Below are 55803 nucleotides of genomic sequence, written 5' to 3'. Positions count from 1 at the left end.
ATCGACCCCATGACCTACATCGCCAAGGGCGCCGGCGCCGGCCTCTCCAAGATCGGCGACATCACCAAGGGCCTCAAAGGCATCAGCAACATCGAGATCCCCAAACTCCCCGACGGTTCGGTGCAGTTGCCCGACGGTCGTCTCCTGGAGCCCAACGGCAATCTGGTCGCCCCGAACGGCGTGGTCGACACGACTCCGATCCCGCACGACACGGTCCCCCATACATCGGGCCTGCCGTCGTCCTGGCAGATACAGCAGCCGGTGCCGACGGGCGTCCACGCGGGAAGCGGCTTCCCCGACATGGCGCCGCCGCACACCCCCGGCGGCGGCTTCGACCATGTGCCGTACGGTCCGGGCAGCCACGTTCCGGGCGGAGTACCCCACCACGTACCGAACGGGTCGTTCGGCCCCGCCCCGGCACACTTCGACCCGGCGAGCCACGTCCCGGGCAGCGTCGGCAGTCACGTTCCCACCGACCACTTCCCCACCGGCGCCGGCCACGACATCCCCGGTCACACGGCTCCGGGGCACGACCTGCCGCCCACCGGCCCGCACGGGCCGGGCCACGACATGCCCCACGGCAACACGCACACCCCGGCCGCCCCGCACACTCCGGGCCACGACGGACCGGGCACGCACGGGCACGACGGTTCGCACGGTGGCGGCCACGACACCTCGCACGGCGGGCATGCGGACGACGCGTCCGCGCACGCCGACGACGCGACGCACGCCGGTGACCACGGCGGCCACGGCAGCCACGTCGACCCGCACGGCGCCGTCGACGACCTCACACACGGCGCCGACGACGCGACGACGGCCGGCCACCACGGTGGGGACGGGGTGGGGAACGGCAGTCCGGGTGACGGTTTCAAGTACACCCCGCACATCTCCGCCGACGACTTCGACGACCTCACGACGGCCGAGAAGCACCGGGTCGCCGCAGCCGAACTCACCGAGGGCACGGTCCCGTTCGCCGACGACACGGCGGCGATCAAGTACGGCCAGGACTACTGGAACGACTACGTGGACAATCTGGACCCGTCCGCGAAGCAGGCTCTCTGGGACTACACCGGTGAGACGTTCCCGTCCTACCACGACATGAACGGTCATCTGCGCGGCACTCCGGGATTCGGTCCGAAGCCGGAGGTGCTGCACGACATCGCCGAAATGGACAGGGTCATGTCGACGCGTCCTGTGCCCGACGACATCATGGTCGTCCGGGGTACAGGGCTGGGCCACCTCAAGCTGGACTCCCCGCTCGACATGCTGGGCAAGACGTACCCGGACAAGGGCTACACCTCCACGTCTCTCGGCAACCACCCGGTGTCCGGCTTCGCGGGCAAGGAGGCGATCCTGCACCTCCGCGTGCCGAAGGGGACGCCCGCCCTGTGGCTGGAGAAGGTCTCCAAGTTCGACGTGTCAGAGCGGGAGCTGCTCCTGGCCCGCGGTTCCGAGTTCAAGGTGACCCGCGTCTTTATGGAGAATGGCCAGGTCCAGGTCTACGGGGAAGTCCTGCCGCCGAACAAGGGAGTGGTACACGAATGAGCAGCGAGCAGCGGCCCAATCCGCGGCTGAACGAGGATCTGTTGTTCAACGAGGCGCCCGGCGGGCCGCCGCGCTACAGCTCCCAGTCCCACAAGCCCGTCCAGTACCTGACGGTGGCGGACAGGGACGGCGAGGCGATCGGCTACGTATGGGCGAACGACGAGGACGACGCCGCCGGTTGGCTGGTCCGCAAGGCGGGCGGTGACGAGGCGTTCAACAAGGGTGCGAGGTGGGCCCGGAAGCTCCACGACGCGAAGGCCCGGGGTATCGCCCCGACGGCCGCCCTGGCGGAGATGATCAAGGAATCGGACCCTTCGAAGAGCAGCCATGTCGTACCCGGCTCCCTGACCGAGGCGCCGAACGTCGATGTGGTCAGGAGTCTCGCCGCCGCGAGCTGACCATGACGTACGAACCCGAGGCACCGCGCTACCATGCCGAGACCGACAGGCCGGTTCATCACCTCACCGTCGCCAACGCCCGCGGCGAGGCGATGGGCTACCTGTGGGCCAATGACGAGGACGACGCCGCCGGTTGGTGCCTCCGGCCCGCCGGTGACCGGGCCGGTTTCGACGAAGGGCTCAAGTGGTCCGCAAAGCTCAACGCGGCCAAGGCGCGTGGGCTCTTGCCCACAGCCGCGCTCGCCGAGTTGGTCAGCAGCTCGGACCCGAGATGCGTCAGTCATATCGTCCCGGGCTCCCTGACCACGGCCCCGTCCCTGGCCTCGCTCACAGAGCTGGCCCGCGTCGTCACCGAGGCCGACGACCGGCGTCTGCTGGCTCAGCTCGACCGCGAGAACGCCGACGCGTGGCGCGAGTTGAGGAACGCGCTCGCCGCGCTCACGGATGAGGACCGCGCTGTGCGGTGGTCCGAGGGCGGGCAGCAGCCCGACGGCACCTGGCGGATGAGCCACCCGCTCCACAGCGAGCGGCTCCGACGCCTGGTGCGCGCGCTGCCCGCCGTCGGCGCGGTGACGCCCGCGTACCTGTGGCGGGACAATCCGCCGCCGGCCGTGCCCGCCGACGGACGGCTGAGTCCGGCCGACGCGGTGCGCGCGGCCACGGCCGTGGTGCGCGGGGAACGATTCTCCGACGGGACGATCGCCCAGGCAGCGGGAGACGGCCTTCTCGACGCCGTGGCCGAGTCGTTGTGCGCTTGGTACGAGACCGTGGCCGAGGGCTCGTGTGGCGATCCCTGACGCATACGGAATGCCCGTTCGCCGTGCCGGCTCGTGCTGCAACCTGGGCTGTACTGCCCACTCACCGATGCCTTATGTTGCAGGAGTTAATTGGGGGGATTCCCGCGATTCCCGTGCGGTACGCGTCGGCTGAAGCGGAATATGCCGCTCCCGAAAGTGGGCACCGGGGACCGGGAGTGAGCGAGAGCAGCCCGGCCCCGAACCGGCCACCGGTCCTCCGGCCGACGGCCGTTGACGTAGAGACCACGACCGACACCACGTACGACTGAGGCAACGGACGACGAGACGAATGGCACGGGATTACGACAGCCAGCTTCTGGAGTCGGTGGCGGTACGCCGGCGCAGGATGCGGGACGCTCTGTTGTTCGGCGCGCAGCGGGCGCGGCGTACGGCGGACGAGCGGCTCGGGAAGGTGTTCGCGGGGATCGCCATCGCCGCCGTGCTGTGTGCGGGATGTATCGGGTGGTCCTTTGTCCAGAACATGCTGGAGAAGCAGAAGGCCGAGCAGCAGAAGCAGCAGCGCCAGGAGCAGCAGTACCAGCAGCCCGCGAAATCACCACAACCGGAGAAACATGGGGAATCGACGAAGAATCCCCAATAGCTCAATATCTCCGGCCCATTCAGAAAGAGTTCTCTACAAAGGGGCCGGAGAAGACGCTAGTAATATGGGCACGCCAAGCTGCCCGACTCCTCAAACGTCGCGATGATAGGTTCCCGTAAAGTGGTGAGCACAGCAACGACTTCCCGAGCGCAGCTCAGTCGGGTGACCCTGGTCGGCGAACGACGCCGGGCCGATATCGTCCTGCCGTCCGATACGCCGATCGGGCAACTGCTTCCGGACATTCTGCAGTTGCTGGACGACCGGGCCGCAGCGCGTCCGATGACACGGCAGTTGATCACGTCGGACGGCTCCGCGCTGCCGCACGACAGCACACTGTCCTCGGCCGGGATCGCGGACGGTGCCGTACTGCGCCTCGTCCGGGCCCACTCCGCGCCCCCCGCCCCGGTCGTGCACGACGTCACCGATCTGGTGGCCGACGACCTCGATCTGCAGGCCTGGCGCTGGCGTCCCGCCGCGCGGCGGACCAGTGCGGGTGTGGCGTCGGTGGCCTTCGCGGTGGTCGCCGCGCTGCTCGCCCGTCGTGAGTTCGCGCTCGAAACGCTGACCGGCGCCCTCGTGGCCGCGACGGTCGTCCTGCTGGCGGCCGGTGCGTTCTTCGCGAGGGTCGGGCAGGGCAATCGGGGCCTGGCGACCGCGCTCCTGCTCGCCTCCGGCAGCCTCGGCATCGTCACCGCGTGGACCGCCGCCGATGCCTACGACTGGTCGGGAACCGCACGGCTCGCGGCCGTGGCGGGCGCGCTCGTGCTGATGCTGGTCCTGCTCGGCTACTTCTCACCGCTCGGCCGCGGCGGGCTCATCGGCGCCGCCGCGACCACCGCGATCGTCGTGGTGTGGGAGGCAGTTGCCGCCGTCCAGGACAATCTGGCCCGGCTCGGCGCCGTCATGGCCGTCTTCTCCGTGGTGCTGCTCGGGCTGCTTCCCCGGCTCGCACTGGCGGCGTCCGGGCTCACCGCCCTCGACGACCGCCGGTCCGGCGGCGTTTCCGTCAGCCGCCACCAGGTGGGCAACGCGCTGGCGGCCACGCACCGCGGCCTGGCCCTCGCGACGGTGGTCACCGCGGTCTCCGCGGCGGCCGGCGGCTGGCTGCTCACCCTGGCGGACAAGCCGTCCGTGTGGACCGTGGCGCTCCCCTCACTCGTTGCTCTCGTGTTGCTCTCCCGGGCTCGGGCCTTCCCGTTGGTCGCCGAGGTCGTGGCGCTCTTCGCCGCCGCCGCGATCCTGGTCGTGCGCCTCGTCATGCTGTGGACGCAGCACGCCGGGGGTGCCGGGCCGCTCGCCCTGCTGTGCGTGGCCGCGGTGCTGCCGCTGCTCGTCCTGGCGGTGCAGCCGCCCGAGCATGTGCAGGTCCGGCTGCGGCGCATGGCCGATCTGGTCGAATCCATCGGCGTGGTGGGGCTCTTCCCGCTCGCCGTCGGTGTGTTCGGCGTGTACGGACAGCTGCTCAACAAGTTCTGACTCGACGCGCAGGTGCTCCGGGCGGGGCAGCAGGGCGAAAAAGAAGGGCAGACATGCCGAACGAAGACAACTGGCAGGGCGACGTGCTGCGCGCCATGAGGGGCGGTGCCGCCCAGGAGGGCGCGCAGGGCCCCGGCGGGCAGGGGTCCGGCGCGCAGGGCCCCGGCGGGCAGGGGTCCGGTGCCCACGCGCAGGGGCCGGGCGGTCAGCCGTACGCCGCCCCCGCGCCGAACCCCGGCCTCCCCGCGCAGGGCGCCCCCGCCTACGGGACGCCCCAGCAGCAGGTCGGCCACCAGCAACAGCAGCAGGCAGCCGCCCCGTACCCCGGACCGCAGGAACAGCAGCACGCCCAGCAGGCAGCCCCGTATCCCGGCTACCCCGAACAGCACCGGCCACAGCCGCCCCAGCGCCCCGGCCCCACCGAACAGCAGGCAGCGCCCCACCCCGTCGGTCAGCCGCAGCAGGCCCAGGCCGCGTACACCCCCGGCACCCGCCCGCACCGCACGCCCGACTCCCGGCCCGTGGTGGACAAGGGCCTCGCCGCCGTCGGCCGCAAGGCGCGCCATGGCGAGCCCTTCACCGCTCGGGCGGCGCGCGCCCTGCGCGTGAGCGTGTCCTCGTCGGCCGCCCGCGAGGTCGCCCGGACCACCGCCACCGCCGAGATGCTCCAGCAGCCCGTGACGACCGGCCGGCAGATCGCCGTCACCTCGATCCGGGGCGGCGCGGGCAAGTCGACCGTCGCCGCGCTGCTCGGCACCGCGTACGCGCACTACCGCCAGGACCCGGTCCTCTTCGTCGAGGCCGACCCGGCGCTCGGTTCGCTGCCGCTGCGGCTCGGCGCCGAGACGCTGCGCTGGACCACCGGCGACCTGGCCGACATCATCGAGCCCCAGATGTCGCTGATGGACATCACCGGCTATCTCGTGCAGCTCCCCGGCAACGCCTGGCTGCTGCCCGGCAGCCAGGGCCAGATCGGCGCGATGCTGGACAGCAGGGCGTACGAGCGGGTCATGGTCTCGCTGCGCCGGTACTTCGGCGTCACCGTCGTCGACTGCGAGACGCTGCCGGCCGAGGTCGCCCGGGTCGCGCTGTCCGCCGCGCAGGCCCGCGTGCTGGCCGCCCCCGCCACGCTGGAGGGCATCACGAGTACGTACGCGGTGCTGCAGTGGATGCAGTCGCTGCCGCGGCAGGTGATCGCGGGCGCGGTCGTCGTGCTCAGTGAACTCGTGCCGCATTCCGGACTCGACCTCGCCCAGGCCGCCGAGAAGCTCAAGGCCACCGGAGCGGGCGTCCAGGTCCTGCCGTACGACCGGCATCTGGCGGCCGGCGGCGCGATCCGTACCGAACTCCTGGCGCACGCGACCAGGGAGGCCGCCACCCGTCTCGCCGCGGACGTGTTCCGGCTCTCCCAGCAGCACCACTGACCGCCGGTCACCAGCCCCGCCGATTCCCGATGCCGAGCCCGACCCCGAGTGACGGACGACGATGAGTACCCGACTGATCCACCGCCCGGCCAGGACCACCCGGCCGCCGGCCGCCTCCGAGGCACGCACCATCGAGGCCCCGCCGAACCTGCCCGAGGGCAAGTCGGGCAACATCGCGATGTCGCTGTTGCCCGTCGCCGGAGTGATGTCGTCCGTCGTGATGATGACGGTCGTGCGCAACAGTCAGTTCGCCGGGCTCGGCGCGATCATCCTCGTCGTCACCGTCATCGGGTCCGTCGCGCTCGTCTTCTCGCAGCGCGGCAAGGCCCAGCGCACCCGCCGCACCCAGCGCGAGGCCTACCTCGCCTATCTGGAGGACCTGCGCGAGGAGCTCTCCGTCGAGGAACGCGAGCGGGCGGAACGGGCCGATGTCCTCAATCCCCCGCCGCACGCGCTGTACGACATAGTGCGCGACCCGGCGCGGGTGTGGGAGCGCCGCCGTCTCGACGGCGACTTCTTGCGGGTGCGCGTCGGTACCGGCGAGATGCCGGTACGCGATCTGAAGGTCGCCCAGCAGGGCTCGTCGGTCCTCTCCCCGCCCGACACGTTCATGCTCAACGAGGCGTCGGCGCTGATGGACCGCTTCCGTACCGGCACCGAACTGCCGCTCACCGTCCCGCTCGACCGGGTCGGCAACATCAGCGTCATCGGCCCGCGCGAGGACTGTCTGCGCGTCGCGCGCGCCCTGCTCGTCCAGACCGCCGCCACCCACGCCCCCGACGACGTGGCGATGGCCCTCGCCGTGCCCGGCGAACGGCTGGCCGACTGGGAGTGGGCCAAGTGGATACCGCACCTGCTCGACCCTGAGCAGTTCGACGGTCCTGTCGCCGCGCGCCGGATCGCTCCCTCGGCGCCTCAACTCGCCCGTCAGATCGGCCCGGAACTGCGCCGCCGCGCCTCGTACGCGGCCGAGGTGCGGCGCGGTCTGTCCGGCAAGGACGCGCTGTCCATGACGTCCCGGCTGCTCGTCGTCACCGACGGACACGGCGAGGACGCCGTCGACCTGCCGCGCCCGGACGACGCGGTCGGCCTGCGCGAGATGAGCGTCAGTGTGCTGCATCTGCTCGAACACCGGGTGCAGGAGCCCGGACACGTGAGCGTCCGGATCACCGTCGACGGCGACGGGGTGGTGATCGAGGATCTGCGGGAGCAGGAACCGATCAGCGCCCACGGCACCGTGGACGAGGTCAGCATCCCGTTCGCCGAGGGGCTGGCCCGGATGCTGGCGCCGATGCGGCTGTCCGCCGAGTCCCTCGTCGACGCCCCGCTGTCGGGGCCCGTCGACTTCGCGGACCTGCTCGGCATCGACGACGTGGCGCAGCTCGATCTGTCACGTCTGTGGGCGCCGCGCGGCGAACGGGCCTTCCTGCGCGTGCCGATCGGCATCAGCGACTCCCACCAGCCGGTGCTCCTCGACCTGAAGGAGTCCTCCGAGCTGGGCATGGGCCCGCACGGGCTGTGCGTCGGCGCCACGGGTTCCGGCAAGTCGGAGCTGCTGCGCACCCTCGTCCTGGCCCTGGTGGCCACGCACCCGCCGGAGGATCTCGCCCTGGTCCTCGTCGACTACAAGGGCGGTGCGACCTTCGCGCCGTTCGCCGACCTGCCGCACGTGGCCGGTGTCATCACCAACCTGGAGAACCAGGCGGGCCTCGTCGAGCGGGTGCACGCCTCGCTCGCCGGTGAGGTCAAGCGCCGCCAGCAGGTCCTGAAGGACGCGGGCAATGTCGCCGACATCGGTGACTACGCGGCGCTGCGCGCGGAGCGGCGGCCCGATCTGGACCCGCTGCCGCATCTGTTCGTCGTCATCGACGAGTTCGGTGAACTCCTCACCGCCAAGCCGGACTTCATCGACCTCTTCCTGTCGATCGGGCGCATCGGGCGCTCCATCGGAGTGCATCTGCTGCTGTCCAGCCAGCGCATCGAGGGCGGCAAGCTCAAGGGCCTGGACACCTATCTCTCGTACCGGCTCGGTCTGCGCACTTTCTCCGCCGACGAGTCCCGTACGGTCCTGGACACCACGGATGCCTTCCATCTGCCGCCGTTGCCCGGGTTCGGCTATCTGAAGGTCGACACCAGCCACTACGAGCGCTTCAAGGCGAGCTATGTCTCGGGCGCGTACCGGGGTCCGGTGGAGCGTACGGAGGAGGCCGAGTCGGGTCCGCTCGCCCTTGAGTACGAGGCCTACAACACCCTGGCCGAGCCGGAGAGCACGGGCGAGGAGCCCAAGGTGCGGCGCCGGGAGACCGGGCCGACCGAGATGGGCGTCATCGTCGATCAGCTGCGCGACGCGGCCGGTCCGGTGCGCCGTATCTGGCTGCCTCCGCTGCCCGAAGCCATCGCCCTGGACAAGGTCGCGGGTCCGCTGGAGGTGGGCCCGCGCGGAATGCAGCTCGCCAAGCGGCGGGGCCCGCTCCAGGTGCCGCTCGGGCTGCTGGACGACCCGACCAAGCAGTGGCAGGGCCAGTGGTACCTGGACCTGACGGTGGCGGGCGGTCACGCCGCGATCATCGGCGGACCGCAGTCCGGCAAGACCACGCTCCTGCGCACGCTCGCCCTCTCGATCTCGCTGACCCACACCCCTCAGGAGGTCGGCGTCTACGGCCTCGATCTGGTCGGTGGCGGTCTCCAGGCCGTGTCGGGCCTGCCGCACGTGGGCGGGGTGGCCGGCCGGGCGGACCGGGAGCGCGCGGCCCGTACCGTCGAGGAGGTACGGGGCATGCTCGCGATCCGCGAGGAGCTGTTCCGCGAGCACAGCATCGACTCCGTGGAGCAGTTGCGTTCCCTGCACGCCGCGGGCCGGCTGCCGCAACTGGCGTCGGCCGAGATCGTGCTCGTCATCGACGGGTTCGGCGCGCTGCGCGACGACTTCGACGAGCTGGACGACGCCGTGGTCGACATCCTCAAGCGCGGTGGCGGCTACGGCATCCATGTCGTCGCGGGGATGCTCCGCTGGAACGACGTGCGCATCGCCACCCAGTCGAACTTCGGCACCCGGGTCGAGCTGCGGCTGAACGACCCCAGCGAGTCCAGCATCGACCGCAAGCTCGCCCAGACCCTGTCGCCGGACGAGCCGGGCCGCATCCTCACCGACGGCAAGCTCTTCGCGCAGGTCGCGCTGGCGCGTACGGACGGGCTGTCCGACACCTCGGACCTGGGCGCCGTCCTGGAGCACACGGCCCGCACGGTCCGTGCCACCTGGAGCGGAGAGGTCGCCCAGCCGGTACGGATCCTGCCGCACGTGCTGGAGCCGCATCTGCTGCCGGGCCCGGTCGCCGAGCCCCGGCGGGTGCCGATCGGGCTGGACCAGACGGCGCTTGCACCCGCCATGCTCGACCTGTTCCAGCACGACCAGCATCTGCTGATCATGGGCGACAGCGAGTGCGGCAAGACGAACCTGCTGAAGACCATCGCCGGTGGACTCATCGAGCGCTACGGCGAGGAGGAGCTGGTCTTCGCCGTCATGGACCCGCGGCGTGGTCTGCGCGGTGCGATTCCGGAGGAGTTCCGGGGCGGTTACGCGTACAACCCCAAGATGTGTGCCGGCCTCGCCGCCGGTATCGCCACCGAGCTGGAGAAGCGGCTGCCCGACGACCGGGCGGACACCGAGGACCTGGAGCCGGGCAGTTGGGGCAGCGGTCCGCGGATCGTGATCCTCGTCGACGACTACGACGTGCTGACCACCGCGGGACAGGCGCCGCTCGACCCGTTCCTGCCGTACATCCCGTCCGCGGTCGACATCGGGCTCCACTTCGTCCTGACGCGCCGGGTCGCGGGCGCGTCGCGCGGCATGTACGACCCGCTGGTGCTGGGGCTGCGCGAGTCGGGCTCCTCGGCGCTCCTGATGGCGGGCGACCGCAGCGAGGGCCAGCTGTTCCCCGGTGTGTACGCCGCGCAGCAGCCGGCGGGCCGCGGTGTGTTCATCCAGAGGGGCCGGCCCCACCGCCTGATCCAGACCGTGTACACCGCCGAGTGACGCACCGGGGAGCCGTCCCGTACCCGCGGGGCGCGCCCCGCAGCGCATTCGCACCCCGGACCAAGAAGGAACGGCCGACCACATGACCAAGGACGTCATCGCCCTCACCCCGCGCATGCCCGACCCGTTGACCGTGCTCGCGGGTCTGCTCTCGGGCGGCCCCGACAAGCTGGTGGGGACGGCGGGCGAGGATGCCGTCGTGCAGCTCTGCGACGAGCAGGGCCGTCCGCTCGTCTCCGTCGAGGCACCGTTGCTGGTGCAGGTCGCGGGCGAGGCCGAGCGGCTGCTCGGGGCCACCGCTCCCCCGGTCCCGTTCTGGTGGACGGAGGCCCGTGCCACCACCGGTGTCGAGGAGGCCGAGCTGCTCGCGGGGACCTTCGCGGCCCGGATCGCCACGCTGGCCGGGGGTTCCGCCTGGCCGCCGGAGGCCGCGCGTTCCCTCGCCGTGGTGAAGACCGACGGCGTGAGTGTGGCGCCCACGCCCGCCGCCGCGCAGCCCGCCGTGGACGCCCTCACCGACAAGGTGGCCGTCGTCATCCAGGACCGTCCGGTGATCGCTATGACGGCCTGGCTCTCGGACGCGTTCCGGGCCGCCACCAACGCCGAACTGGGCCTCCAGATCGTCACCTCGCCGGGGGTCACGCTCTCGCCCGCCGTACGCAACAGTCTGAGCGGCTGGCCGTCGCGCTGGGTGGTGCAGGACGAGAAGGACGGATACTACGACGGGCTGTCCGGTGCCGTACTGCGGTGGCAGAACGGTCTGTTCTCGCCGGTCGAGGCGGCCGACCCGGTGCCCGGGGACCCGCGTACTCCGGTGGCCGCCGCCTACCGGGAGGTCGCGAACACCGGCGAGCGTCAGCTGGCCGTCTCGTTCCGCACGGTCCACCCCGCTGACGACCGGCTGGTGCTCGGCGGGGCCCTGGAGTCGGTGTGGCGCGAGCTGACCGGCGAGGCTCCGGCCGGCTGGGGCACCGCGGAGCCCGCCAACCTGCCCTGGTCGCTGCGCCGGCTGACCGATGTCGCCTATGAGCGGGCGCCCGAGCCCACCTGGCTCGTGGTGGTCGGCTCCCCGGACCGGCCGGGCCTGGCGACGGTCCGCATCAGCCGTACGAAGGGCGGTGTGGAGGAGGACGTCACGCTGGCGTTCGGCTACGGACCCGACGAGGAGCCGCCGCTGGACGCCCTGCCCCGGGCCGCGGAGGTTCTCGCCACCCGTCATCACCTGCAGTCGATGCTCATCCAGCTCCGCAAGGCCCGCCGCGACCTGGCCGTTCCGCCGCGCTTCGAGGGGCCCGGTGTCCCGCTGGCCTTCGTGCTCGGCGCGGAGGAGGTCCGCGAGATGCCCGGCGACCGTGCCCGGCGCACTCCGCTGTCCGAGCCACCGGTCCAGCTCGGCCCGAGTTCCCGTCCGTCGCTGTACTACCCGCTGCCGGGCGACCCGTCGGACTTGTCGGGGTGGCAGGACTTCGAGCGGCTGATGCGGCATCTGAAGGGCGCCTGAGCCTGCCGTGAAGCCGCCCCGGGCAGGGGGAATCACCGACCTGCCCGGGGCGCTGCGGGGCTGCACCGGAACGGCGCGAAATCGATGATTTTCGCGGCCGTCCGCGCGGTCGGCGCGTTGATCGTCTCACGTGGCCGCCGACTGCTCGGAGAGGTTCATGCCTCCCTGGCGACCACGCAATTTCGGTCACACATGGCTTCCCTCCCTCCGCCACTCAGGGTTGACTGGAAGTCGCGCATGGTGATGCCACCGTCCTCGCCAAGGGCGTTTGCCATCGCGGGCCTGCGGGCCCGGCCCCGATGCCCCGACCCCGGCGGAGGAGAGTGAGCAGGGATGACCGCCTCGACTCGTGCGGTGAGCCTCCGGCCGGGATCGGTCGGGAGCGGTCGGGAAAGGGTGGTCCGTCTCCCCGTGCGTCATGGCTTCGACGCGTGCATTCGATCAGATCGACGTTCGTATCGTTCATCCGCATCGTTTCGACGAGGGGCATCAATGAGCCGGATCGCGCTGCCAGAGTTTCATATGCCGTTCCTGAGCGCCGGGTGCAATCCAGGAATCGAGGAGACGAGGAAGGCCGCCTGGGAATGGGCCGAAACCAATGGCCTCACGCTCTCTCCGGTGGCCCGCAAGAAGATGGTCCGGACAAGGCCCGAACTCTGGATATCCCTCATATTCCCCACCGCTTCGCAGCAGCATCTCGATCTCTTCTGCCAGTGGCTCTTCTGGGCCTTCCTCGTCGACGACGAGTTCGACGACGGACCCGCCGGGCGGGATCCGCGCATGTGCGAGGCGGCGATCGACCGACTGGTGGCCGTGCTGGACGGCGCACCGCCGCGCGGCGCCATGGAGCACGCACTCGCGGGACTGCGGGCCCGGACGTACCCGGACCGCTCGACGCGCTGGATCCGGCAGTTCCGGCGGGACACGGTCGCCTGGCTGTGGACCTACTACGCGGAGGCCGTGGAACGGGCCGCCGGGCAGGTGCCGACCAGGGCCGAATTCGTGAAGCACCGCCGGGATTCGGTGGCCATGCAGCCCTTCCTGGACCTGCATGAGATCACCGCCGGAATCGATCTCCCGGAATCTGCCCGCAGCCTTCCCGCGTATATCGCCCTGCGCAGCTCCGTGACCGATCATTCGGGGCTCTGCAACGATATCTGCTCCTTCGAGAAGGAGGCACTGCTCGGGTACGAGCACAATGCGGTACGCCTCATTCAGCGCGACCACGGATTAACTCTCCAGGAGGCCGTCGACGAGGCCGCGACGCAGCTCGCGGAGATAGCGGAACGGGTCCGCCGTGCCGAGCAGGAACTGATCGAGGAAATAGAGGCGGCCGGGATCCACGGCCCGACCCGGGCCGCGCTGGAGCGGTGCGTGCAGGACTACCGCGGCCTGGTCAGGGGCGACTTCGACTACCACGCCCGCGCGGAGCGCTACACCCGCCCCGACCTGGTGGAGGTCGACCGACGGGAGTCGCTGTCACGGTTCTTCGCGGCCTGAGAGCAGCGGCGGCGCTCGCGGCTGGACCGGTCCGACGCGGCCGGCCGTTGCGCCGTGACCGGAGACGGCGGGGCGACGGCCCCGGCCCGCGGGCCGGGGTCCTCCCGGCCGTCAGCCCTTGTTCTGCGCCGCCCAGAACTCGTCGAACGTGAGCAGCCCGTCGCCGTTGGCGTCGTGCGAGTTGATGACGGCCTGGGCCACCGGCTCGGTGACGTACGGGTCGCCGAGCTGAGCCATCACGCTCTTGTACTCGGCGGCCGATATGAGCCCGTCGCCGTTCAGGTCGAACCTCTCGAATGCCTTGCGCGCCGACTCGATGTCCGCCACAGTTCCGCCCCTTCGTGATGCCTCACCAATGCCTGGCCGGGATCCGACCAGTGTCTGACTGACGGGGGTCAGATTATCGGGCCCGGCGGATGGCGGTCGCGGCGGCCGGTCGTCGATCATGAGTGGGTCGCCCGCCGCCCGGCGGGACACGACACGGCCGGGGAGCGGGACTCTGATGGACGACACACTGGTACGGATCCTGACCGATGCGGCGCACGGACGGTTTCCGCCTCCGGACGGGTCCACGACGGTGGTGGGGCAGCCCGACGCACGGGACGCGGGCGTGCTGGCGTTCACCGCGCACTCGGTGGTGTTCACCGACGAGGATCCCGGGTGGGTGCGGGACGTCCTGGCCGCCACCCCCGGCGACGAGCTCGCCGCGACGATGAATCCGTACTTCCTGAGCGCACTGCTGGCCCGGACCGGCCGGCACATGAACACCATCGATCTGCTCACGGTCGCGGACGCGCTGCCGGGCGAGCCGGAGATCGCGCTGCGGGAGATCGCGGACCAGGAGCATCCGCGGGTGGCACGGGCGATGAAGTACCGCGACGAGGTGCGGGTCTGGTCCGCCGACGGCGGTGTGGTGATCCTCGGCCGGGGCGTCGCGGGACGCTGGGAGACGGCGATCGAGGTGGCCGAGGAAGCGCGCGGCCGAGGCCTGGGCGAGCGGCTGGCGCGTGCGGCCCGGCATCTGGTGCCGGACTCGGTGGTGTGGGCTCAGCAGTCGCCGGGGAACGCCCGCAGTGTGCGGACGTTCCAGGCGGCGGGCTACCGGCCGGTGGGCTCGGAGGCCCTGTGGGTCGCGGGGTGAGGGTCCAGCGGATCAGCTGCGCCACGGCTTGTAGTGCGGGTTGTCGACGCACTTGTTCATGATCTCGGTCTTGGTCGCCTGGTCGATGGGGCATGCCCCGACGATGAACGTGCGGTCGACGCCGCCGGGGAAGGCGACCTCCACCTGGTCGGCGTACTTGTGGGTGTCACCGATCGTCTTGTTCACATCGATGCCGCCGGGAGCGTCGATGTAGTAGTTGAACTCGCTCTTCCAGCGCTTGTACAGGTCGTGGTCGTACGTGGTGGAGACGAACGGCGAGGGCTGGTTGACCAGGACGTACTTCTCCAGGTCGTACTGGCCGTAGACGATGGCCCTGGCGTGGAAGCCCTCGTCGAAGATGGCCTGCGGGCCCCGGCCGTCCGCCCGGTAGAGCTGGCGGCAGTCGTCCCGCCAGGAGGGGCGCGGGGTGATGCGGCGGATGTCCACCGGGTCGGCGGCAGCGAAGAGATGGTCCGCGACGACCGGGCAGCCACCGGGCTTGAACGCGACGGCCGCGGGAGCGGCGGCGGGGGCGGCCTCGGTGGCGGCGGCCGGGACGAGTACGGCGCAGAGAGCGACAACGGCGACTGCGGCCCGACGTCGCAGACGAGAAGTGATCATCATGACGGTCACTGTCTCGGCAGTGCGGTGCCGGGCCGTGGAACGTCACCCGAAGGCGAGCGTGTCAGGCGGAGTGTTGACGTCGGGCGGTCAGCGGAAGACGCCGGTGTGGCCCAGCGAGTACCGGCCCGGCTGCGGGTAGACGGCGAGTCCGTGCGGGCCGCTGCCCACCGGGATCCGGGCCAGCTGTTTGCCGGTGGAGGTGTCGATCGCGTACACCTCGGAGTTGTAACGGCCGCTCAGCCAGAGGACCTTGCCATCCGTCGAGACCCCGCCCATGTCCGGGCTGCCGCCGTGCGGCAGGCGCCACTTCTTCACCAGCTTGCGCTGGGCGAAGTCGAAGACGGAGATGGTGCCCTCGCCCCGGTTGGAGATGTACATCTCCTTGGAGTCGCGGCTGACGTAGAGGCCGTGGGCGCCCTTGCCGGTGGGCAGCAGCTTCGGGGTGGTGAACTTCTTCCCGTCCAGGATCCACACCCCGTTCGCGACCATGTCCGCGATGTAGAACGTACCGCCGTCGGGTGACAGCTTCACGTCCTGCGGCATCGCGCCGCCGAACGGCAGCTTCTGCTGGGCGACGACCTTCATCTTCGCCGTGTCGACCTTGAGGAGTTCGCCGGAGAACTCGCAGGAGACGATGAAGTAGCGGCCGTCCGTCGAGAAGTCGGCGTGGTTGACTCCCGCGCACTTGACCGGGACGGCCTTGACGGTCTTCATGGTGTGGGCGTCGCGGAAGACCAGTTGGCGATCCATCGAGGCCATCACCACGGCGTACTTGCCGTCCGGGGTGAAGTAGAGGTTGTACGGGTCGGAGACGGGTACCGTGCGGCCCTTCTTCCCGGTGGCGGGATCGATGGCCGTGAGGCTGTCACCGAGGTCGTTGTTGACCCAGAGGGTCTTCAGGTCCCAGGACGGGACGACGTGCTGCGGCTGGCGGCCGACCTTGATGGTCTTGATGACCTTGTACGTCGCGGGGTCGATCACCGACACCGTGTCGGAGTTGGTGTTGGGGACGTACACCCGGGACGGGAAGCCCTTGACCACCGGGGAGAGCTTCCCCGGCCGGTCGGCCGCGTAGACGTCCTTGACGTCGAGAACCGGCGGCATGCCGGGCAGCCCCGGCGGTGCGGGCGGGGTGAGTCCCTCCGACTTGACGGGCGGTACGGCGGCCTCGCTGCCGACGGCCTCGACGTTCCCCTTCTCGGCCGGGGAGCCACAACCGGTGAGTACCGCGAGGAGGACGCCGCCGAGCAGGGCCGCGGTGTGCTTGGTGGAGGTAGACATCAGGTCAGCAGCTCCGTGGTCGTCACCGCGCGCAGTCGGCGGCGGTCGATTTCGGTGAGGAGGAGAGGCAGGGCGGCGACCGTGTCCGCGTAGCCGAAGTGCAGGCTCACCACCGATCCGTTACGGATCTCCCCGGCCACCTTGCGGGTGACGGCCGCGGCGCCGGGAGAGGTGAAGTCGAGGGAGTCCACGTCGTACGAGAGGACGTGCGGGTAGCCCGCAGCGGCGGCGAGCCGCTGGACGAGCGGGGTGGCGTACCTGGCGCGCGAGGGCCGGAACCAGGTGCCGATGGAGCCGGTGAGCCGGCGCAGCCGCTGGGCGCAGCCGGTGATCTCCGCGTACGCCTCGGTCTCGCCCATCGAGGAGATGTCGGCATGGTGCTGGGTGTGGTTGCCGAGGTCGTGCCCGCCGTCGAGGATGCGGCGGGCCATCTCGGGGTGCTCGTCGAGCCAGCTGCCGACGGCGAGGACGGTGATCCGGGCGTGGGCCCGTTCGGCCTCGGCGAGCACGGTCCGGGCGATGGCGGGGTCGCCCTGGCCGTGGAAGGTGAGGGCGACGCGGGCGCGGTCGCGGGGGCCGTGGTCGATCTGGGCCGGCTGTCCGGGGAGGCGGCGCGGGGCGGGCGCGGGGTGCGGGGTGGGATGCCCGGTGGGCGTGGTGGCGGAGCGCTGCGGGCTCGCGGCGGTCGAGGCGTTCCCGGCCGACATGGTGGAGTCGCCGTGGTCCGCGCATCCGGCAGTGAGAACACCGGCGAGGGCGGCCCCCGCTCCGGCGCGCAGGGCGCTGCGGCGGTGCACCGGTCTGTCGGAGGCGTTCATGTGCAGAACAGTAGGCACGAAATGGTCGGAAGATAATATTAAAGACTTACAGGTGGCACGAATGAATCATTCGCCGAATCCCATAAATATTCATGCTTTTCCAGGCAAGTGACCCATCACACCTATGATTCACCTGAAATACGCCCAACATTGTCCACCAATGCCCTGTTTGCACCTTTGGCGGCGAGGTCGCCCATCTGCCATAGTCGGTCACACGACCGCACCGACCCGAGCCCGGTCGTCACAAGCGGCCGTGAACACACCCCCCATTTCACGGCCCCCACACAGCAGCCCCCGAAGCGCCCCACCACGGCGGACCGGGGGCTTCTGTGCATCCGGAACGGGGCCGCCGGGGTCAGCGGTCGGAGATCCGCATCTCGAACCACGTGGTCTTGCCGCGCGGCAGCAGATCCACTCCCCACCGGTCCGAGAGCTTGTCGACGAGGAACAGTCCGCGCCCACTGACATCCATCGCCTGGACGGGCATCAGGCAGGGCAGCCCGCGCGAGGGGTCGCGCACCTCGATCCTGATCCAGCCGCGCCGCCGCAGCATCCGCAGCCCGAAGACCCGGGCGCCGGTGTGCCGCACGGCGTTGCCGACGAGCTCCGAGACGAGCAGCACGGCGTACTCGGCGGTCTGCGCAGAGAGCGCCCACTGACGCAGCACCACGCACGAGGTGAGCCGCCGGGCGGTGGCCGCGGACTCCGGGCGGGACGGCAGCCGGACCTCTCCTTCCGCCGGATTCCCGAACAACTCCAGCGCCTTGAACGCCTGTTCGTCCTCGATGGTCGGCATCCACCGCGCCGCTGTCGCGCCGCTGCGCGGTCGCGGCTGCTCCACACCCTCAAGGCCCGCCATGCACACCATCATGGCCGCAGGGCGGGCGCCCCGGGGCCGTTCCGAGGGAATCCGCACCCCGGAATACGTCATTCCGCAAGGTCGATCGGCATATGTCAGTGACAGAATGCCACCCCTCATACCCCTGTTGACCTGCACGGATACCCCGTCCAGGCGACTTTGCCAGTCTCTTCGGACAGCCGGACCTCAAGGTTCCCTTGAGGTCCGGCTGATCCGCCCGCACGGATGAACCCGCGTCAACCTGTACCCAACTGGCGTTCGTTCAGAGGAATTTGGCCTTGCCCGGCCCCTCTTCCACAAAGCTGCGCATTCCGCGCTCCCGGTCCTCGGTGGCGAACAGACCCGCGAACCAGTTCCGCTCGATCGTGAGCCCCGTGTCGATGTCCGTCTCCAGCCCCGCGTCGACGGATTCCTTGGCGGCGCGCAGCGCGAGGGCCGGCCCCTTCGCCAGCCCGGCGGCCCAGGCGTGCGCCCGCTCATACACCTCGGCGGCGGGCACCACGCGGTCCACCAGACCGATCGACAGAGCCTCCTCGGCCTTCACATGACGACCGGTGAAGATCAGGTCCTTGGCCCGGGAGGGGCCGATCAACCGGGCGAGGCGCTGGGTGCCGCCCGCGCCGGGGATCAGCCCGAGCAGGATCTCCGGCTGGCCCAGCCGGGCGTTGTCGGCGGCGATCCTGAAGTCGGCGCAGAGCGCCAGCTCGCAGCCGCCGCCCAGCGCGTAGCCGGTGACTGCGGCGACGACGGGCTTGGGGATCCGGGCCACCGCGGTGAAGGAGTCCTGCAGCGCCTTGGACCGTACGACCATCGCCGTGTGGTCCATGGCCTGCATCTCCTTGATGTCCGCGCCCGCCGCGAACACCTTCTCGCCGCCGTAGAGGACCACGGCGCGGACGTCGTCGCGCCGGGTGGACTCCTCGGCGAGTTCACGCAGCCGGTCCTGGGTGGCGACGTCCAGGGCGTTCATGGGAGGGCGGTCCAGCAGGATCGTGCCGACGCCGTCGCGTACTTCGAGGGTTACGGTCATGAGAGGCAGGTTAACCGGGGCTCATGCGAGCGGGCCCGGTGCTGTCGGTCACAGCACCGGGCCCGCTCGTGTTCCGTACGACGAGAGCTACTTGGTCCACTCCGCCCAGGACATGTTCCAGCCGTTGAGGCCGTTGTCCGGCTGGATCGTCCGGTCCTTCGAGTTCTTCACGACCACGACGTCGCCGATGAGCGAGTTGTCGAAGAACCAGGCCGCCGGGGTCGTCTTGCTCCACGCGCCGCGCACGTCCTGCAGACCGACACAGCCGTGGCTGGTGTTGGCCGAGCCGAAGACACCGGAGCCGCCCCAGTAGTTGCCGTGGATGAAGGTCCCCGAGGTGGACAGGCGCATCGCGTGCGGCACGTCCTTGATGTCGTACTCGCCGCCGAAGCCCACCGTGTCACCGTTCATCCGGGTCACCTTGAGCTTCTCGCTGATGACCATCTGACCGTTGTACGTGGTGGTCGCGGGGGCGCCCGCCGAGATCGGGATGTCCTTGATCTGCTTGCCGTCGCGGACGACCTTCATCCGGTGCGTGCTCGCGTCGACGCTGCTGACCTGGCTGCGGCCGATGGTGAAGGAGATCGACTTGGCCTGCTTGCCGTAGACACCGGGGCGTCCCTCGACGCCGTCGAGGTTGAGCTTCACGGTCACCTTGGTACCGGCGGCCCAGTACGCCTCGGGGCGGAAGTCGAGCCGGTCGTTGCCGAACCAGTGGCCCTCGATCGGAACGGACGGCTCGGCCGTTACCTTGATGGCCTTCTCGACCGCGGCCGGGTCGGTGATGCCCCGGGTGAAGTGGATGGAGACGGGCATGCCCACACCGACCGTGGAGCCGTCCTCCGGGGTGTACTGCCCGATGAAGGTGTTCTGCGGGACCAGCGTCGTGAAGCTGGTGTCCTTCGCCGACTCACGGCCCTTCGCGTCCTTGGCGACCGCGTGGACGCTGTACTTGGTCGCGGCGGCCAGATGCTGGTCCGGCGTCCAGCTCGCACCGTCCGCCGCGATCTTCCCCTCCACCGCGGCGCCCTTGGGGTCGGCGACCTTGACCGTGGTCAGCTTTCCCTGCGCGGCCGAGATCTTCAGCGCCCCGCTGGTGGCGACGGAGTCCGCCCCGTCCTTCGGCGCGACGGTCACCACGGCCTGCGAGGCCGTGGTGTCCTCGGCCTTTCCGCCCTTGCCCGCGTCACCGGCGTCTCCCCCGCCGCACGCGGTCACCAGGAACAGCAGCGCACCCAGTGCCAGAGCCAGCGTTCCGGTGGCTCCTCGCCCGCGCCGCCCGCTGTTCGCCCCGGCCGATGTCCCCGATATCGGCTGCCCGTTCAATGTGCTCGTCTCCCCTCACACGGCCCGGCCCCGCCAAGGCCCTGGGAACCCACAGGTTCCCGCCCCCGCGCGCTGCACATGCGCGCTCAGCGAAAGATAATCACACCGAACCGGCGGAGTTGACCCCGCGGATGTCACCGTTCAGTCCCAAGTTGTCCAGGACTTCACCAGGTGACACGGGGTACGGCGTACCGCGGGGCCGGCCGGGGGTCCGTCCTCGACCGCCGGACGGGCCCCGGCCGCTCTGACGGCGCCTCAGCGCAGGGCGGAGCCGGCTTTCCACCGGGCCCAGCTCAGGTTCCAGCCTCCGAGCCCGTTGTCCGGTGCGACCTGCTTGTCCTTGGAGTTGACGACCTCGACCACGTCGCCGACGAGTGTCCGGTCGAAGAACCAGCCGGCCGGGGTGTCGTCGCCGCCGCCCTGCACGTCGCGCAGCCCGACGCAGCCGTGGCTGACGTTGGCCGAGCCGAAGACGTCCTCCTCCGACCAGTAGTTGCCGTGCAGGAAGGTGCCGGAGTCGGTGAGCCGGAGGGCGTGCGGGACGTCCTTGATGTCGTACTCGCCACCGAAGCCGACGGTCCGGCCGTCCATCCGGGTCACGTCGTACATCTCGCTGACCACCATCTTGCCGTTGTACGTCTCCATGCCCGGGTAGCCCGCCGTGATCGGGACCGTCGACAGGAGCCGGCCGTCGCGGCGCACCTCCATGCTGTGGGCGGCCGCGTCCACCCGGGAGATCTGGGAACGGCCCACCTCGAAGGAGACCGTCTTGTCCTGCGAGCCGTAGACGTGCGGCGCGCCCTCCACATCGCGCAGCCCCACCTTGACGGTTACCTCGGTGCCCGGCACCCAGTAGGCGGCGGGGCGGAAGTCGAGGCGGCTGTCGCCGAACCAGTGCCCCACCACCTCGACCGCCGGATCCGCGCTCACCCGGATGGCGCGCTGCACGGCCGCACGATTCCTGACCGGGCGGTTGAAGTTGAACGAAACGATCATTCCGGTGCCGACCGTGGACCGGTTCTCCGGTGTGAAGTAGCCCGATGAAGCGGTGCTCGGGGACGACCGTGGTGAAGGTGGTGTGGCGGGCCGAGCGGTGTCCGGCGCCGTCCAGGGCGACCGCGTCGACACGGTACTTGGCGGCGAGTCCGAGCCGGCCCGGCTTCTCCCGGGGCGTCCAGGAGCGGCCGTCGTGCGCGATCCGGCCCGGTACCTCCTGGCTCTGCGCATCCTCGATCCGCGTCACCCTGACGCTCTCCAGCCGCCCGTCGGGGACCTCCACCTCCATCCGGTCGTCGGGGCCGACGTTGCTGGCCCCGTCCTCCGGGACGATCCGGATCGCGTCCTGCGGGGAGCGCGCCTTCCCTCCGAAGACGGTTCCGGTGCCGGTGCAGCCGGTCAGCAGAGCCAGCACGACGAGCAGTCCTGCCCAAGTCGGCACGGTGGCCGCGTTCGCCACCGCCCTCTTCGCTACGTGGTTCACGTCCCCCCAACGACGGGGGCCGGTCGGGGGAAACGTGAGTGCGGGCGCGCGTGTGGGCAGAACAAGGGGGAGGACCACACTCGGGGAGCCGCGGCCGGGACGCCGTGCGCTCCTCTTCGGTGCGGATCCCCACGAGCCGCGGGAGGCGAGCAGGTGTCGAGCGCAGCCGAGCAGGAAGCAGTGCAGGAGACGGAGACGGCGCCCGTGCGGGAGCGCGCGCGAGGGGCCGTGACGGGGCGTCCGCCCACCGTGTGGCCCGGCGCGCCGACACCGCTCGGCGCCCGCTTCCGGGTCGGCCCCGACGGCGTGGCGGGCACCAATTTCGCGCTCTGGGCGGGCGGCGCGGAGGCCGTCGAGCTGTGCCTCTTCGACGAGGAGGGAAACGAGACGCGCCTTGCGCTGACCGAGCTGACCCATGAGATCCGGCACGGATTCGTGCCGGGCGTACGGCCGGGCCGACGGTACGGCTACCGGGTGCACGGCCGCTGGGACCCCTGGACCGGTGCCCGGTGGAACGCGGCGAAACTGCTCCTCGATCCGTACGCCCGCGCCGTGGACGGCTCGTTCACCCTCCCGGCCGAGGTGTACGGCCATGTGAGGGACTGGCCTCACCAGCAGGTCGCGGACACCGTGCGCGACGAACGGGACTCCGCCCCGTACGTGCCGAAGGGCGTCGTCGTCCACGACGACGACGACTGGGCCGAGGACCGCCGCCCCAAGACCCCGTGGGCGGACTCCGTCATCTACGAGCTCCATGTGCGCGGCTTCACCATGCTGCACCCAGAAATCCCGGAGGAACTGCGGGGCACCTACGCCGGTCTCGCCCATCCGGCCGCGCTCGACCATCTGCTCCGGCTCGGCGTGACGGCGGTGGAACTGCTGCCGGTGCATCAGTTCGCCCACGAGGACCACCTGCTCAGGCGCGGCCTGCACAACTACTGGGGCTACAACTCCATCGGCTACTTCGCCCCGCACGCCGACTACTCGGCCAGCGGGACCGCCGGCCAGCAGGTCGGCGAGTTCAAGCGGATGGTGCGGGCCCTGCACGACGCCGGGATCGAGGTGATCCTCGACGTGGTCTACAACCACACCGCGGAGGCGAGCGAACTGGGCCCGATGCTGTCACTGCGCGGCATCGACAACCGTGGCTACTACCGCCTCCAGCCCGACGCCCGCAGATACGCGGACTACACCGGCTGCGGCAACACCCTGCACGTGGTCCAGCCGCACGTCCTGCGGCTGATCACCGACTCGCTGCGCTACTGGGTCACGGAGATGGGCGTCGACGGATTCCGCTTCGATCTGGCGGCGGCGCTGGCCCGTTCGATGCACGACGTGGACATGCTCTCCCCGTTCCTCGCGGTGATCGCCCAGGACCCGGTGCTGCGCCGGGTGAAGCTGATCGCCGAGCCGTGGGACGTCGGCAACGGCGGCTACCAGGTGGGCGCCTTCCCCCCGCTGTGGACCGAGTGGAACGACCACTACCGCGACGCCGTACGGGACTTCTGGCGCGGCGCCCTGCCCGACGTACGGGATCTCGGCTACCGGCTGACCGGATCCAGTGATCTGTACGCCTGGGGCGGCCGGCGCCCGTACGCCTCGGTCAATTTCATCACCGCGCACGACGGCTTCACCCTGCGCGATCTGGTCAGCTACGAACAGAAGCACAACGAGGCCAACGGCGAGGGCAACCGGGACGGCACCTCGGACAACCGGTCCTGGAACTGCGGAGCCGAGGGCGAGAGCGAGGACCCCGGTGTCAACGCGCTGCGCCGCCGCCAGCTGCGCAATCTGCTCACCACTCTGCTGCTGTCCACCGGGGTGCCGATGCTGGTCGCGGGCGACGAGATGGGCCGTACCCAGGGCGGCAACAACAACGCCTACTGCCAGGACAACGAGGTCGGCTGGGTGGACTGGTCGCTGCTCGAACGGCCCGAGTGGCGGGCGCTGACCGAGCTGACCTCACGGGTGCTCACCCTGCGCCACAGCCACCCGGTGCTGCGCCGCCGCGCCTTCTTCTCCGGGCGGGCGCAGGCGGCGGACGGGCTGCGGGACCTGGCGTGGTTCACCCGGCAGGGCGCGGAGATGACGGAGGAGGACTGGTACGCCCCGGCGGCCACGCTCGGGCTCTATCTCTCCGGGCGCGACATCCCCGGCAGGGACGCGCGCGGCGAACCGGTCACGGACGACAGCTTTCTGGCGATCCTGCACGCGGACCACCGGCCGAGCGGCTTCGTGCTCCCCGGGCCGCCCTGGGCGCAGAGCTACGAACTCGTCCTGGACACCTCGCGGGAGGACCAGGAGGCGGCCCCCGGCACAGTCCACCCCGGCGGCGGGACGCTGACCGTGCCGGAGAGATCGGTGCTGCTGCTGCGGGTCAGGGAGTGAACGGCGGGGCGCGGGCGTCAGCCGAGGATGCCGCGGTCGTAGCCGATCGCGACGGCGGCGGCCCGGTCCTTGGCGCCCAGCTTGGCGAAGATGTGGGTGAGGTGGGTCTTCACCGTGGCCTCGCTGATGAACAGCTCGGCGGCTATCGCCCGGTTCGAGGTGCCCTTCGCGACGAGTGCCAGCACCTCGCGCTCACGGGCCGACAGCGCGTCGTTGTCCGGGGCCGCCGGCGTGCGCACCCGTGAGACGAGGCGGGAGGCGATGGCGGGCGAGAGGACGGTGCGGCCGTCCGCGGCGGCCCGGACGGCGTTGAACAACTCGTCGCGCGGGGCGTCCTTGAGCAGATAGCCGGTGGCACCGGCCTCGATCGCGGGCAGGGTGTCGGAGTCGGTGTCGTACGTGGTGAGGACGAGCACCTTGGACCGGTCACCGCGCCGGGTCAGTTCGGAGATGGCGGCCACTCCGCCGCCGCCCGGCATCCGCAGGTCCATCAGGACGACATCGGGGTCGAGCCGGGCCACGAGATCGACCCCCTCCACCCCGTTCGACGCCTCCCCGAGGACCCGGAACCCCGGGGCCGAATCGAACATGCCGCGCAGACCGTCCCGTACGACGGGGTGGTCGTCGACGACGACGAGCGTGATGACGCGTGCGGGTTCCTCAGCCATGACAGGCCAACCGTACTGGTCATCGGCTGTCCTGAACCAGCGGCACCCGGGCGCAGACCGCCGTGCCGCGGCCCGGCTCCGTCTCCACCTCGACGATGCCCGCGACGCGTTCGGCGCGGGCCCGCATGCCGCCGAGCCCGAAACCCCCCGCGCCGCTGTACGGCGGCAGGGCGGCCGGGTCGAAGCCGCGGCCGTCGTCCCGTACGTCCAGGGTGAGTTCGTCGCCCATGAAGGACAGGGTGATGCCGACCCGTGAGGCCCGTGCGTGGCGGCCGGTGTTGGCGAGGGCCTCCTCGGCGATGCGGAGCAAAGTGGCGGCTATCTCGTCGTGGACCGGCTCGACGGTCCCGGTGACGGTGAACTCGGCCCGGATCCCCTGGCGCTCCCCCCAGCCGGTGACCGTCTTCTTCAGCGCGCCCGGAAGGTCGTCGTGCTCCAGGGCGGCGGGGACCAGATCGTGGACCGAGCGGCGCGCCTCGCCCAGGCTGTGCCGGGCGAGCGCGGCGGCGCGGTCGAGGTGCTGCCGGGCCAGTGCCGGGTCGGTGTCGGCGACCGAGGTCACCACCTGGAGCTGGGCGATGATGCCGGTCAGACCCTGGGCGAGGGTGTCGTGGATCTCGGCGGCGAGCCGGCGCCGCTCGTCCGCGACACCTGCCTCGCGGGCCTGGAGGAGGAGTTGGGCGTGCAGACCCGCGTTCTCCGCGAGGGCCTGTTCGAGGCGGGCGTTGGCCGTCTCCAGTTCGGCGATGGTGTCGACCTGGGTACGCGCGTGCTCGGCCTCCTGGGCGCCGATCTGGGCGAACACCATGGTGAGGGTTGCGTGCAGGGCGAAGAGGAGGCCGAAGGCGATCCAGTTCACGAGGGCGGCCGACGGGAGGCCACTGCCGGACTGCGAGCCGGCCATGATGACGGCGGTGGCCAGCAGCCCGGCGCGCATGGCCCGTTGCGGAAGCAGCCTGCCGGCGTCGAAGTAGCCGAGCACCGCGAAGATGGAGAAGAACGGGTTGCACCAGGTCAGTCCGAAGGCGAGTGACGTGCGGGCGACGAAGTAGAACTGCGCCGTCCGCGACGGCGGGGTGACCGCCGTCCCGTACCGTCCCCACCAGAACTGGAGGACGAGTGCCACCGGAACCAGCGCCGCGGCGGCGTACACGTTGGAGCGGGACATGATGAGGTCGGCGGACACGGCAGAGGCCGCGCCGGCCAGGCCGAGCAGGCCGTACGGCCCGTACCGGAAGAACCGTTCCCACCACTGCGCGGCCGTCGTCGCTCTGGTCGCGCCCGCCTGAGCCGTGTCCCCCGCGTTCATGGGGGGATTCTCCCCCATGAACGCTCACTCCCACCGGAACAGACGGGTCGCGAGCACAGTCACCACGGCCGCCCACAGCGCCATGACGCCGAGCTGCACCCAGCCGGGCCAGCCACCGGACGCCGCCCGGTCCAGCGCCTGGGAGGCCGCGCCGAACGGGGTGACCTCGACGATGCGCCGGAGCGTGTCGGGCATGGACTGCACCGGGATCCAGACCCCGGCGCTGAACATCATCACGAGGTTGACGACCGAGCTGATCGCGGCGGATGCCTTGGTGGTACGGGAGAGCGCGCAGAGCAGTGCGCCGAGGACGAGGACGCTCGCCGTCGACAGGAGCAGCGCCAGGACGTAGCCGAAGGGCTGTCCGGGCAGTGCGACGCCGAAGGCGATCCGGCCGACGGCCATCACGAGCGCGGTGGAGCCGAGGGCCGCGGCGCCGTGCAGGGCGATCTGCGCGGTGAGCAGGGCGGACGGCGGCACCGGAGTGGTCGACATCCGGCGCAGGATCCCGCGCTCGCGGTATCCCGTCAGGACGGGCGGCATGGCCTGCAGACCCGCCATGATCATGGCGAGCAGTACCGCCACCGGTACGTACAGATCGATGACGCGGCGGCCGCCGAGCGCGTCGTCGGGGTCCCGGAAGGACGGGATCAGACCGAGGATCGTCATCAGCGCGGTGGGGAAGACGAGGATCCAGAACAGGGCGGCGGGCTCGCGCAGGAAGAGCCGCGTCTCGGACCTGAGCACCGCCGCCCATGGGGTCGGCGTGTCCGTCGCCGTGGCCGGGTTCGCCGTGGTCATCTCAGGCCGCCTGTTCTGTGAGGTCGAGGAAGGCGTCGTCCAGCGTCGCCTCGGAGACACGGAGTCGGTGCGCGGTGACGCGGTGGCGGGCCAGCAGCGAGATCACGGCGTTGACCGTCTCGTCGGTGCCCTGGATGACGACCCGGCCGTCCTTCTGCTCGACGGAGGCCGCCCCGGGGAGCAGGGCGAGCTCGGTGCCGTCGAGCGGCTGCGAAGGGGTGAACGAGATGGCGGTGGCGCTGCCGGTCCGGTCGATCAGGCCGGACGGGGTGTCGAGGGCGACGACCTTGCCCTTGTCGATCACGGCGACACGGTCGCAGAGCCGAGTGGCCTCCTCCATGAAGTGGGTGACCAGAAGGACCGTCACGCCGCTGTCGCGTACATCCTCGATCAGCTTCCAGGTGTCCCGGCGGGCCCGCGGGTCCAGACCCGTGGTCAGCTCGTCGAGGACCACGACCTTCGGGTTGCCGACCAGGGCGAGCGCGATGGACAGCCGCTGCTTCTGACCGCCGGACAGTTTGGCGAACCTGGTGCCGTACTTGGTGTGCAGACCGAGCCGTTCGGCCAGCGCGCGCCAGTCGGCGGGGTCCGGGTAGAAGGCGCTGTACAGCTCCAGTGCCTCGGCCACGGTGATCTTGGGCTGCAGTTCGCTCTCCTGGAGCTGGGCGCCGAGCAGCCGGGTCACCCGGTCGTGGTCGGCGACCGGGTCGAGACCGGCGACGCGGACCGTTCCGGCGTCGGGAACCCGCAGCCCCTCGACGCACTCGACGGTGGTGGTCTTGCCCGCACCGTTGGGTCCGAGGATCCCGAAGATCTCCCCCTCGTCGACGGCGAAACTCACTCCGTCCACCACGGGGCGCCCGGCGTAGGCCTTGCGCACCCCGCTCACTTCGATGATTGCCATGCCCACGAGCATCGTGTCGCGGGGACCGGCGCACCATCGTCCATCGCGCTCGAACGGACATCGGCCGATCGGTTGATACCGGGTACGACCTGCGGGTCCCTCGGGATCCGTTCCGGGGCTCCGGCAGCACCGGACGGCCGAAAAACCACATGAGCGATGTCAGTGGTGAACCGTAGTCTCGCCTGTGATGCCCGAAAAAGATGCAGACCCCAAGGAACGGTCCACCGTACGCTCGCTGTTGCGGCTGTGGCCCTATGTGAAGCCGGTGCGGAACCGCATGTTCGGCGCCGCGCTGGTCGCGATAGTCGCCTCATGCATCGGCCTGGTGATCCCTCTCGTACTGAAGTGGATCGTCGACGGCCCGGTGGCGGACCGTGATCCGGGGGGTGTGTGGCTGGGCGCGCTGTACCTCTTGCTGCTGGGCATCGCCGAGGCCGTGCTCTTCGGGATACGGCGGTGGCTGGTGGCCCGGCCGCTGGCGGGGGTCGAAGCGGCGATGCGGGCCGACCTGTACCGGCATCTGCAGCGGCTGCCGGTGGCGTTCCACGATCGCTGGCCGTCGGGGCAGTTGCTGTCACGCGGGACCACGGACCTGATGCTGCTGCGCATGTTCCTGGCCTTTCCGCTGACGTTCCTGCTGGTCAACGGCACGACGATCCTGGTCGGCTTCGTCATTCTGCTGATGCAGCAGTGGACGCTGGGGCTGGTGCTGCTCGCCCCGGTGGTGCCGTTGGTGGTCATCTGCGCGGTCTTCGAGACGAAGTACTCGCTCGTGGCGCGCACGGCGCAGGACCAGGTCGGCGATCTGACGACGGTCGTCGAGGAGAGCGTGCTCGGCATCCGCATCATCAAGGGCTTCGGACGGCACCGCAGCCAGGCCCTCGCGTTCCGGGCCCTCTCGCAGCGGCTGCGGAGCACGGAGCTGGACAAGGCGCGTCTCCTCGCGGGCATCTGGGCCGCCATCACCGTGATCCCGGAGCTGGCCATCGGGGCGGCGCTGGTCCTCGGCACGGTCCAGGTCGCGGACGGCGGGCTCTCGGCGGGCACCCTGGTCGCCTTCCTCTCCACGGCACTCGCGCTGCGGTGGCCGATCGAGTCGATCGGTTTCCTGCTGGCGATGAGCCAGGAGTCGGCGACGGCGACCGAGCGTTTCTTCGAGGTGATGGACGTGGCCGAGGAGGACGACACGGCCGGCGCCGACGGCCCGGCTCCCAAGGACACGCCGGTCCACGGCGAGATGGTCTTCGAGGGCGTGGAGTTCCGCTACCCCGACGCGCAGGCCGGTTCCGAACCCGTCCTGTCCAGGATCGATCTGCGCATCCGCCCCGGCGAGACCATGGCCCTGGTCGGAGCCACGGGTTCCGGGAAGACGACGCTCACCGCCCTCGTGCCCCGGCTGCACGAGGCCACCGCGGGACGGATCACGCTGGACGGCAGGGACATCACCACCATGCCCCGGGAGGAGTTGCGCGAGCTGGTGTCCGTGGCGTTCGAGGAGCCGACGCTCTTCTCGGCGACCGTCGGGGAGAACGTGCTGATGGGCGCCGAGGGCGCCGGGGAGGAAGAGCTGCGGCGCGCGCTCTCGGTCGCGCAGGCCGACTTCGTCCACGACCTGCCCGAGGGCATCGGCACCCAGGTCGGCGAGCAGGGGCTCAGTCTCTCCGGCGGTCAGCGCCAGCGGCTCGCGCTGGCCCGCGCCGTGGTCGGCCGGCCGCGTTTCCTGGTGCTCGACGATCCGCTCTCCGCCCTGGACGTGCACACGGAGGCTCTGGTGGAGGCCGCCCTGCGCCAGGTGCTGGAGGAGACGACGGCGATCGTCGTCGCGCACCGTCCGTCCACCGTGATGCTGGCGGACCGGGTGGCGCTGCTGTCGGAGGGCCGGATCACCGCCGTCGGCACCCATCAGGAACTGCTGCGCGACAGTGCGGAGTACGCCTGGCTGATGACGGGCGCCAAAAGCGCACAGGAGGGTGCCCTCGCCGAGGACGCCTTCCCCGACCCGTCCGCCGAGGACCGCCTCGTGCCGGACGTCCCCGCCGAGAAGGGCCGCACCCGATGACCAGTACGACGACGACCGGGCCCGCCGACCGGCGCGATGCGCGCGAGACGCCCGAGGGCCCGTCCCCAGCCGACGGCGCCGGGGACCGGTTCGACCGGGACGATCTGCCCACGCCCCGTGGTGCGACCCGCGCACTGCTGATGTCGTTGCTCCGGCCGCACCGGGGCCGGGTGATGGTGTCCGCCCTGTTGCTGCTGGTCCAGCAGGCGGCGGTACAGGCGGGCCCACTGCTCGTCGCGTACGCCATCGACAGCGGGGTGCCCGCCTTCCGGGACAAGGACTACGGGCCGCTGATCGCGGTGGCCGTGGGATACGCGCTGTGCTCGGTGGCCGCGGGTGGCATGCAGTACGCGTTCATCCTGGCCTCCGCCCGGATCAACCAGGACGTGCTGCTCGATCTGCGCGGGCGGATCTTCCGTCACGCACAGGCGCTGAGCGTGGACTTCCATGAGCGCTACACCTCGGGCCGGCTGATCTCCCGTTCCACCACGGATGTGGAGTCGCTGCGGGAACTGCTCAGCGAAGGTCTGCAGGAACTGATCGGCGTCATCCTGTCGTTCGTCTCCATCTCGCTGATGCTGCTCTGGCTGGACTTCGGGCTGGGCGCGGTCGCGGTGCTCTCCTTCGTTCCCCTGTATCTGCTGGTACGGCTCTACCAGCAGCGGGCCGGAGTGCTCTACGCGGCGCGGTCGACGGCGATCGCCGCGGTCATCGTGAAGTTCGCCGAGTCGATGAACGGCATCCGTCCCGTCCAGGCCTTCCGCCGCGAGCGGATCAACGACCGGCACTTCGAGGACCTCAACAGCACGCACGCGTGGACGAACGGCGGCGCGCTGCTGGAGATGGCGCGCTATGTCGTCGGCTCCCGGCTGGTCGCGAACACGGCGGTCGCGGGGATCGTGCTCTGGGGTGCGTACCGCGTGGCGTCGGGCACCCTGGCGCTCGGTGTGCTGGCCGCGGCCGTGCTCTATCTGCGCCGGCTGTACGACCCGATCGACCGGCTCGGCATGTTCCTCAACTCCTACCAGTCGGCGGCGGCCTCGCTGGAGAAGATCGCGGGTCTGCTGGCGCAGACCCCTTCCGTCCCCGAGCCGTCGAAGCCGCGGGAGCTGCCCGCGCTCACGGGCGAGCACCCGGGCCGCGAGGTCGTCTTCGACTCGGTGCGTTTCGCCTACCGCACGGGCGGCGAGGTGCTGCCGCGCTTCGACCTGACGGTGCCGGCCGGCCAGACCGTGGCCGTGGTCGGTTCCACGGGCGCGGGCAAGTCGACGCTCGCCAAGCTGCTGGCCCGCTTCTACGACCCGACCGACGGCCGGGTGCTGCTGGACGGCACCGACCTGCGGGACCTGGCCGTGCCCGAGTTGCGCCGGGGTGTGGTCATGGTGACCCAGGAGGCGTTCCTGTTCTCCGGGACGGTCGCCGAGAACATCGCGCTCGGCAGCCCGGACGCGACCCGCGAGGAGATCGAGCAGGCCGCCAAGGCGATCGGCGCGCACGACTTCATCGCCGGTCTGCCCGAGGGATACGACACGGACGTACGCAAGCGGGGCGGCCGGATCTCGGCCGGTCAGCGCCAACTGGTCGCGTTCGCACGGGCCCTGCTCGCGAACCCGTCGGTGCTGATCCTCGACGAGGCGACGAGTTCCCTGGACATCCCCGGTGAACGCGCGGTGCAACGGGCCATGGACACGGTGCTGCACGGCCGGACCGCGGTGGTGATCGCCCACCGCCTGTCGACGGTGGAGATCGCGGACCGGGTCCTGGTGATGGAGCACGGGTGCGTCGTGGAGGACGGTGCACCGGCGGAACTCATCGGCGGAACGGGCAGGTTCGCCGGCCTGCACCGCGCGTGGCGGGAGAGCCTGGTGTAGGGCGCGGGTTGTCCGCGCGAACGCCCCACCATGCAGCTGCATGGTGGGGTGTTGTCGGATCACATGCGTCGTCTGAACGGTCAGACGGTGCCGAGCGCGCCGGCCTTGACGCCCGCCACGAACGAGGCGAACGAGGCGGTGGAGGCATTCAGCACCGGGCCGCCCGGGTTCTTCGAGTCGCGGACGGGGACCACTCCGAGCGGGGCAATGAGGTTGGCGGCGACCTCGATGCACTGGCCGCCGTTCTCGCTGAATGAGGACTTGAACCAACGGGGGGACTCGGTCGTCACGGGATGCCCTTTCGTAACTGGCTGATCATGGCCACGGACGCCGCTCGCGACAGCGCTTCGGCCTGTAGTTGATGGTAGTCCGTCAGGATGGGCAGCACCGATGCGCTGTCTCGCTCAAGATGGCCCCGGTTGGCGGACTCCGCATACGACATGAGCGAGCGGTCCGGCGTCGTGAGCACGGTTACCGGCAACGTCATCGGACGGCGAACCCCGATGGCGAACGGGGCGACCTGAAGCACGGTGTTCGGCAGCTCGGCAAACTGCATCAAGCGCGCGAACTGTGCGTCCATGAGCGCACGGTCCCCGATGGGGCGGAGGAGACAGCTTTCGTCAAGTACCACGAAAACCAACGGGGGCGGTGTTCGTGTGAGCGATGCTTGGCGCTGCGCAACCAGCGCAATCCGCTCGTCGGCTTGCTCCCGCGAGGCAACGCCCCGTTTCACAGTGCTGTCTCCGAGCGCTGACGCGTACTCCGGCGTCTGGAGCAGACCAGGTATGACACCAACTTCGTAGAGCCTGATCTCTACCGCGCGCGCCTCGTGAGTGACGTACTCCGGGAAGCCTTCGAGCAGCGCCCTGTGTCTGACGGACCGGCTCTGGCGCTCCAACCTGTCGCCGGTCCCAAACGTCCTGTCAGCACTTGCTGCAAACTGTTGAGTTGGTTTCCGCCGCCCAGTTTCAACGGCAGAAATATGCGCCCCGGAACACCCCATGCGCTCGCCGAGTTCGTCCTGCGTCCAGCCGTGTTCATCCCTCAAGCTGCGAAGACGCGCACCGAACGCCGCGCTGGGCGATCGATCGGGGTCCAGTTCCTTCCGATTCACCATCCAGTACCTAACTTGCCTGTCAATCTGCGTAAGTTGAAGACTCCCTCGACCCTAAGCCACGCTGATCCCCCTTGGTAGCGGAACCGTTACAGAGAGGAGTGGCTCATGTCTGCGAAAGACGACCCACCGAACGAACAGAAGCCCCCACAAGTACCCGCCCCCGGCACGCTGTTGGTGGACACCAGCCGTCGCGACCAAGTGGGCGAGTTCCGGGGTGTGGCCGGCCCGTACTGGTCGTTGCGGCCGGTCTGCGGTGGGACGGAATGGGAGGCGGAGCCCGGGAACGTGCGGCCGCCGAGCCCGATAGAGCGGTTGCGGGCCGAGACCGCACGGTGCAATGCCCGGAGCGCGGGGCGGATCCTGTGACCGGCAACATGAACGGGCGTCCCCCGCAGGCGGGTTACCGGTGCGAGGCGCTCGCCGAAGGGCCCGTGTACGGCACCGACGAAACAGCGCGGTACGTCCTGGGCACCTTCCGGACCATCTCCCCCCTCCTCGCGCTGCGGTGGCTCGGCGGCCAGGCGCTGTGGATCGCGGACCGGCTCGACCTCGACCCACACCTCGCGGAACTACGCGCCTGGTACGAGGATCGCGAGAGCCAACGCGCCGCCCAAGCACACATCAAGACTGGCGCCCCGCTCCTCGTCGTCGTCCACGACACGGACTGCACGTACACGCTGTCCGTACGATCCGTTGAGCAGACACCTGCGACCAGGTTCCGCCACCACCCCGGGGAGGGATTCGCATCAGGAATCGCTCACTGCACTCCGTACGACCCCCCGACCGTCGCAGCGCCATGCGGTACCTGTGGGGGCTGATCGTCTGTCAGCGTCGGCGGATCGCCACCGGATCAAGGCCGGTCGGACGGGACTTTCGAAACACGCCCTCGCCGCCCCGGAGTCAGCCGCTTCGAGTATCCGACGGCGCTCGACAGGTCAGGTCCTCGGCCGGGAGCCCGCCCGTGGTCAGATAGGCCGTGGCGCTCTTGTCTGCACAGGAGTCGGTGCCGTAGATGCCGTGCCCCTCCCCTCCGGCGACCGTGACCATCCGGGAGCCGCGCAGGGCCCGGTGCATGCCCTGGGCACCGGCCAGGGGCGTTTGAGGGTCCCACTGGTTCTGCAGGATCAGTGCATCGACCTTGTTGTTCACCGTTGTCGCGGGCTCGCTGCCCTGCTTCCAGAAGGCGCACGGCTTGATGGTGGAGGCGAAATCGCCATACAGCGGATACCGGGCCTTGTCGCGGATCGCGTCGCGGCGGTACTGCTCGGGATCGCGCGGCCACGTACGGGTGTCGGCGCACAGGACAGCCCAAGCACTCGCGGCGTCATTGTCCGAGGGAACGTCACGGGCGAACGCCGGTGGGACGGGGCCCGGGGCCCGCTCCGGCGTGCCGGACGGGGCCGGCTTCTTGCCCTCGGCCGCCATCTTCAGCTCGGCGACCCTTTCGGCGGCCCTCTGAACGCGGGAGAACGTGGCACGCAGCTCGGAGCGGATGTCGTCACCGGTGAGGGGTATCCCGCCGGACTCGATGGGCTTGCTGTCGGCCCGGGCGATCAGCTTCCAGAAGGTCTCGCGGACCTCGGCCGGGGTATTGCCCAGTCCGTACGTCGTGTGCCGCCGGGCAGTCCATTCGCTCCATCTCGTGAAGGCGGGCTCGGCCCCCTCCGCCATTCCTTGGAACATGCCCCGCCAGGCCCGCGCGGGGTCGGTCGCGCTGTCCAGCACGAACCGGTCGGTTCGCCGGGGGAACATCTGCGTGTAGACAGCGCCGAGGTAGCTGCCGTAGGAGTACCCCAGGTAGGAGATCTTCCTCTCCCCCAGCACAGCACGGATGACGTCCATGTCGCGAGCGGTGTTGCGGGTGGTGAGGTGCCTCAGTGTTTCACCCGCCTCGGCCCGGCATTTGCCGGCCACCGTACGTGCCCACTCCACGTCCTTCGCGAATGTCGCGGCCTTGTACGGGCGTTCATCGTTCCTTTCTTCGTCAGTCAGACCGCAGCTGACCGGAGAGCTCTGCCCGACGCCCCTCGGGTCGAACCCGATGAGGTCGTACCGTCTCTTCACTTCCCGGGGAAGGTTCAATGCCGGGTCCACGGGCATGCTCAGGCCCGGCCCGCCGGGGCCGCCGGGGTTGAGCAGCAGAACACCGCGCCGTTCCTTTGCGCTGCTTGCCTTCAGCCGGGATATCGCGATGTCGATCCTCTTTCCACCGGGATCGCTGTAGTCCAGCGGCACCTTGAGCGTCGCGCACTGATAGGTGGCGGGGTTCTCCGCGTCGCAGCGCTGCCATGGGGAATTCTGCTGCGTGTACTGCCGCAGAGGGTCCTTGGCCACGGTGGTCTGAGATGCGGCAAAGGCCGTTGCGGGTGTGAGCGCCGAGATGAGAGCCGTCGCGGCACCGACAGCCAGAAGAGACGCTGTTCGTCTGTTTCGCACGTGTTGCTTGTCCTTGCTGGGGAGAGGTGATTGGCCCTTCCTCCCTTGTGTGCGCGGGAGGTCGGCGATTCCATCGCCAGGGACTTGGGTGCGCCGAGGCCGGGTTATTGCCGGCGGTGCCGCCGGCCGCCGGTCAGTCTCCGGTGAGCTGCTGGTGAACGCACTGCTTGTATTGCTGGAAGCTCTCCGGCTGGTAGCACTTCTGCGTGTTGTTGGCGTACCAGGCCATGAGAATGGCGGCCAGGACGGACACCGCGATCGCCATGAACGACGTCACCACGCCGGTGATGGACATGCCCCGGCCCACGCCGCTCCGCCTGGCCTTCATCAGGGCGGCGATGCCCAGGATCAGGCCGATGACGCCGAACAGGCCGCCGACGAAGGCGATCGAGGTGGTCAGGCCGATGATGCCGAGCACCATGGCGGCCACGGCCAGGCCGTTCCTGTCGGCCGGAGGCCGCGTGCCGTAGCCGAGGCCTTGCGAATGCGGGGAATCGGGGTCCGCCCCGGCGGCCCCGGTCGATGCTGCCCGAATCGACGTCGACTTCGTCCGGGTCGACACGGCCTCGGCCGGCGCCGTGTGATGCGGCGATGTCTCTGTCCCTTGCATGTTCATGATCCGTCCTCCCGTCAATTGGGCAGGACACGATTCTGGTTTCCGGGGTCGCGGGTGCGCATCGCGGGAAGGCGGGAGAAAATGCTCCCTCGATCGGGGGAGGGCGCCAGCACGCCACCCGGTCATACTGGCCGATTATGATCAGGGTAATCCGGCCGCTGCTTCGCGGCTCCACGTATGCGGGCGCGCTGTTCGCCTATTGCGGCGCGTTGGCGAGCATTCCACTGCTGCCTTTCGCGCTTCTGCCGGCGCCGGCGTGGGGATCCGCCCCCTATGGAGTGCAGGTCGTTCTGACCCTGCTGGTCTGGGCGGCGCTGATCGGCGTGGTCGGGCTGGCCCGCACCACGCGGCGGGTGCTGGTCACGTGCGCCCGTCGGCTGCTGGGGGTGCCGTTGCCGGATCCGGTGGCCGCACGTCGGTCCGCGAGCTCACCCTGCACCGGGGCGGCCGCCGCGGTGCCGCCCGGCGCCGACCGTTGGCGGACTCCGGTCTGGCTGCTGCTGCACGTGGCACTGGGGTGGACGGCGGCACTGGTCAGCGGTGTGCTGATCCTCGCCGGCCTGACCCTCCCGGTGGGTCGGTTGCGCCCCGAGGCGGGGCTGAGTCTGTTCGGCCGGTCGGTGCGGGTGGCGGGTGGCTGGGGCAGCTGGGCGGTGGCGCTCGGCTGCGTGCTGCTGGCGGCGGCTGTGTGCGTGGCGGTGACGAATGCTCTGCGGTGGTTGGCGCCGAGGCTGTTGGGGCCGTCGTCGGCTGAACGGCTCGCGCTGGCGGCCGAGCGGGAGCTGCGGCTGGCCGAACGCAACCGACTGGCCCACGAGTTGCACGACTCGATCGGGCACACGCTGACGGCGGCCACGATCCAGGCGGCGGTGGCGGGCGAGGTGCTCTCCGCCGACCCGGTGGCGGCGCGGGCCGCCCTGCGCAGCATCGAGGAGTCGGCCCGCGCCGCGCTGGAGGACCTGGACTACGTACTGGGTGTGCTGCGCGAGGAGAAGGCGGAGACAGCGCCGCCCCGGACCCTGGCCGACCTGCCTGAGCTGCTGGACCGGTTGCGGCACGCGGGCGCGGTGGTGGAGCCGGAGGTGTCGGGCGAGCTCGCGCAGGTCCAGGGGACGCTCTCCCGCGCCGCGTACCGGATCCTGCAGGAGGGGTTGACGAACGCGTTGCGGCACGGGGCGGACGGTCCGATCGAGGTCCGTGTGACGGCCACGCCGGGCGGACTGGAGCTCAGTGTGGTCAACCGGACCGGGGCGGGGACGGGCACGGGCGGAGGTACCGGCCCGGGTGCCTTCCCGACGTCCGGGCACGGCCTGCCCGGGCTGGCCGAGCGCGTGCGGCTGCTGCACGGCGAGATCGAGGCCGGCCCGGACGGGCCGCATCATTGGCGGTTGGCGGTCCGGCTGCCGGTACGGTTGTCGGCATGATCGGCCCTGACGCGAGCCCAGCCGTCATGACCGGCGCCGGCACCGGCCCCGCCACCACCGGCCCTGCCGGCACTCCCGTCACACTCCTGATCGCGGACGACGACGAGGTGACCCGCAGCGGTCTGCGCACGTTGCTCGCGGCACAGCCGGGGATCGCGGTGGTCGGGGAGGCTGCCGACGGCGTGGAGGCGGTCGAGCAGGTGCGGCGGCTGCGGCCGGACGTGGTTCTGATGGATGTGCGGATGCCGCGTCGCAACGGCATCGAGGCCACCCGGCAGCTCCTTGCCGAGTCGGCCGAACCACCGAAGGTCGTGGTGATCACCACCTTCGAGAACGACGGCTACGTCACCGCCGCGCTCGGCGCGGGGGCCAGTGGGTTCGTGCTCAAGCGGCTTCCGGTCCGGCAGATCGCGGAAGCGGTGCGGGTGGTGGCGGCGGGGGAGGCGATCCTCTTCCCGGCGGCACTGCGCCGGATGGTCGCCGCCCGCCCGCTGGGCTCCGCCGAGGCGTTGCCGAAGGCGGCGCTGACGGGGCGGGAGGAGGAGGTGCTGCGGTCGATGGCCACCGGCCTGTCCAACCCGGAGATCGCGGAGTCGCTCACGGTGAGCCTGGAGACGGTGAAGACCCACGTCGGGAACGTGCTGACCAAGCTCGGCGCGCAGAACCGGACCCACGCGGTGGTGATCGCGTACGAGTCCGGTCTGGTGGTGCCGGGCTTCGCCGGCTGACGCGTCCGACCGTGCGCCCGTCCCTCGTGCGCCTCGTCCGGCCCCCCGTCCGCGTCGCCCGGCGCGCGTGATCGGGCCGGAGCTGGTCTCCTGATCCGGGGGAGCCGTCCACCCGTATCCCGGAGAGAGCCAGATGAGCGTCTACCGAACCGCGCAGGTCGCCACCGCCGATGGTCCGTTTGAGATCGTCGAACGCGAGGTGCCGCAGCCCGGACCGGGCCACGTACGGGTGGCCGTCGAGGCCTGCGGGATCTGCCACAGCGACGCCCTCTTCGTGAGCGGCGGGCTCCCGGGCGTGCGGTTTCCGGTGGTGCCCGGACATGAGATCGCCGGACGGATCGAGGAGCTCGGCGCGGGCGCGGAGAACGCCTGGCGGGTGGGCGACCGGGTGGCGGTGGGCTGGTTCGGCGGCAGCTGTGGCCATTGCACGCCCTGCAGGCAGGGCGACTTCGTCGTGTGCCGGTATCTGAAGGTGCCCGGGTGGGCGTACGACGGGGGCTATGCCGAAGCGGTGATCGCGCCGGTGGACGCCCTGGCCCGGATCCCCGACGCACTGGGGGCGGCCGATGCGGCCCCCATGGCCTGCGCGGGGGTGACCACGTACAACGGGCTGCGGCGCAGCTCCGCCCGGCCGGGTGATCTGGTCGCCGTGCTCGGCATCGGCGGCCTCGGGCATCTGGGGGTGCAGTACGCGGCCGCGATGGGCTTCGAGACCGTGGCCATCGCCCGCGGAGCCGCCAAGGCCGACTTCGCCAAGGAACTCGGCGCGCACCACTACGTCGACAGCACGGCGGACACCTCCGTAGCGGACGCGCTGCAGGCCCTCGGCGGCGCCAAGGCGGTCCTGGCCACCGCGGCCAACTCCGAGGCGATCTCGGCGACCGTGGAGGGACTCTCCCCGCGTGGCGAGCTGGTGGTCATCGGCGTGGACCCCGAACCGCTGGGAATCAGCCCGGCCCAGCTGCTCATGAGCGGCAAGGTCGTCCGGGGCCACCCGTCGGGCACCGCGCAGGACGTCCAGGACACCCTGGCGTTCAGCGCCCTGCGCGGAATCCGCCCGATGACCGAGACCGTGCCGCTGGACGCGGTCGACGAGGCGTACCGGAAGATGATGTCCGGCGCCGCCCGTTTCCGGATGGTGCTCACCACCGGCTGACGCACCGCACCGCGCACGGGGCTGCGGGCTCCGTCACGACGCTGCCTTCTCCTCGGCACGATCGTCGCCGCCCGGTCCGTCGGCCGGTACGGGACCCGTGCCCCGGAGCAGGGCGATGGACAGTACGGCGGCACCGGCCATCGCGAGGGCGGCTCCCGCCGCGGCCGTGTTCATGCTGTGGGTGAAGGCCCGGAACGCGGTGGGCAGGACCGTGTCCCGGAGCTGGTGCGGAAGCTGCCGGGCCACCGCGACCGCGCCGGACAGCGTCTCCCGCGCGGCCTCGGGTACGGAGGGCGCGGTGCCGCGCATGTCCCGCCCGTAGACGGCGGCGCCGACCGAACCGAGCAGCGCCATTCCCAGGGCGCCGCCGAGTTCCTGGCCCGATTCGAGGACGGCGGCAGCGGAGCCCGCGCGCTCGGGCGGCGCGGCGCCGAGGGCGAGTTCATTGGCGAGCGTCATCGCGGAGACCAGCCCGCCCGCGTAGACGGCCGACCCGGCGAGTGTCATCCACAGCGGCGAGTCCGCCCCGATCCGGGTGAGCGAGAGGAAGCCCGCGGTGGAGACGAGGAACCCGCCGCCCATGACGTAGCCGCGGTCGAACCGCCGGGCGAGCGCCCCGGCCGCCGGGGCCGCGACCGCCCCGGGCGCCCGTCCACCCGTGCCGTCGTCCGCGAGTGGGGTGTCGCCATGGCGACCGCCACCAAGGCGCGGGCCACGAAGGCCTCGTACGGGCGGTGCCGGGGGTCGGCACGGTCGTCGCCGAGCGTCCCGCTCCGGGGGGTGCCGGCGCGAGGACCGGCCCCGCCCTGAGCCGTGAGCGCATCGTGCGCACCGCCATCGAACTGGCCGACGCCGAGGGGCTTCCCGCAGTGTCCATGCGCCGGGTCGCGACCACTCTGTCCACCTCCACCACGGCGCTGTACCGTCATGTGCCGGGCAAGACCGAGCTGGTCCGGCTGATGTCCGACGAGGTCTTCGGGGAACGACCGCTGGGTGCCGCGCCCCGTGACTGGCGGCCGGGGCTGGAACTCGCCGCCCGGTGGCTGCGGTCGGTGTACGGGCGCCATCCGTGGATGGCACAGGCCATGGCTTCCTTCACCCGGCCGACAGCGTCCCCGCACGCCATGCGCTACACGGAGTGGGTGCTGCGCGCCCTCGCGGGCACCGGACTGCCGCCGCACACCGTGCTGCACATCCATCTCACGCTGTTCGCCCACGTCCAGGGACTGGCCATGGCCGCCGACATGGAGGCGCAGGCGCGGCAGGACACCGGGCTGTCCGACGCGGAGTGGATGGTAAGAAATGAGCCACAGTTCGACGCCATCTCGGCCAGTGGCGACTACCCCTCCCTCAACTCGCTGTTCGAACATGATGAGTTCGAGCTCGATCTCGACGAACTCTTCGAATTCGGCCTGCGGAGGACGCTGGACGGCATCGCGGTGATGATCGGTGAAACGTCCGCTTAACGAACATGACCTTTACGGCAACGGACGACTTCCGGCCAACTTGTTGACGCGGTCCTGACAGGACCGTCCTCCGGCTGACACTCTTCACCCCGTTCTGCGCACTTCTCGCACTCCCCGGACGGCACGCCCTGCCGCCGGTACCCCCCTCGCAGAAGGAGTCCGCGTGAGATCCACGCCCAGCCGTCGTGCCACCGCGACCGGCGCTCTGATAGCCGCAGCAGCCCTCCTCGCCGTCGGCGTCCAGACCGGTGCGGCCACCGCCACCCCCGGCACCACCACCGCGGCGGCGGCGACCGCCGGCGCCAAGCACGGTGCACTGGCCAAGCAGCTCACCCCGTCCCAGCGTGCCGAGCTGATCCGTGAGGCCGACGCGACCAAGGCGGCCACGGCCAAGGAGCTCGGTCTCGGCTCGCAGGAGAAGCTCGTCGTCCGGGACGTCGTCCAGGACAACGACGGCACCACGCACACGCGTTACGAGCGCACCCTCGCCGGCCTCCCGGTGCTCGGCGGCGACCTGGTCGTCGAGGCGTCCAAGACCGGCGCGACCGAGAGCGTCACCAAGGCGTCCAGCGTCAGCAGCAACACGCTGAAGGCCGTGGACACGAAGGCCGACGTCGCCCCCGCCGCGGCCGAGAAGCAGGCGCTCGGCCTCGCCAGGGCCGACGGCTCCAAGAAGACCGAGGCCGACCGGGCGCCCCGCAAGGTGATCTGGATGGCCCAGGGCAAGCCGCAGCTCGCCTACGAGACCGTCGTCGGCGGTCTCCAGGAGGACGGCACCCCCAACGAGCTGCACGTCATCACGGACGCGACCTCCGGCGCGAAGCTGTACGAGTGGCAGGCGGTCGAGAACGGCGTCGGCAACACCGAGTACAGCGGCCAGGTCACCCTCGGCACCGCGCCGTCGTACACGCTGACCGACACCGGCCGCGGCAACCACAAGACGTACAACCTGAACCACGGCTCGTCCGGAACCGGGACGCTGTTCACCAACTCCACCGACGTCTGGGGCAACGGCTCCCCGTCGAACGCCGAGACGGCCGCCGCCGACGCGCACTACGGCGCGGCGGAGACCTGGGACTACTACAAGAACGTCCACGGCCGCACCGGCATCCGGGGCGACGGCGTCGGCGCGTACTCCCGCGTCCACTACGGCAACAACTACGTCAACGCCTTCTGGCAGGACAGCTGCTTCTGCATGACGTACGGCGACGGCAGCGGCAACGCGAACCCGCTGACCGCCCTCGACGTGGCCGCGCACGAGATGACGCACGGCGTCACCGCCGCCACCGCGGGCCTGGTGTACAGCGGTGAGTCCGGTGGTCTCAACGAGGCGACCAGCGACATCATGGCCACCGCGGTCGAGTTCTACGCCAACAACGCCACCGACAAGGGCGACTACCTCATCGGCGAGAAGATCGACATCAACGGCGACGGCACCCCGCTGCGCTACATGGACAAGCCGAGCAAGGACGGCGCGTCCAAGGACGCGTGGTACTCGGGCATCGGCAACGTCGACGTCCACTACTCCTCGGGTCCGGCGAACCACTTCTTCTACCTGCTCTCCGAGGGCAGCGGCGCCAAGACCATCAACGGCGTCAACTACGACTCGCCGACCTCCGACGGCCTGCCGGTGACCGGCATCGGCCGCGACAAGGCCGCGCAGATCTGGTTCAAGGCGCTCACCACCAAGTTCACCTCCACCACGAACTACGCGGCGGCCCGCACCGGCACCCTCGCCGCGGCCGGTGAGCTGTACGGCACGACCAGCACCGAGTACAAGGCCGTCGGCGACGCCTGGGCCGGCATCAACGTCGGCACCCGTGACGGCGGCGGCAACCCGAACCCGGGCGGCACGGTCTTCGAGAACACCGCCTCGGTCGCCATCCCGGACCACGGTGCGGCCGTCACCAGCTCGGTCAACGTCACCGGTATCACCGGCAACGCGCCCAGCGCCCTCAAGGTCGGCGTGGACATCACCCACAGCTGGCGCGGTGACCTGGTCATCGACCTCGTCGCCCCGAACGGGACGACCTACCGGCTGAAGAACTCCTCGATCTCCGACTCGGCGGCCAACGTCCAGACCACCTACACGGTCAACGCCTCGGCCGTGGCGGCGAACGGCACCTGGAAGCTCAAGGTCCAGGACGTCTTCACGGGCGACACCGGCAAGATCAACAGCTTCAAGCTCACCTTCTGAACCCGGAGCCGGGCCTGATCCGGCAACGACCGCCCGGGAGGAGCTCTCGCTCCTCCCGGGCGTTTCCCTGTGCGCGGCAAACGTCGGTCACTCGGGGTTGTTCGCGTGGGTCAGGGTCTCCCGGGCGACGAACAGGTTGCTGGACCCGGCGGGCCTCTGCTGCTCGGTGAACGAAGGAGCCCGGCACCACGGGGGTGCCGGGCCCGGAAGGAGGTGCGTCAGCGCATCAGCAGGCCCGCGCCGTCCCCCATCGTCTCCGCGGGCAGTGCCACCAGGCCGAGTTCCGCACCGGTGACCAGGAGCGGATGCGTGGGGAGCACCCGCACCGTGTAGCCGTACGGCCCGGTGCGGTCGAGGGCCAGCGGTCCCTCGTACAGCCAGCGTCCTTCCAGGTCCTGGCCTCCGGCGGGCTTCAGCGGAAACATCTGCGCGTCCGAGATCCCGTCGGCCGCGTCCACCCGGCCGGCCACCGCCTGCACCTCCACGTCGTCCGGCTCCAGTACCCCGAGGGCGATCCTGACCCGCACCACCAGCGCCGAGCCCAGCTCGGCCGAGCCTCCCGCGGCGTCGGGCGCCACAGCCTCCACATGGTCGACGGCGACCCGCGGCCACGCGGCGCGGACCTTGGCCTTCCAGCCGGCGAGCTGCCGCGCGGTGCCAGGATCCAGTGCCCGCTGGGCGCGCGCGGCGGGCGCGTACAGCCGCTCCACGTACTCGGACACCATGCGCCCCGCCAGAACCTTGGGCCCGAGGGTGCCCACGGTGCGGCGGACCATCTCGATCCAGCGCTCGGGGAGCCCGTCACCGCCCCGGTCGTAGAAGCGCGGAGCGACCCGGTCCTCGATGAGTTCGTAGAGGGCGCCCGCCTCCAGATCGTCACGGCGGTCCTCGTCCAGGGCCAGACCGTCGGCCGTGGGGATCGCCCATCCGAAGTCCGGCTCGAACCACTCGTCCCACCAGCCGTCCAGGACCGAGAGGTTGAGGCAGCCGTTGAGCGCGGCCTTCATGCCGCTCGTACCACAGGCCTCCAGAGGCCGCAGCGGGTTGTTGAGCCAGACGTCGCAGCCCGGGTAGAGCTTCTGCGCCATGGCCATCCCGTAGTCCGGCAGGAACACGATGCGATGGCGCACCCGGGGATCGTCGGAGAACCGCACCAGCTCCCGGACCAGCCGCTTTCCGCTGTCGTCGGCGGGGTGGGCCTTGCCGGCGACGACGATCTGGACCGGGCGGTCCGGATGGAGCAGCAGGTCCCGCAGCCGGTCACGGTCGCGCAGCATCAGCGTCAGCCGCTTGTACGAGGGCACCCGCCGGGCGAAGCCGATCGTCAGCACGTCCGGGTCCAGCACGCCGTCGATCCAGCCGAGTTCGGCCGGTTCCGCGCCCCGGGTGCGCCAGGAGGCGTGGAGCCGCTCGCGCACCTCGGCGACCAGCTGTCCGCGCAGGTGCCGCCGCAGGTCCCAGATCTCCCGGTCCGGGATCTCGGCGGCGGAGTCCCAGCGTCCCGGGGTGCCGCCGTACCGGTTGCGCAGCCGGAGGACCTCGGGTGCGACCCATGTGGGTGCGTGGACACCGTTGGTCACCGAGGTGATCGGCACTTCCGCCGCGTCGAAGCCCGGCCACAGCCCGGCGAACATCTCCCGGCTGACCGAGCCGTGGAGGGTCGAGACCCCGTTGGCCCGCTGGGCGAGCCGCAGCCCCATCACCGCCATGTTGAAGAGCCGGGGTTCGCCGCCCGGGTAGGTCTCCATGCCCAGTTGCAGGATGCGTTCGACATTCACGCCCGGGAGCTCGCCGTCGTCCCCGAAGTGCCGGGCGACCAGCTCGCGGTCGAACCGGTCGATCCCGGCGGGCACGGGTGTGTGGGTGGTGAAGACCGTGCCGGCCCGCACCGACTCCACTGCGGAGTCGAAGTCCATTGCGGTGTCGGAGAGTTCACGGATGCGTTCGAGTCCGAGAAAGCCGGCGTGCCCCTCGTTGGTGTGGAACACCTCCGGTGCGGGATGCCCCGTGAGGCGGCAGTACGTCCGCACGGCCCGTACGCCACCGATGCCGAGGAGCATCTCCTGGAGCAGCCGGTGCTCGCTGCCGCCGCCGTACAGCCGGTCGGTCACCTCGCGCTCGCCGGGCGCGTTCTCCTCCACGCCGGAGTCGAGCATCAGCAGCGGTACGCGCCCCACCTGGGCCTGCCAGATGTGGGCGTGCAGCGAACGGCCGCCGGGAAGCGTGAGCACCACCCGGCTGGGGGTGCCGTCGGCCTCGCGCATCAAGGTGAGCGGGAGCTCGTTCGGATCGAGTACGGGATAGTGCTCCTGCTGCCAGCCGTCGCGGGACAAACTCTGGCGGAAGTAGCCGTGCCGGTAGAGCAGGCCGACCCCGATGAGAGGCACGCCCAGATCGCTGGCGGCCTTCAGATGGTCGCCGGCGAGGATGCCGAGGCCGCCGGAGTACTGGGGCAGCGCGGCGGTCACGCCGAACTCGGGTGAGAAATACGCGACGGCGGCCGGGAGCCCGGCCCCTTGGGCCAGCTGTTCCTGGTACCACCTGGGCCCGTCCAGATAGTCCCGAAGGTCGGCGAAGACCTCGGTCAGCCGGTGCAGGAACTGCTGGTCCCGGGCCAGCTCGGCGAGCCGGCCGGCGGACACGGCACCGAGCAGCCGGACGGGGTCGCACTCCGCCGTCCGCCGCACCTGGGGGTCGACGGCCCGGAAGAGCTCACGGGTCTCGGTGTGCCAGGACCAGCGCAGATTGCGGGCGAGGTCGCTGAGCGGTTGAAGGGGATCGGGGAGAACGGGACGCACGGTGAATCGACGAATGGCCTTCACGCATTCCACCTTTACAGGGGACGTACGAATCCGACGGGACGCACCACGGGGTGCGTCTCTCCGTCACCCCCGACGTTAACGGTGGTCCGCAGTCCACAGCCACGGCGCGCGAACGGCTCACGGCGTGTGCCGCCGGACGGGGCGCCCGCACGGCGTCCGCTCCGGGGCGGTCTCCGCGCTGCCCGCCCCGCGCCTCACCCACCCCCGCCTCATTCGCACCCGGGGCCCCTCTCGACCGGTCGAGGCACACCGGTCACACAGTTAATGGCCGATTCCCTTCCCTCGTTCGGTCTTGTGGCACTTCACACCAAGGGGAAAGCTGCCCAGTGGCGTCCGGAAGAGCACCGGTGAGCCCGCGCACGCGGGGCGGTCCTCGGCGCATTCAGGTCGTCGCGGATACGCCCGAGTAATTGACACACCACCGGATTGGCCCCCCGAGAACTGTGGGAAGGCTTCTTCGGTACACACTCCGAGCACATCCCAAGAGCACGCGAATGCCGCCCGAATGCAGCATGAACGCGAGGCACCTGCGGGACCGGTGTCCATCCGGTTCACCTCCGCGAAACACATCCGCACCCCAGCCATTCGAGTGCCATTCGAGTGAATGCGGACAGGAGCGGCCATGCCCACACCCCGTCAGCCGTCAACGGAGCAGCTAGAAAGGACGGACCCCATCGTTCGCGGTGCGCGAATTCCGCGCTCCGCGGCCGTGTCGCGCCCCGTTCAGCCCGAGCCCCAGTCCCCAGGTGATTCCATGATCGGTCGCATTCCCGTACTCGACGTCCGTCCCCTCGTCGACTGCGGCAGAAGGTCCGCCAAGGCCGTTGCCGGTGAGACCTTCCAGGTCACCGCGACCGTCTTCCGCGAGGGCCATGACGCCGTCGCCGCCAATGTGGTGCTGCTGGATCCGGCCGGGCGGTCCGGCCCCTGGACGCCGATGCGCGAACTCGCGCCCGGCACCGACCGCTGGGGCGCCGATGTCACCCCGGACTCCGAGGGTCACTGGACGTATACGGTCGAGGCCTGGAGCGATCCGCTCGCCACCTGGCGGCAGCACGCCGAGATCAAGATCCCGGCGGGGAGCGACACCGGGCTCGTCCTGGCGGAGGGCGCCGAGCTGTATGAACGGGCCGCCGAGGGCGTACCCAAGCGGGACGGGCGCGAGGCGGTGCTGGCCGCCGCCGACGCGCTGCGCGACGAGTCCCGCCCGGCCGCCGCCCGGCTGGCCGCGGCGCTCGTCCCCGAGGCGCGGGCCGCCCTCACCCGTCACCCGCTGCGCGAACTGGTCACCGCGTCTCCCCCGCTCCCACTGGTGGTCGAGCGCCGGCGGGCCCTGTTCGGTTCCTGGTACGAGCTGTTCCCCCGCTCGGAGGGGGCCAGGGTCGAACCGGCCGGGCGGGCCTGGACGACCAGGAAGGGCAGGGCGGGAAGGACGGCGGACCGCCCGGAGAGGATCGTCAGCGGCACCTTCCGTACGGCTGCCGAGCGACTGCCCGCGGTCGCCGCCATGGGTTTCGATGTCGTCTATCTGCCGCCCATCCATCCCATCGGAACCACGCATCGCAAGGGCCGCAACAACTCGCTCTCCCCCGCTCCCCATGACGTGGGCGTGCCCTGGGCGATCGGCTCGGCCGAGGGTGGCCACGACGCCGTCCATCCCGAGCTCGGCACCCTCGACGACTTCGATCATTTCGTCGGCACCGCGCGCACCCTGCGCATGGAGATCGCGTTGGATTTCGCGCTCCAGTGCTCTCCCGACCATCCCTGGGTGGAGAAACATCCCGAGTGGTTCCACCATCGCGCGGACGGCACGATCGCCTACGCCGAGAATCCCCCGAAGAAATACCAGGACATCTACCCGATCGCCTTCGACAAGGATCTGGACGGACTGGTCGAGGAGAGCGTCCGCATTCTGCGGTTCTGGATGGATCACGGGGTGCGTATCTTCCGCGTGGACAATCCGCACACCAAACCGGTGGTCTTCTGGGAGAAGGTGATCGCTGAAATCAACCGGACCGACCCGGATGTGATCTTCCTGGCCGAGGCATTCACCCGGCCCGCGATGATGCATGCGCTCGCCGCCATCGGATTCCAGCAGTCGTACACGTATTTCACCTGGCGCAACAGCAAACAGGAGATCACCGACTACGTCACGGAACTGTCGGGCGGGACCGCCTCCTACATGCGGCCCAACTTCTTCGTGAACACCCCGGACATCCTGCCCGGTTATCTCCAGGACGGGGGCCGTCCGGCCTTCGAGGCGCGAGCCGTTCTCGCCGCGACGCTCTCCCCGGCCTGGGGTGTGTACGCGGGCTACGAACTGTGCGAGAACACTCCGCTCCGTCCGGGCAGTGAGGAGTACCTCGACTCGGAGAAGTACGAGATCCGGGTCAGGGACTGGGAGTCGGCGGAGCGCGAGGGCCGCTCGCTGGCCCCGCTCATCACCCGGCTCAACCGCATCAGGCGCCGTCACCCGGCGCTGCAGCAACTGCGCGATGTGCACTTCCACTCCGTCGACAACGACGCGCTGATCGCGTACAGCAAGCGCGCGGGGTCGAACACCGTTCTGGTGGTCGCCAACCTCGACCCGCACCACACCCAGGAGGCCACGGTCTCGTTGGACATGCCGCGACTCGGCCTCGACCGGCACGAGAGCGTGCCGGTGCGCGACGAGCTCACCGGCGACACCTATCACTGGGGCAGGACCTTCTATGTGCGCCTGGAGCCGGGCGTCACGCCCGCACACATCGTCGTCCTGCGACCGTCCCCGCCGACCGGAGGGTCACCCACACCATGATCGTCAATGAGCCCGTCCACGACACGTTCGAGGACACCCCGGCCAAGGACCGCGATCCCGACTGGTTCAAGCGCGCCGTGTTCTACGAGGTCCTCGTCCGGTCCTTCCAGGACTCCAACGGCGACGGCATCGGCGACCTCAAGGGCATCACCGCCAAGCTCGACTATCTGCAGTGGCTCGGTGTCGACTGCCTCTGGCTGCCGCCGTTCTTCAAGTCGCCGCTGCGCGACGGCGGTTACGACGTCTCCGACTACACCGCCGTGCTGCCGGAGTTCGGCGATCTGGCCGACTTCGTGGAGTTCGTCGACGCCGCGCACCAGCGCGGCATGCGCGTGATCATCGACTTCGTCATGAACCACACGAGCGATCAGCACGACTGGTTCCAGCAGTCCCGGTCCGACCCGGAGGGGCCGTACGGCGACTACTACGTCTGGGCCGACGACGACAAGCAGTTCCCGGACGCCCGGATCATCTTCGTCGACACGGAGACGTCCAACTGGACCTTCGACCCGGTCCGCAAGCAGTACTACTGGCACCGGTTCTTCTCCCACCAGCCCGACCTCAACTACGAGAACCCGGCGGTGCAGGAGGAGATCATCTCCGCGCTGCGCTTCTGGCTGGACCTCGGCATCGACGGATTCCGCGTGGACGCCGTGCCGTACCTGTACCAGCGCGAGGGCACCAACTGCGAGAACCTCCCGGAGACGCACGACTTCCTCAAGCGGGTCCGCAAGGAGATCGACGCGCACTACCCGGACACCGTGCTGCTCGCCGAGGCCAACCAGTGGCCGGAGGACGTCGTCGACTACTTCGGCGAGTTCCAGGCCGGCGGCGACGAGTGCCACATGGCGTTCCACTTCCCCGTGATGCCCCGGATCTTCATGGCCGTCAGGCGCGAGAGCCGCTACCCGGTCTCCGAAATCCTGGCGAAGACCCCGGCGATCCCGAAGAACTGCCAGTGGGGCATCTTCCTGCGCAACCACGACGAGCTCACCCTCGAAATGGTCACGGACGAAGAGCGCGACTACATGTACGCGGAGTACGCCAAGGATCCGCGGATGCGGGCCAACATCGGTATCCGGCGGCGGCTGGCACCCCTGCTCGACAACGACCGCAACCAGATCGAGCTGTTCACGGCGCTGCTGCTGTCCCTGCCCGGTTCCCCGATCCTCTACTACGGGGACGAGATCGGGATGGGCGACAACATCTGGCTGGGCGACCGGGACGCCGTGCGCACTCCGATGCAGTGGACGCCCGACCGGAACGCCGGATTCTCCTCCAGCGATCCCGGGCGGCTCTACCTGCCCACCATCATGGATCCGGTCTACGGCTACCAAGTCACCAATGTCGAGGCGTCGATGGCCTCGCCGTCCTCGCTGCTGCACTGGACGCGGCGGATGATCGAGATCCGCAAACAGAACCACGCCTTCGGACTCGGCTCGTTCAACGAACTGCCCTCGTCGAACCCGGCCGTGCTCGCCTTCACCCGGGAGCACGGGGACGATCTCGTGCTGTGCGTCCACAACTTCTCGCGGTTCGCGCAGCCGACGGAGCTCGATCTGCGGTCGTACGACGGGCGTCATCCGGTGGAGCTGATCGGCGGGGTGCGGTTCCCGGCCATCGGTCAGTGGCCCTACCTGCTGACTCTCGCGGGACACGGTTTCTACTGGTTCCGACTGCGCAAGGACGCGCCGCCGAGCTGACCTGGCGCCACCGCGCACCACCCTCCGCGGGGCGGTTTCCGCCGCCCCGCACGGGGCACCCTCTCCCTCATATCGAGCGCTTCCGGTCCCTTCCGGGTCCCCTCCGGCGTTTCGATCCCTTCGAGTCGAGTCCGTACGGACCATCCTGACCCGACACGTCCCGCACAGCCGGACAGCTATTGCCGCAATCCGGGACACTCTTCGCATCCTGTGGTGTGCCCGGGGAAAGGACGCGATGCCATGTCGGAGGCTGCCTCCACTCGGGTCGCCCTGGCTGCCGCCAGCACAGCCCTGCTCCCGTCTCTCGCTCCCCTGCTGCACGAATGGCTGCCCAGGCAGCGGTGGTTCGCGGGCAAGGGGCAGCCGATCACCGCGTTCTCGCTGGTGTCGGCGACCGAAATACTGCCGGTGGACACCGATTTTGCGGGCGCCCGGTCCGGGGCCGGGCTGTTGCATCTGCTGGTCCGCGCCCACCAGCCGTCCATGCCCGCCCAGTCACCGGACGACTGCTACCAACTGCTGCTCGGCGTAAGGGCCGCGCTGCCGGCTTGGCTGGCGCCCGCGTTCATCGGCCATGTGACGGACGGGCCGCTCGCGGGCCGCACCGTCTACGAGGGCCTGCACGACCCACGTCTCGCCGCACTCCTGCTGGAGCGCTTCCGCACCCCGGGCACCCTCGGCGTCCTGCGCTTCGACCGGGGCGGCGCCCCCATCGCCGAACCGCTCCCACCGCGCATGCTCGACACCGAGCAGTCCAACACCTCGCTCGTCTACGGCGACGCCTACATCCTCAAGATCTTCCGCCGGATCTTCCCGGGCACCAACCCGGATCTGGAACTGCCGCTCGCGCTCGCCCGCGAGGGCTGCGGACGGGTACCGGCCCCCGTCGCGTGGTTCGAGGCCACCGCACCGAAACCGCTCACCCTCGGTGTGCTGCAGCCGTTCCTGCGTGGCGCGCAGGACGGCTGGCAGCTCGCCCTGCGTGCCCTGGCCGCGGGCCGCGACTTCGCCGGCGAGGCCCACGCACTGGGCCGGGCCACCGCCGAGGTGCACACCGCGCTCGCCGCCGCCCTGCCGACGCCCGCCCTGCGCCGCGCCCAGACCGAGCATCTCGCCGCCGCGATGGTGCACAGGCTGGAGGCCGCCGCGCAGGCGGTACCGGCACTCGTGCCGTACGTCCCCGGACTGCGCACCGCCTTCGACGCGGTGGCCGCGCTGGGACACCGGGGCCACGGCTGGGCGGCACAGCGGGTCCACGGCGATCTCCACCTCGGCCAGACCCTGCGCGCGGCCGACGGCTTCTGGTCACTGATCGACTTCGAGGGCGAACCGGCCCGACCGCTGCCCGAGCGCCGCCGGCCGCAGCCCCCGGTGCGCGACATCGCCGGCATGCTCCGCTCCTTCGACTACGCGGCCCGCTCGCACCGCCCGTGGAACGCCGAGTGGGCGGCGCGCTGCCGGACCGCCTACTGCGACGGGTACGCCAGGGCCGCGGGTGTCGACCCGCGCAGCCAACCGGAGCTGCTGCGCGCCCACGAGACCGACAAGGCGGTCTACGAGGTGCTGTACGAGGCACGGCACCGGCCCGACTGGCTTCCGGTCCCGATGGCGGCGATCCACCGCCTGGCCGCCGCTGTCGCCGACTGACGGCCCGGGTGCCTCGCCCGTCAACGGAGACCAGCCCGGACGAGCATCACGCGGGCGGAGCTCTTGTCCCTGGGGGATACGGCTCCGCACGCGGTGCACGAGTAGGTTCGTTCTGAGAGAGGTAGTGCGTGCTTGGTTCTCGCTCCGCACTGCGCGCAGTCCATGGTGGTGTGCGCGGGGTGGACAAGGTGCACGGGCCGACCGTGTTTGCGGCCCATTTCGCTGCTGCTGCGGAACGCTGCTGCCCTCACGCAGCCAGGACATCGCAGTCCCGGCCTCGGTCAGCATCTTGTCCAGCCTGGCCGGGCCGCACTTCTCATCCTCGGCATGAGCCTTCTTCGACCGGGCGCAGCTCTCGTTCCAGATCCACCGGCACCGCGCCCACTCCGCTTCCAGCGCGGCGCCTGCGGTGGACGACACACGAAGCCGGTAGGTGTACCGGGTATGCCCGGTATTCTCCCCGCTCTGCGCTCCTGCCGTGATGACCCCCAACCTAGCCGCCCCCACTGACAATGAAAGAAAGAGCAGGTCAGAGCAGATGTGCAACGAACTCCGCCGCTGCGCGGCTCCGCCCCAAGGACCCATTCCTTCCCGGGCCGAAGCCCGGGGCATCCTGGGAGAAATCCTGTGACCGCCCGCAAGCCGTCCCGCACAACGCCCGCCCCCACCGAGGTCCCCCAACTCCCGCTGCTGCCACCGGACGGGACGCCACCCCCCGCGGCCCCGGCCGAGGTGGACACGCCGCCCTCCTCGGAACCGGCCGCCCCGGACGCTTCGGCCAAGCGGAAGAAACCTGTGGGCAAGCGAGCTGCCGGCACCGGTGACGGCGGCCCGCCGCCCCTTCCCCGCAGGGGCACCGGCAGCCAGGGAGTACGCCGGGCGCGCCCCCTCGACGCCGGCGACCGGGACAGGCTGCTCTCCGGCGAGCACCACGCCCCGCACGACCTGCTCGGCGCCCATCCGGTGCGCGGCGGTGTGACCTTCCGGGTGCTGCGCCCGTACGCGCGGTCCGTGACCGTGCTCGCCAAGGGGTTGCGGGCGCAGCTGCACGACGACGGCGACGGCCTCTTCTCCGGGCTGCTGCCGATGCCCTCACTCCCCGAGTACCAGCTCCTGGTCGCCTACGAGGACAACGAGACCGAGGTGCAGGATCCGTACCGCTTCCTGCCCGCGCTCGGCGATCTCGATCTGCATCTGATCGGCGAGGGACGCCACGAGGAGCTGTGGACCGCCCTCGGCGCTCAGCCCATGGAACACCAGGGGGTCGCGGGGACCCGGTTCACCGTCTGGGCCCCCAACGCCCGCGGTGTGCGGGTCGTCGGGGACTTCAACTACTGGGACGGCACCGGCTTCCCGATGCGTTCGCTCGGCTCCTCGGGGGTGTGGGAGCTGTTCCTGCCCGGGATCGGGGAGGGCACGCTCTACAAGTTCGACATCTGCCGCCCGGACGGTTCGCACACCAAGCGCGCCGACCCGATGGCCCGCCGTACCGAGGTGCCGCCCGCCACCGCCTCGATCGTGACGGCCTCGCACCACGAGTGGCGGGACCAGGAGTGGATGGCGCACCGCGGGGACGTACCGGTGCACGAGGCGCCGTTCTCCGTGTACGAGGTGCATCTGCCCTCCTGGCGACCCGGCCTGACGTATCGCCAACTGGCCGCACAGCTCCCCTCGTATGTGAAGGACCTTGGGTTCACACATGTGGAGCTGATGCCGGTCTCCGAGCATCCCTTCGGCGGCTCCTGGGGCTATCAGGTCACCGGTTTCTACGCACCGACCTCGCGCATGGGCACACCGGACGACTTCCGCTTCCTCGTCGACGCGCTGCACCGGGCCGGAATCGGCGTCATCGTCGACTGGGTGCCGGCGCACTTCCCGCGCGACGACTGGGCGCTCGCGGAGTTCGACGGCCGCCCGCTGTACGAGCACTCCGACCCGTCCCGGGCGGCACACCCGGACTGGGGCACGCTGGAGTTCGACTACGGACGCACGGAAGTGCGCAACTTCCTGGTGGCCAACGCCACTTACTGGTGCGAGGAGTTCCACGTCGACGGCTTGCGGGTCGACGCCGTCGCCTCGATGCTCTATCTCGACTACTCGCGCGAGAGCGGGGAATGGTCGCCGAACGAGCGTGGCGGCCGGGAGAACCTGGACGCCGTCGCCTTCCTCCAGGAGATGAACGCCACCGTCTACCGGCGCAATCCGGGCGTCGTCACGATCGCCGAGGAGTCCACCGCCTGGAACGGCGTCACCCGCGCCACTCATCAGGTCGGCCCCGACGGGTTCGGCGGGCTCGGCTTCGGGCTGAAGTGGAACATGGGCTGGATGCACGACTCCCTGCAGTACGTGTCGAAGGAGCCGGTGCACCGCAAGTACCACCACGACGAGATGACCTTCTCGATGGTGTACGCGTACAGCGAGAACTACGTCCTGCCGATCTCGCACGACGAGGTGGTGCACGGGAAGCAGGCCCTGGTCAGCAAGATGCCGGGAGACTGGTGGCAGCGGCGCGCCAACCACCGGGCGTACCTCGGCTTCATGTGGGCCCACCCGGGCAAGCAACTCCTCTTCATGGGACAGGAGTTCGCCCAGGGCGGGGAGTGGTCGGAGGGACACGGTCCGGACTGGTGGCTGCTCGACCCCTCGTACGAGGCGGAGGGCGACCACCGGGGCGTGCGCACCCTGGTCGGTGACCTGAACGCGGTGTACGGCGCGACCCCGGCCCTCTGGCAGCGCGACACCGACCCGGGGGGCTTCGACTGGGTGGACGGCGGTGCGGCCGAGGACAACGCCTTCGCCTTCCTGCGCTACGACAAGCACGGTTCGCCGCTGCTCGCCGTCAGCAATTTCTCCCCCGTGGTGCGGCACGACTACCGCATCGGCGTCCCGGACGTCCTCGGTGACCAGGTCGCGTGGGCGGAGGTCCTCAATACGGACGCCGCGCGATACGGCGGCAGCGACGTGCGCCATTGCGGACCGCTGAAGTCCGAACCGGTCACCTGGCACGGCCGTCCCGGCAGCATTCTGCTGACGCTGCCACCGCTGGCGACGGTCTGGTTCAAGCCGGTGTGAACCTCTTGGGGGCGGGCGGGGGCCCGCGACCGTCCTCCGGCCGCGGGCCCCCCCCCGGCCGGCGCGCTCAGCCCCGGAGCGCCTCGACCGTGCTCGCCCAGGAGTCGGCGCCGTGCCCCTTGGCGATGGCACGGTCGGAGACGGCCTTGATCGCCTCCAGCTGGGACGTGTCCAGGCCCCTGCCGGCGGCCGCGTGCAGCACGTGAGCGACACCGGCGGTCATCATGGCGAGGTTGGCTCCGGCCCCGTCGTACCGCTTCGCGTCGATGTCGGCCGCCGTCCCGGCCACGATGGGCGGCAGGATGTCCACGATGGTCCGCAGATACGGCGCGATGGCCGCGGCGGGAATGCTCTCCGCCCCGGCCAGGGCGAAGGCGTGGACCAGCCCCGCCATGCTCCCGTAGAAGAAGTCCAGCATCGCCATGTCGTACGCCGCGGCGAGCGCGTGCTCGGGCCCCAGGAACGGGGCGTTGGCGCCGAGCGCCTTGAGCACGGCTTCGTGCCGGTCGTACGCGGACCGCGAACCGGAGTAGAAGATCAGCGCCTCCGGCCCGCCGACCACCTCGATCGGCACCATGATCGCGCCCGCCAGGTAGTCGAGCGAATGCGCCTCGGCCCAGGCCGCGGAGGCACGGACCCGGTCCGGGGTGTCGGAGGTGAGGTCCACCAGGACGCGCCCGGCGAGCGCGTCCGTCAACGGGTCCAGGATCCGCCGCGACGCCTCGTGGTCGACGACGCAGACGACCACCAATTCACTTGCCCGTACGGCCTCTTCGGCCGAAGCGGCC

The 55803-nt window shown here is 70.4% G+C and carries 42 protein-coding genes and 2 pseudogenes (1 of these 44 only partly in view); 24 read left to right on the top strand and 20 right to left on the bottom strand.

The window, feature by feature from the left end:
• From ACF1B9_RS18635 to ACF1B9_RS18595, 9 genes are all read left to right on the top strand, one after another.
• Positions 1–1545, top strand: a 1545-nt coding sequence (locus tag ACF1B9_RS18635; protein WP_391746611.1) for an ADP-ribosyltransferase, incomplete at its 5' end; no start/stop codon positions are given.
• Positions 1542–1943 (top strand): hypothetical protein, encoded by a 402-nt coding sequence (locus tag ACF1B9_RS18630; RefSeq protein ID WP_391746610.1) that lies wholly within the window; start codon positions 1542–1544, stop codon positions 1941–1943. The genes ACF1B9_RS18635 and ACF1B9_RS18630, both read left to right, overlap by 4 nt.
• A 2-nt stretch (positions 1944–1945) precedes the next feature.
• On the top strand, positions 1946–2740 hold the full coding sequence (locus ACF1B9_RS18625) for a DUF6508 domain-containing protein (protein WP_391746609.1): 795 nt from the start codon (positions 1946–1948) through the stop codon (positions 2738–2740).
• Positions 2741–3029: 289 nt separating this feature from the next.
• The gene (locus ACF1B9_RS18620; protein ID WP_391746608.1) at positions 3030–3341 is read left to right on the top strand and encodes a hypothetical protein; all 312 of its coding nucleotides are present in this window, start codon (positions 3030–3032) and stop codon (positions 3339–3341) included.
• Positions 3342–3443: 102 nt separating this feature from the next.
• On the top strand, positions 3444–4817 hold the full coding sequence (gene eccD, locus ACF1B9_RS18615) for a type VII secretion integral membrane protein EccD (protein WP_391746607.1): 1374 nt from the start codon (positions 3444–3446) through the stop codon (positions 4815–4817).
• 53 nt (positions 4818–4870) lie between these two features.
• Positions 4871–6241, top strand: coding sequence for a MinD/ParA family protein (locus ACF1B9_RS18610; protein ID WP_391746606.1), 1371 nt, complete (start codon positions 4871–4873; stop codon positions 6239–6241).
• Between the two features lie 61 nt (positions 6242–6302).
• On the top strand, positions 6303–10274 hold the full coding sequence (eccCa, locus tag ACF1B9_RS18605; protein ID WP_391746605.1) for a type VII secretion protein EccCa: 3972 nt from the start codon (positions 6303–6305) through the stop codon (positions 10272–10274).
• Between the two features lie 82 nt (positions 10275–10356).
• On the top strand, positions 10357–11775 hold the full coding sequence (locus tag ACF1B9_RS18600; RefSeq protein WP_391746604.1) for a DUF6177 family protein: 1419 nt from the start codon (positions 10357–10359) through the stop codon (positions 11773–11775).
• 522 nt (positions 11776–12297) lie between these two features.
• Complete coding sequence (locus ACF1B9_RS18595) at positions 12298–13275, top strand: terpene synthase family protein (RefSeq protein ID WP_391746614.1); 978 nt, start codon at positions 12298–12300, stop codon at positions 13273–13275.
• A gap of 111 nt (positions 13276–13386) precedes the next feature.
• Here ACF1B9_RS18595 and ACF1B9_RS18590 read toward each other — a convergent pair whose 3' ends face one another.
• Positions 13387–13602, bottom strand: coding sequence for an EF-hand domain-containing protein (locus ACF1B9_RS18590; RefSeq protein ID WP_123461777.1), 216 nt, complete (start codon positions 13600–13602; stop codon positions 13387–13389).
• A gap of 175 nt (positions 13603–13777) precedes the next feature.
• On the opposite strand from ACF1B9_RS18590, the gene ACF1B9_RS18585 reads away from it, so the two are divergent.
• Positions 13778–14416 carry a GNAT family N-acetyltransferase gene (locus tag ACF1B9_RS18585; RefSeq protein WP_391746603.1) on the top strand — a complete coding sequence of 213 codons (639 nt, stop codon included), beginning with the start codon at positions 13778–13780 and terminating at the stop codon, positions 14414–14416.
• Positions 14417–14428: 12 nt separating this feature from the next.
• Here ACF1B9_RS18585 and ACF1B9_RS18580 read toward each other — a convergent pair whose 3' ends face one another.
• The 7 genes and pseudogenes from ACF1B9_RS18580 to ACF1B9_RS18550 all read right to left on the bottom strand — a co-directional run bounded on the left by ACF1B9_RS18580 (position 14429) and on the right by ACF1B9_RS18550 (position 21834).
• Positions 14429–15037, bottom strand: a complete 609-nt coding sequence (locus ACF1B9_RS18580) for an ADP-ribosyltransferase (RefSeq protein WP_391746613.1) — start codon at positions 15035–15037, stop codon at positions 14429–14431.
• A gap of 90 nt (positions 15038–15127) precedes the next feature.
• Positions 15128–16321, bottom strand: a complete 1194-nt coding sequence (locus ACF1B9_RS18575) for a hypothetical protein (protein WP_391746602.1) — start codon at positions 16319–16321, stop codon at positions 15128–15130.
• Entirely contained in the window at positions 16321–17139 is an 819-nt protein-coding gene (locus ACF1B9_RS18570) for a polysaccharide deacetylase family protein (RefSeq protein WP_391746601.1), read from the bottom strand. Before ACF1B9_RS18570 ends, ACF1B9_RS18575 begins: the two co-directional genes overlap by 1 nt.
• A 355-nt stretch (positions 17140–17494) precedes the next feature.
• Positions 17495–18010, bottom strand: a complete 516-nt coding sequence (locus ACF1B9_RS18565; protein ID WP_376284499.1) for an ATP-binding protein — start codon at positions 18008–18010, stop codon at positions 17495–17497.
• A gap of 250 nt (positions 18011–18260) precedes the next feature.
• Positions 18261–19028 carry an enoyl-CoA hydratase/isomerase family protein gene (locus ACF1B9_RS18560; RefSeq protein ID WP_391746600.1) on the bottom strand — a complete coding sequence of 256 codons (768 nt, stop codon included), beginning with the start codon at positions 19026–19028 and terminating at the stop codon, positions 18261–18263.
• Between the two features lie 87 nt (positions 19029–19115).
• Positions 19116–20354, bottom strand: coding sequence for an Ig-like domain-containing protein (locus tag ACF1B9_RS18555; protein ID WP_391746599.1), 1239 nt, complete (start codon positions 20352–20354; stop codon positions 19116–19118).
• 255 nt (positions 20355–20609) lie between these two features.
• Positions 20610–21834: pseudogene (locus ACF1B9_RS18550) on the bottom strand (Ig-like domain-containing protein).
• 153 nt (positions 21835–21987) lie between these two features.
• On the opposite strand from ACF1B9_RS18550, the gene glgX reads away from it, so the two are divergent.
• Positions 21988–24222, top strand: a complete 2235-nt coding sequence (gene glgX / locus ACF1B9_RS18545; RefSeq protein WP_391746598.1) for a glycogen debranching protein GlgX — start codon at positions 21988–21990, stop codon at positions 24220–24222.
• A gap of 17 nt (positions 24223–24239) precedes the next feature.
• Here the strand turns inward: glgX and ACF1B9_RS18540 are convergent, their stop codons facing one another.
• The 4 genes from ACF1B9_RS18540 to ACF1B9_RS18525 are packed head-to-tail and all read right to left on the bottom strand — an operon-like array spanning position 24240 to position 27904.
• A complete protein-coding gene (locus ACF1B9_RS18540; RefSeq protein WP_391746597.1) occupies positions 24240–24890 on the bottom strand; it encodes a response regulator in 651 nt (216 codons plus the stop codon).
• Positions 24891–24909: 19 nt separating this feature from the next.
• A complete protein-coding gene (locus ACF1B9_RS18535; protein WP_391746596.1) occupies positions 24910–26199 on the bottom strand; it encodes a sensor histidine kinase in 1290 nt (429 codons plus the stop codon).
• A gap of 24 nt (positions 26200–26223) precedes the next feature.
• Positions 26224–27000: an ABC transporter permease gene (locus ACF1B9_RS18530; protein ID WP_391746595.1), complete on the bottom strand. Its 777-nt coding sequence runs from the start codon at positions 26998–27000 to the stop codon at positions 26224–26226.
• A 1-nt stretch (position 27001) separates the two neighbouring features.
• Complete coding sequence (locus tag ACF1B9_RS18525) at positions 27002–27904, bottom strand: ATP-binding cassette domain-containing protein (RefSeq protein WP_391746594.1); 903 nt, start codon at positions 27902–27904, stop codon at positions 27002–27004.
• A gap of 187 nt (positions 27905–28091) precedes the next feature.
• Here ACF1B9_RS18525 and ACF1B9_RS18520 point away from each other — a divergent pair, with 187 nt between their 5' ends.
• A complete protein-coding gene (locus ACF1B9_RS18520) occupies positions 28092–29963 on the top strand; it encodes an ABC transporter ATP-binding protein (protein ID WP_391746593.1) in 1872 nt (623 codons plus the stop codon).
• Positions 29960–31834, top strand: a complete 1875-nt coding sequence (locus ACF1B9_RS18515) for an ABC transporter ATP-binding protein (RefSeq protein ID WP_391746592.1) — start codon at positions 29960–29962, stop codon at positions 31832–31834. The genes ACF1B9_RS18520 and ACF1B9_RS18515 overlap by 4 nt, the downstream gene beginning before the upstream one ends.
• An 80-nt stretch (positions 31835–31914) precedes the next feature.
• On the opposite strand, the gene ACF1B9_RS18510 is transcribed toward ACF1B9_RS18515, so the two are convergent.
• Together ACF1B9_RS18510 and ACF1B9_RS18505 are read right to left on the bottom strand one after the other, a co-directional pair.
• A complete protein-coding gene (locus tag ACF1B9_RS18510; protein ID WP_391746591.1) occupies positions 31915–32124 on the bottom strand; it encodes a DUF397 domain-containing protein in 210 nt (69 codons plus the stop codon).
• The gene (locus tag ACF1B9_RS18505) at positions 32121–32951 is read right to left on the bottom strand and encodes a helix-turn-helix transcriptional regulator (protein WP_391746590.1); all 831 of its coding nucleotides are present in this window, start codon (positions 32949–32951) and stop codon (positions 32121–32123) included. The genes ACF1B9_RS18510 and ACF1B9_RS18505 overlap by 4 nt, the downstream gene beginning before the upstream one ends.
• A gap of 105 nt (positions 32952–33056) precedes the next feature.
• Here ACF1B9_RS18505 and ACF1B9_RS18500 point away from each other — a divergent pair, with 105 nt between their 5' ends.
• Together ACF1B9_RS18500 and ACF1B9_RS18495 are read left to right on the top strand one after the other, a co-directional pair.
• Positions 33057–33317 carry a hypothetical protein gene (locus ACF1B9_RS18500; RefSeq protein WP_391746589.1) on the top strand — a complete coding sequence of 87 codons (261 nt, stop codon included), beginning with the start codon at positions 33057–33059 and terminating at the stop codon, positions 33315–33317.
• Positions 33314–33769: a hypothetical protein gene (locus tag ACF1B9_RS18495; protein WP_391795923.1), complete on the top strand. Its 456-nt coding sequence runs from the start codon at positions 33314–33316 to the stop codon at positions 33767–33769. Before ACF1B9_RS18500 ends, ACF1B9_RS18495 begins: the two co-directional genes overlap by 4 nt.
• An 82-nt stretch (positions 33770–33851) precedes the next feature.
• Here ACF1B9_RS18495 and ACF1B9_RS18490 read toward each other — a convergent pair whose 3' ends face one another.
• Both ACF1B9_RS18490 and ACF1B9_RS18485 read right to left on the bottom strand, forming a co-directional pair.
• Positions 33852–35387 carry an alpha/beta hydrolase gene (locus ACF1B9_RS18490; RefSeq protein WP_391746587.1) on the bottom strand — a complete coding sequence of 512 codons (1536 nt, stop codon included), beginning with the start codon at positions 35385–35387 and terminating at the stop codon, positions 33852–33854.
• Between the two features lie 133 nt (positions 35388–35520).
• Entirely contained in the window at positions 35521–35808 is a 288-nt protein-coding gene (locus ACF1B9_RS18485) for a DUF4190 domain-containing protein (RefSeq protein WP_391746612.1), read from the bottom strand.
• Between the two features lie 332 nt (positions 35809–36140).
• On the opposite strand from ACF1B9_RS18485, the gene ACF1B9_RS18480 reads away from it, so the two are divergent.
• From ACF1B9_RS18480 to ACF1B9_RS18470, 3 genes are all read left to right on the top strand, one after another.
• Complete coding sequence (locus tag ACF1B9_RS18480; protein WP_391746586.1) at positions 36141–37427, top strand: histidine kinase; 1287 nt, start codon at positions 36141–36143, stop codon at positions 37425–37427.
• Positions 37424–38155, top strand: a complete 732-nt coding sequence (locus ACF1B9_RS18475; RefSeq protein ID WP_391746585.1) for a response regulator — start codon at positions 37424–37426, stop codon at positions 38153–38155. The genes ACF1B9_RS18480 and ACF1B9_RS18475 overlap by 4 nt, the downstream gene beginning before the upstream one ends.
• Positions 38156–38288: 133 nt before the next feature.
• Positions 38289–39311, top strand: a complete 1023-nt coding sequence (locus tag ACF1B9_RS18470) for an alcohol dehydrogenase (protein WP_391746584.1) — start codon at positions 38289–38291, stop codon at positions 39309–39311.
• Between the two features lie 33 nt (positions 39312–39344).
• Here the strand turns inward: ACF1B9_RS18470 and ACF1B9_RS18465 are convergent, their stop codons facing one another.
• Complete coding sequence (locus ACF1B9_RS18465; RefSeq protein WP_391746583.1) at positions 39345–39893, bottom strand: multidrug transporter; 549 nt, start codon at positions 39891–39893, stop codon at positions 39345–39347.
• 92 nt (positions 39894–39985) lie between these two features.
• Here ACF1B9_RS18465 and ACF1B9_RS18460 point away from each other — a divergent pair, with 92 nt between their 5' ends.
• Together ACF1B9_RS18460 and ACF1B9_RS18455 are read left to right on the top strand one after the other, a co-directional pair.
• Entirely contained in the window at positions 39986–40777 is a 792-nt protein-coding gene (locus tag ACF1B9_RS18460; protein ID WP_391746582.1) for a TetR/AcrR family transcriptional regulator C-terminal domain-containing protein, read from the top strand.
• A 163-nt stretch (positions 40778–40940) separates the two neighbouring features.
• Positions 40941–42974: a M4 family metallopeptidase gene (locus ACF1B9_RS18455; protein ID WP_391746581.1), complete on the top strand. Its 2034-nt coding sequence runs from the start codon at positions 40941–40943 to the stop codon at positions 42972–42974.
• 218 nt (positions 42975–43192) lie between these two features.
• On the opposite strand, the gene glgP is transcribed toward ACF1B9_RS18455, so the two are convergent.
• Entirely contained in the window at positions 43193–45796 is a 2604-nt protein-coding gene (gene glgP / locus ACF1B9_RS18450; protein ID WP_391746580.1) for an alpha-glucan family phosphorylase, read from the bottom strand.
• A gap of 754 nt (positions 45797–46550) precedes the next feature.
• Here glgP and ACF1B9_RS18445 point away from each other — a divergent pair.
• From ACF1B9_RS18445 to ACF1B9_RS18435, 3 genes are all read left to right on the top strand, one after another.
• A complete protein-coding gene (locus ACF1B9_RS18445; protein ID WP_391746579.1) occupies positions 46551–48593 on the top strand; it encodes an alpha-1,4-glucan--maltose-1-phosphate maltosyltransferase in 2043 nt (680 codons plus the stop codon).
• Complete coding sequence (gene treS / locus ACF1B9_RS18440; RefSeq protein ID WP_351074694.1) at positions 48590–50296, top strand: maltose alpha-D-glucosyltransferase; 1707 nt, start codon at positions 48590–48592, stop codon at positions 50294–50296. The genes ACF1B9_RS18445 and treS overlap by 4 nt, the downstream gene beginning before the upstream one ends.
• A 240-nt stretch (positions 50297–50536) precedes the next feature.
• Positions 50537–51943 (top strand): maltokinase, encoded by a 1407-nt coding sequence (locus tag ACF1B9_RS18435; RefSeq protein ID WP_391746578.1) that lies wholly within the window; start codon positions 50537–50539, stop codon positions 51941–51943.
• A gap of 20 nt (positions 51944–51963) precedes the next feature.
• On the opposite strand, the pseudogene ACF1B9_RS18430 reads toward ACF1B9_RS18435, so the two are convergent.
• A pseudogene (locus ACF1B9_RS18430) lies at positions 51964–52164 on the bottom strand (zinc ribbon domain-containing protein); the annotation flags it as partial.
• 406 nt (positions 52165–52570) lie between these two features.
• Here ACF1B9_RS18430 and glgB point away from each other — a divergent pair.
• Entirely contained in the window at positions 52571–55015 is a 2445-nt protein-coding gene (gene glgB, locus ACF1B9_RS18425) for a 1,4-alpha-glucan branching enzyme (RefSeq protein WP_391746577.1), read from the top strand.
• Positions 55016–55082: 67 nt separating this feature from the next.
• Here the strand turns inward: glgB and ACF1B9_RS18420 are convergent, their stop codons facing one another.
• A protein-coding gene (locus ACF1B9_RS18420; protein ID WP_391741889.1) for an NAD(P)-dependent oxidoreductase crosses the window boundary here: on the bottom strand, positions 55083–55803 show its 3' portion. Its footprint extends 170 nt past the window's final position; the window shows 721 of its 891 coding nt (coding positions 171–891); the start codon falls outside the window, past its right edge — the gene reads right to left on this strand; its stop codon occupies positions 55083–55085.

This window comes from Streptomyces sp. NPDC014727, assembly GCF_043083485.1.
In the GTDB taxonomy this organism is placed as follows: domain Bacteria; phylum Actinomycetota; class Actinomycetes; order Streptomycetales; family Streptomycetaceae; genus Streptomyces.
Note: the sequence above shows the minus strand (reverse complement) of the source record. Positions and strands in the feature narration are given on the sequence as shown.

Excerpts from the sequence above, each read along its gene's own strand:
- ACF1B9_RS18630 (WP_391746610.1), top strand. The coding sequence starts at position 1,542 with ATGAGCAGCGAGCAGCGGCCCAATCCGCGGCTGAACGAGGATCTGTTG.
- ACF1B9_RS18625 (WP_391746609.1), top strand. The coding sequence starts at position 1,946 with ATGACGTACGAACCCGAGGCACCGCGCTACCATGCCGAGACCGACAGG.
- ACF1B9_RS18620 (WP_391746608.1), top strand. The coding sequence starts at position 3,030 with ATGGCACGGGATTACGACAGCCAGCTTCTGGAGTCGGTGGCGGTACGC.
- eccD (WP_391746607.1), top strand. The coding sequence starts at position 3,444 with ATGATAGGTTCCCGTAAAGTGGTGAGCACAGCAACGACTTCCCGAGCG.
- ACF1B9_RS18610 (WP_391746606.1), top strand. The coding sequence starts at position 4,871 with ATGCCGAACGAAGACAACTGGCAGGGCGACGTGCTGCGCGCCATGAGG.
- eccCa (WP_391746605.1), top strand. The coding sequence starts at position 6,303 with ATGAGTACCCGACTGATCCACCGCCCGGCCAGGACCACCCGGCCGCCG.
- ACF1B9_RS18600 (WP_391746604.1), top strand. The coding sequence starts at position 10,357 with ATGACCAAGGACGTCATCGCCCTCACCCCGCGCATGCCCGACCCGTTG.
- ACF1B9_RS18595 (WP_391746614.1), top strand. The coding sequence starts at position 12,298 with ATGCCGTTCCTGAGCGCCGGGTGCAATCCAGGAATCGAGGAGACGAGG.
- ACF1B9_RS18585 (WP_391746603.1), top strand. The coding sequence starts at position 13,778 with ATGGACGACACACTGGTACGGATCCTGACCGATGCGGCGCACGGACGG.
- ACF1B9_RS18580 (WP_391746613.1), bottom strand. The coding sequence starts at position 15,037 with ATGATCACTTCTCGTCTGCGACGTCGGGCCGCAGTCGCCGTTGTCGCT.
- ACF1B9_RS18575 (WP_391746602.1), bottom strand. The coding sequence starts at position 16,321 with ATGTCTACCTCCACCAAGCACACCGCGGCCCTGCTCGGCGGCGTCCTC.
- ACF1B9_RS18570 (WP_391746601.1), bottom strand. The coding sequence starts at position 17,139 with ATGAACGCCTCCGACAGACCGGTGCACCGCCGCAGCGCCCTGCGCGCC.
- ACF1B9_RS18565 (WP_376284499.1), bottom strand. The coding sequence starts at position 18,010 with ATGATGGTGTGCATGGCGGGCCTTGAGGGTGTGGAGCAGCCGCGACCG.
- ACF1B9_RS18560 (WP_391746600.1), bottom strand. The coding sequence starts at position 19,028 with ATGACCGTAACCCTCGAAGTACGCGACGGCGTCGGCACGATCCTGCTG.
- ACF1B9_RS18540 (WP_391746597.1), bottom strand. The coding sequence starts at position 24,890 with ATGGCTGAGGAACCCGCACGCGTCATCACGCTCGTCGTCGTCGACGAC.
- ACF1B9_RS18535 (WP_391746596.1), bottom strand. The coding sequence starts at position 26,199 with ATGAACGCGGGGGACACGGCTCAGGCGGGCGCGACCAGAGCGACGACG.
- ACF1B9_RS18530 (WP_391746595.1), bottom strand. The coding sequence starts at position 27,000 with ATGACCACGGCGAACCCGGCCACGGCGACGGACACGCCGACCCCATGG.
- ACF1B9_RS18525 (WP_391746594.1), bottom strand. The coding sequence starts at position 27,904 with ATGGCAATCATCGAAGTGAGCGGGGTGCGCAAGGCCTACGCCGGGCGC.
- ACF1B9_RS18520 (WP_391746593.1), top strand. The coding sequence starts at position 28,092 with ATGCCCGAAAAAGATGCAGACCCCAAGGAACGGTCCACCGTACGCTCG.
- ACF1B9_RS18515 (WP_391746592.1), top strand. The coding sequence starts at position 29,960 with ATGACCAGTACGACGACGACCGGGCCCGCCGACCGGCGCGATGCGCGC.
- ACF1B9_RS18505 (WP_391746590.1), bottom strand. The coding sequence starts at position 32,951 with ATGGTGAATCGGAAGGAACTGGACCCCGATCGATCGCCCAGCGCGGCG.
- ACF1B9_RS18500 (WP_391746589.1), top strand. The coding sequence starts at position 33,057 with ATGTCTGCGAAAGACGACCCACCGAACGAACAGAAGCCCCCACAAGTA.
- ACF1B9_RS18485 (WP_391746612.1), bottom strand. The coding sequence starts at position 35,808 with ATGGTGCTCGGCATCATCGGCCTGACCACCTCGATCGCCTTCGTCGGC.
- ACF1B9_RS18480 (WP_391746586.1), top strand. The coding sequence starts at position 36,141 with ATGATCAGGGTAATCCGGCCGCTGCTTCGCGGCTCCACGTATGCGGGC.
- ACF1B9_RS18475 (WP_391746585.1), top strand. The coding sequence starts at position 37,424 with ATGATCGGCCCTGACGCGAGCCCAGCCGTCATGACCGGCGCCGGCACC.
- ACF1B9_RS18470 (WP_391746584.1), top strand. The coding sequence starts at position 38,289 with ATGAGCGTCTACCGAACCGCGCAGGTCGCCACCGCCGATGGTCCGTTT.
- ACF1B9_RS18465 (WP_391746583.1), bottom strand. The coding sequence starts at position 39,893 with ATGGGCGGCGGGTTCCTCGTCTCCACCGCGGGCTTCCTCTCGCTCACC.
- ACF1B9_RS18445 (WP_391746579.1), top strand. The coding sequence starts at position 46,551 with ATGATCGGTCGCATTCCCGTACTCGACGTCCGTCCCCTCGTCGACTGC.
- treS (WP_351074694.1), top strand. The coding sequence starts at position 48,590 with ATGATCGTCAATGAGCCCGTCCACGACACGTTCGAGGACACCCCGGCC.
- ACF1B9_RS18435 (WP_391746578.1), top strand. The coding sequence starts at position 50,537 with ATGTCGGAGGCTGCCTCCACTCGGGTCGCCCTGGCTGCCGCCAGCACA.